Annotated in this window: 55 protein-coding genes (2 of these 55 cut by a window edge); 25 read left to right on the top strand and 30 right to left on the bottom strand. The window is 44.9% G+C overall.

The window, feature by feature from the left end; translation table 11 throughout:
• Nucleotides 1-760, bottom strand: partial view of an FAD-dependent oxidoreductase gene (locus ACFQZI_RS15470; RefSeq protein WP_377144009.1) — the 5' portion only. Its footprint begins 551 nt before the window's first position; only the first 760 of its 1311 coding nucleotides appear in the window; its start codon is at nt 758-760; its stop codon lies beyond the left edge, outside the window.
• An 84-nt stretch (nt 761-844) separates the two neighbouring features.
• Between ACFQZI_RS15470 and ACFQZI_RS15465 the strand changes: the two genes are divergently transcribed.
• Nucleotides 845-1378, top strand: coding sequence for a YfiT family bacillithiol transferase (locus tag ACFQZI_RS15465; protein WP_377144007.1), 534 nt, complete (start codon nt 845-847; stop codon nt 1376-1378).
• A 432-nt stretch (nt 1379-1810) separates the two neighbouring features.
• Here ACFQZI_RS15465 and pgl read toward each other — a convergent pair whose 3' ends face one another.
• From pgl to ACFQZI_RS15415, 10 genes are all read right to left on the bottom strand, one after another.
• A complete protein-coding gene (pgl, locus tag ACFQZI_RS15460) occupies nt 1811-2530 on the bottom strand; it encodes a 6-phosphogluconolactonase (protein ID WP_377144005.1) in 720 nt (239 codons plus the stop codon).
• A gap of 84 nt (nt 2531-2614) precedes the next feature.
• A complete protein-coding gene (gene zwf, locus ACFQZI_RS15455) occupies nt 2615-4129 on the bottom strand; it encodes a glucose-6-phosphate dehydrogenase (protein WP_377144003.1) in 1515 nt (504 codons plus the stop codon).
• 69 nt (nt 4130-4198) lie between these two features.
• Nucleotides 4199-5632: an NADP-dependent phosphogluconate dehydrogenase gene (gene gndA, locus ACFQZI_RS15450; protein WP_377144002.1), complete on the bottom strand. Its 1434-nt coding sequence runs from the start codon at nt 5630-5632 to the stop codon at nt 4199-4201.
• Between the two features lies 1 nt (nt 5633).
• On the bottom strand, nt 5634-6257 hold the full coding sequence (locus tag ACFQZI_RS15445) for an HAD family hydrolase (RefSeq protein WP_377144000.1): 624 nt from the start codon (nt 6255-6257) through the stop codon (nt 5634-5636).
• 11 nt (nt 6258-6268) lie between these two features.
• The gene (tal, locus tag ACFQZI_RS15440; protein ID WP_377143999.1) at nt 6269-7363 is read right to left on the bottom strand and encodes a transaldolase; all 1095 of its coding nucleotides are present in this window, start codon (nt 7361-7363) and stop codon (nt 6269-6271) included.
• A 128-nt stretch (nt 7364-7491) separates the two neighbouring features.
• Nucleotides 7492-8187 (bottom strand): ribose 5-phosphate isomerase A, encoded by a 696-nt coding sequence (gene rpiA / locus ACFQZI_RS15435; RefSeq protein ID WP_377143997.1) that lies wholly within the window; start codon nt 8185-8187, stop codon nt 7492-7494.
• A gap of 83 nt (nt 8188-8270) precedes the next feature.
• On the bottom strand, nt 8271-10277 hold the full coding sequence (gene tkt, locus ACFQZI_RS15430) for a transketolase (protein WP_377143996.1): 2007 nt from the start codon (nt 10275-10277) through the stop codon (nt 8271-8273).
• Nucleotides 10278-10304: 27 nt separating this feature from the next.
• Nucleotides 10305-11060 (bottom strand): ROK family protein, encoded by a 756-nt coding sequence (locus ACFQZI_RS15425; protein ID WP_377143994.1) that lies wholly within the window; start codon nt 11058-11060, stop codon nt 10305-10307.
• A gap of 374 nt (nt 11061-11434) precedes the next feature.
• On the bottom strand, nt 11435-12967 hold the full coding sequence (locus tag ACFQZI_RS15420) for a carboxylesterase/lipase family protein (protein ID WP_377143992.1): 1533 nt from the start codon (nt 12965-12967) through the stop codon (nt 11435-11437).
• Between the two features lie 112 nt (nt 12968-13079).
• Nucleotides 13080-15410 carry a glycoside hydrolase family 3 protein gene (locus ACFQZI_RS15415; protein ID WP_377143990.1) on the bottom strand — a complete coding sequence of 777 codons (2331 nt, stop codon included), beginning with the start codon at nt 15408-15410 and terminating at the stop codon, nt 13080-13082.
• 160 nt (nt 15411-15570) lie between these two features.
• Between ACFQZI_RS15415 and ACFQZI_RS15410 the strand changes: the two genes are divergently transcribed.
• Nucleotides 15571-16191 carry a biliverdin-producing heme oxygenase gene (locus tag ACFQZI_RS15410; protein WP_377143988.1) on the top strand — a complete coding sequence of 207 codons (621 nt, stop codon included), beginning with the start codon at nt 15571-15573 and terminating at the stop codon, nt 16189-16191.
• Nucleotides 16192-16232: 41 nt separating this feature from the next.
• On the opposite strand, the gene ACFQZI_RS15405 is transcribed toward ACFQZI_RS15410, so the two are convergent.
• Nucleotides 16233-18464, bottom strand: coding sequence for an ATP-binding protein (locus ACFQZI_RS15405; protein ID WP_377143985.1), 2232 nt, complete (start codon nt 18462-18464; stop codon nt 16233-16235).
• A gap of 183 nt (nt 18465-18647) precedes the next feature.
• Here ACFQZI_RS15405 and ACFQZI_RS15400 point away from each other — a divergent pair, with 183 nt between their 5' ends.
• Both ACFQZI_RS15400 and ACFQZI_RS15395 read left to right on the top strand, forming a co-directional pair.
• Nucleotides 18648-19061, top strand: coding sequence for a VOC family protein (locus ACFQZI_RS15400; RefSeq protein WP_377143983.1), 414 nt, complete (start codon nt 18648-18650; stop codon nt 19059-19061).
• An 18-nt stretch (nt 19062-19079) separates the two neighbouring features.
• Entirely contained in the window at nt 19080-19463 is a 384-nt protein-coding gene (locus ACFQZI_RS15395) for an iron chaperone (protein ID WP_377143981.1), read from the top strand.
• A gap of 11 nt (nt 19464-19474) precedes the next feature.
• Here the strand turns inward: ACFQZI_RS15395 and ACFQZI_RS15390 are convergent, their stop codons facing one another.
• From ACFQZI_RS15390 to pdeM, 3 genes are all read right to left on the bottom strand, one after another.
• The gene (locus ACFQZI_RS15390) at nt 19475-21433 is read right to left on the bottom strand and encodes a beta-galactosidase trimerization domain-containing protein (protein WP_377143979.1); all 1959 of its coding nucleotides are present in this window, start codon (nt 21431-21433) and stop codon (nt 19475-19477) included.
• Between the two features lie 71 nt (nt 21434-21504).
• Nucleotides 21505-21939 carry a CBS domain-containing protein gene (locus ACFQZI_RS15385; RefSeq protein ID WP_377143977.1) on the bottom strand — a complete coding sequence of 145 codons (435 nt, stop codon included), beginning with the start codon at nt 21937-21939 and terminating at the stop codon, nt 21505-21507.
• Nucleotides 21940-22021: 82 nt separating this feature from the next.
• Nucleotides 22022-22687 carry a ligase-associated DNA damage response endonuclease PdeM gene (gene pdeM, locus ACFQZI_RS15380; protein WP_377143975.1) on the bottom strand — a complete coding sequence of 222 codons (666 nt, stop codon included), beginning with the start codon at nt 22685-22687 and terminating at the stop codon, nt 22022-22024.
• 291 nt (nt 22688-22978) lie between these two features.
• On the opposite strand from pdeM, the gene ACFQZI_RS15375 reads away from it, so the two are divergent.
• Entirely contained in the window at nt 22979-23305 is a 327-nt protein-coding gene (locus ACFQZI_RS15375) for a nucleotide pyrophosphohydrolase (protein ID WP_377143973.1), read from the top strand.
• On the opposite strand, the gene ACFQZI_RS15370 is transcribed toward ACFQZI_RS15375, so the two are convergent.
• From ACFQZI_RS15370 to ACFQZI_RS15355, 4 genes are all read right to left on the bottom strand, one after another.
• Nucleotides 23306-24022: a 2-phosphosulfolactate phosphatase gene (locus ACFQZI_RS15370; protein ID WP_377143971.1), complete on the bottom strand. Its 717-nt coding sequence runs from the start codon at nt 24020-24022 to the stop codon at nt 23306-23308.
• 100 nt (nt 24023-24122) lie between these two features.
• Nucleotides 24123-25202: a glycine cleavage system aminomethyltransferase GcvT gene (gcvT, locus tag ACFQZI_RS15365; RefSeq protein ID WP_377143968.1), complete on the bottom strand. Its 1080-nt coding sequence runs from the start codon at nt 25200-25202 to the stop codon at nt 24123-24125.
• Between the two features lie 54 nt (nt 25203-25256).
• Nucleotides 25257-26450, bottom strand: coding sequence for a glycosyltransferase family 4 protein (locus ACFQZI_RS15360; protein ID WP_377143966.1), 1194 nt, complete (start codon nt 26448-26450; stop codon nt 25257-25259).
• 39 nt (nt 26451-26489) lie between these two features.
• On the bottom strand, nt 26490-27107 hold the full coding sequence (locus tag ACFQZI_RS15355; protein WP_377143964.1) for a ribonuclease HII: 618 nt from the start codon (nt 27105-27107) through the stop codon (nt 26490-26492).
• Nucleotides 27108-27236: 129 nt separating this feature from the next.
• Here ACFQZI_RS15355 and ACFQZI_RS15350 point away from each other — a divergent pair, with 129 nt between their 5' ends.
• A complete protein-coding gene (locus tag ACFQZI_RS15350) occupies nt 27237-27701 on the top strand; it encodes a DUF4920 domain-containing protein (protein WP_377143962.1) in 465 nt (154 codons plus the stop codon).
• Between the two features lie 105 nt (nt 27702-27806).
• On the opposite strand, the gene ACFQZI_RS15345 is transcribed toward ACFQZI_RS15350, so the two are convergent.
• The 5 genes from ACFQZI_RS15345 to panC all read right to left on the bottom strand — a co-directional run bounded on the left by ACFQZI_RS15345 (nt 27807) and on the right by panC (nt 33919).
• Nucleotides 27807-28496, bottom strand: coding sequence for a hypothetical protein (locus ACFQZI_RS15345; protein WP_377143960.1), 690 nt, complete (start codon nt 28494-28496; stop codon nt 27807-27809).
• 83 nt (nt 28497-28579) lie between these two features.
• A complete protein-coding gene (carB, locus tag ACFQZI_RS15340; RefSeq protein ID WP_377143958.1) occupies nt 28580-31396 on the bottom strand; it encodes a carbamoyl-phosphate synthase large subunit in 2817 nt (938 codons plus the stop codon).
• A gap of 241 nt (nt 31397-31637) precedes the next feature.
• A complete protein-coding gene (locus ACFQZI_RS15335) occupies nt 31638-32594 on the bottom strand; it encodes a TonB family protein (RefSeq protein ID WP_377143956.1) in 957 nt (318 codons plus the stop codon).
• A gap of 30 nt (nt 32595-32624) precedes the next feature.
• Entirely contained in the window at nt 32625-32975 is a 351-nt protein-coding gene (gene panD / locus ACFQZI_RS15330; RefSeq protein WP_377143954.1) for an aspartate 1-decarboxylase, read from the bottom strand.
• A gap of 110 nt (nt 32976-33085) precedes the next feature.
• A complete protein-coding gene (panC, locus tag ACFQZI_RS15325; protein WP_377143952.1) occupies nt 33086-33919 on the bottom strand; it encodes a pantoate--beta-alanine ligase in 834 nt (277 codons plus the stop codon).
• A 153-nt stretch (nt 33920-34072) separates the two neighbouring features.
• On the opposite strand from panC, the gene ACFQZI_RS15320 reads away from it, so the two are divergent.
• The 3 genes from ACFQZI_RS15320 (at nt 34073) to glmS (ending at nt 38259) form a co-directional block, all read left to right on the top strand.
• Nucleotides 34073-34897: a glycogen/starch synthase gene (locus ACFQZI_RS15320; RefSeq protein ID WP_377143951.1), complete on the top strand. Its 825-nt coding sequence runs from the start codon at nt 34073-34075 to the stop codon at nt 34895-34897.
• Between the two features lie 15 nt (nt 34898-34912).
• Entirely contained in the window at nt 34913-36277 is a 1365-nt protein-coding gene (locus ACFQZI_RS15315; protein WP_377143950.1) for a DUF4270 domain-containing protein, read from the top strand.
• Nucleotides 36278-36423: 146 nt separating this feature from the next.
• The gene (glmS, locus tag ACFQZI_RS15310; protein WP_377143948.1) at nt 36424-38259 is read left to right on the top strand and encodes a glutamine--fructose-6-phosphate transaminase (isomerizing); all 1836 of its coding nucleotides are present in this window, start codon (nt 36424-36426) and stop codon (nt 38257-38259) included.
• A gap of 365 nt (nt 38260-38624) precedes the next feature.
• Here glmS and ACFQZI_RS15305 read toward each other — a convergent pair whose 3' ends face one another.
• Nucleotides 38625-40118 carry a catalase gene (locus ACFQZI_RS15305; protein WP_377143946.1) on the bottom strand — a complete coding sequence of 498 codons (1494 nt, stop codon included), beginning with the start codon at nt 40116-40118 and terminating at the stop codon, nt 38625-38627.
• A gap of 87 nt (nt 40119-40205) precedes the next feature.
• Here ACFQZI_RS15305 and ACFQZI_RS15300 point away from each other — a divergent pair, with 87 nt between their 5' ends.
• Entirely contained in the window at nt 40206-41141 is a 936-nt protein-coding gene (locus ACFQZI_RS15300) for a hydrogen peroxide-inducible genes activator (RefSeq protein WP_377143944.1), read from the top strand.
• A 109-nt stretch (nt 41142-41250) separates the two neighbouring features.
• Here the strand turns inward: ACFQZI_RS15300 and ACFQZI_RS15295 are convergent, their stop codons facing one another.
• The 3 genes from ACFQZI_RS15295 to ACFQZI_RS15285 all read right to left on the bottom strand — a co-directional run bounded on the left by ACFQZI_RS15295 (nt 41251) and on the right by ACFQZI_RS15285 (nt 43420).
• Nucleotides 41251-41661 carry an HIT family protein gene (locus ACFQZI_RS15295; RefSeq protein ID WP_377144944.1) on the bottom strand — a complete coding sequence of 137 codons (411 nt, stop codon included), beginning with the start codon at nt 41659-41661 and terminating at the stop codon, nt 41251-41253.
• Nucleotides 41662-41751: 90 nt separating this feature from the next.
• Nucleotides 41752-42225 carry a transcription elongation factor GreA gene (gene greA / locus ACFQZI_RS15290; protein WP_377143942.1) on the bottom strand — a complete coding sequence of 158 codons (474 nt, stop codon included), beginning with the start codon at nt 42223-42225 and terminating at the stop codon, nt 41752-41754.
• Nucleotides 42226-42484: 259 nt separating this feature from the next.
• Nucleotides 42485-43420: a 2-hydroxyacid dehydrogenase gene (locus ACFQZI_RS15285; RefSeq protein ID WP_377143940.1), complete on the bottom strand. Its 936-nt coding sequence runs from the start codon at nt 43418-43420 to the stop codon at nt 42485-42487.
• 282 nt (nt 43421-43702) lie between these two features.
• Between ACFQZI_RS15285 and ACFQZI_RS15280 the strand changes: the two genes are divergently transcribed.
• On the top strand, nt 43703-44266 hold the full coding sequence (locus ACFQZI_RS15280) for a hypothetical protein (RefSeq protein ID WP_377143939.1): 564 nt from the start codon (nt 43703-43705) through the stop codon (nt 44264-44266).
• Here ACFQZI_RS15280 and ACFQZI_RS15275 read toward each other — a convergent pair.
• Together ACFQZI_RS15275 and rsmA are read right to left on the bottom strand one after the other, a co-directional pair.
• A complete protein-coding gene (locus ACFQZI_RS15275) occupies nt 44263-44562 on the bottom strand; it encodes a hypothetical protein (protein WP_377143938.1) in 300 nt (99 codons plus the stop codon). The genes ACFQZI_RS15280 and ACFQZI_RS15275 overlap by 4 nt on opposite strands.
• Before the next feature lie 7 nt (nt 44563-44569).
• Nucleotides 44570-45349, bottom strand: coding sequence for a 16S rRNA (adenine(1518)-N(6)/adenine(1519)-N(6))-dimethyltransferase RsmA (rsmA, locus tag ACFQZI_RS15270; protein ID WP_377143936.1), 780 nt, complete (start codon nt 45347-45349; stop codon nt 44570-44572).
• A gap of 215 nt (nt 45350-45564) precedes the next feature.
• On the opposite strand from rsmA, the gene pdxA reads away from it, so the two are divergent.
• From pdxA to rpiB, 14 genes are all read left to right on the top strand, one after another.
• A complete protein-coding gene (pdxA, locus tag ACFQZI_RS15265) occupies nt 45565-46620 on the top strand; it encodes a 4-hydroxythreonine-4-phosphate dehydrogenase PdxA (RefSeq protein WP_377143934.1) in 1056 nt (351 codons plus the stop codon).
• A gap of 80 nt (nt 46621-46700) precedes the next feature.
• Complete coding sequence (locus tag ACFQZI_RS15260; protein WP_377143932.1) at nt 46701-47885, top strand: DUF5009 domain-containing protein; 1185 nt, start codon at nt 46701-46703, stop codon at nt 47883-47885.
• 309 nt (nt 47886-48194) lie between these two features.
• Nucleotides 48195-48683, top strand: coding sequence for a cupin domain-containing protein (locus ACFQZI_RS15255; protein WP_377143930.1), 489 nt, complete (start codon nt 48195-48197; stop codon nt 48681-48683).
• 52 nt (nt 48684-48735) lie between these two features.
• Nucleotides 48736-49128 (top strand): VOC family protein, encoded by a 393-nt coding sequence (locus tag ACFQZI_RS15250; protein WP_377143928.1) that lies wholly within the window; start codon nt 48736-48738, stop codon nt 49126-49128.
• 93 nt (nt 49129-49221) lie between these two features.
• Nucleotides 49222-50193, top strand: a complete 972-nt coding sequence (locus tag ACFQZI_RS15245) for an aldo/keto reductase (protein WP_377143927.1) — start codon at nt 49222-49224, stop codon at nt 50191-50193.
• Nucleotides 50193-51005, top strand: coding sequence for a helix-turn-helix domain-containing protein (locus tag ACFQZI_RS15240; protein ID WP_377143925.1), 813 nt, complete (start codon nt 50193-50195; stop codon nt 51003-51005). Before ACFQZI_RS15245 ends, ACFQZI_RS15240 begins: the two co-directional genes overlap by 1 nt.
• Before the next feature lie 318 nt (nt 51006-51323).
• Nucleotides 51324-51845, top strand: coding sequence for a YceD family protein (locus tag ACFQZI_RS15235; protein ID WP_377143923.1), 522 nt, complete (start codon nt 51324-51326; stop codon nt 51843-51845).
• Between the two features lie 17 nt (nt 51846-51862).
• On the top strand, nt 51863-52054 hold the full coding sequence (gene rpmF, locus ACFQZI_RS15230; protein WP_082855913.1) for a 50S ribosomal protein L32: 192 nt from the start codon (nt 51863-51865) through the stop codon (nt 52052-52054).
• Nucleotides 52055-52070: 16 nt separating this feature from the next.
• Entirely contained in the window at nt 52071-53009 is a 939-nt protein-coding gene (gene plsX, locus ACFQZI_RS15225; RefSeq protein WP_377143920.1) for a phosphate acyltransferase PlsX, read from the top strand.
• An 11-nt stretch (nt 53010-53020) separates the two neighbouring features.
• Nucleotides 53021-54010 carry a beta-ketoacyl-ACP synthase III gene (locus ACFQZI_RS15220; protein ID WP_377143918.1) on the top strand — a complete coding sequence of 330 codons (990 nt, stop codon included), beginning with the start codon at nt 53021-53023 and terminating at the stop codon, nt 54008-54010.
• 163 nt (nt 54011-54173) lie between these two features.
• Nucleotides 54174-54659 carry an acetyl-CoA carboxylase biotin carboxyl carrier protein gene (gene accB / locus ACFQZI_RS15215; RefSeq protein WP_377143916.1) on the top strand — a complete coding sequence of 162 codons (486 nt, stop codon included), beginning with the start codon at nt 54174-54176 and terminating at the stop codon, nt 54657-54659.
• A 100-nt stretch (nt 54660-54759) separates the two neighbouring features.
• The gene (gene accC, locus ACFQZI_RS15210) at nt 54760-56094 is read left to right on the top strand and encodes an acetyl-CoA carboxylase biotin carboxylase subunit (protein ID WP_377143914.1); all 1335 of its coding nucleotides are present in this window, start codon (nt 54760-54762) and stop codon (nt 56092-56094) included.
• A 71-nt stretch (nt 56095-56165) separates the two neighbouring features.
• On the top strand, nt 56166-57023 hold the full coding sequence (gene tatC, locus ACFQZI_RS15205; RefSeq protein ID WP_377143913.1) for a twin-arginine translocase subunit TatC: 858 nt from the start codon (nt 56166-56168) through the stop codon (nt 57021-57023).
• 220 nt (nt 57024-57243) lie between these two features.
• On the top strand, nt 57244-57671 hold the 5' portion of the coding sequence (gene rpiB / locus ACFQZI_RS15200) for a ribose 5-phosphate isomerase B (RefSeq protein ID WP_377143911.1). The gene runs 7 nt beyond the window's last position; only the first 428 of its 435 coding nucleotides appear in the window; the start codon lies at nt 57244-57246; its stop codon lies off the right edge, out of view.

Genomic DNA, 57671 nt, shown 5'->3' with positions numbered 1-57671 from the left:
GCCCTATCGACATCTGTACGGACGGGTCTTTAGTACTCATTACCTTTCCTGTGATCAGCAGGTTATCCTGGTCTTTAGCCACCACCGCCCCCAGCGGGATGCTGTGCGCCGGGAATGGTTTTGATGCGCCGGGCATCCCATCGCCTACAGCAATAGCGGTGCGGTACAATTGCGACCCTCGGTTATAAGGCATATACCTATCATAGGGCACCATTACCTTAACCGAATCTGTAAGGCTCGCGGCGGCGGCCGCCACATCGATTTTTTCGGTAGCATCAACCAATAATTTGGCTTTAATGATGGCAGTTCGGCCGTCGATAGTTACGGTAACCACCCACCCTATGCCGTCCTTTTTGATAGACTTAAAAGAGGTATTTAATTTAACCGTGAGGTTCTTTGCCGTGTCGGTCATTTTTTTGATGAGGGCGGTGGCTATTTCCGGCTCAACCATTAGCGGCACATTGCGGCTACTATCATACCCCGGGCACGATCTGTAAAACTCGCGGATGCGGCTGCCAAACTCGGCATAAATGCCCGACGCAAGGCTGGTGTTGTAAAGGTTAAACCTGTCGTTTATTCCGCCTCCTAATTGGCTGCCCTGCACAATCAGCAGGGTTTTTACATTGCTGCGGGCGCTTTGTACAGCTGCTGCAACCCCGCTTGCCCCGCCGCCAATAACCAACACATCGGTACGGATGGTTTCGGCAAAGCCTGCCGAACACTTAAGCAACAGCATCAACAGCAGTAATTTTTTGATCATGGGCAGGGCGAAATAACTGTAAAACGCTAATTTAGGCCAAATACATATTTAACAATAAATTTTATACCATATACGTCAAATACTATGCTTACAGACGAACAGATGCGCTACCCTATAGGCAAATTTGTGGCCCCGGTATCATACACCGATCAGGACATGCGCCAGTGGATCCACGATATTGCCACCCTGCCCGGCCGCGTGCGCGAAGCCATCATAGGCCTTAACTACGACCAGCTCGACACCCAATACCGTACCGGCGGGTGGACCCTGCGCCAGGTTGTACACCACCTTGCCGATAGCCACATGAACGCTCTTTGCCGCTTTAAGCTGGCCCTTACCGAAGATAGCCCAACCATAAAACCATACGAGGAAGCTGCCTGGGCCATACAGCCCGATTACCGCCTGCCCGTAGAGCCCTCGCTAAAAATGCTCGACGGCATCCATCAGCACATGGTGGCCCTGTTCGAAAGCTTTACCGAAGACCAGTGGGACCGCACGTTTACCCACCCGGAAAGCCGCAGCATCATCCCCCTTAAAAGGAACCTGGCCACCTACGCCTGGCATGGCAACCACCACCTGGCTCATTTAACCGAAACGGTGAAGAGGTTGAAGGCGTAGAACACACCCCTAACCCCTCTCAAGAGGGGAACTGCTGCATTCCTATTCTCCTTGCGGTTGCCACACTATCGTTCGCAATGACATGGTGGTGAGATTGGCTTGGCTAGAACACACCCCTAACCCCTCTCAAGAGGGGAACTGTTGCGTTAGCCTCCGTGCGATTGCCACACTATCGTTCGCTATGATGTTGAGTTGAGTTTGCGCAGAAACACACCCCTAACCCCTCTCAAGAGGGGAACTGATGAGAATTGTGCTAATAAAATTTCTGAAAGATGTGGTGTCAGCGTTTTGTCAGTACTTTCATTGTGAAATGCTGATTATTAGGATATTGCAAAATGTTGCCTGGTTGTGCAAACGTGAACGTGAACATTTTCGTGAACATAATGCTCCATTTAAGCCAAAAAGCCTCCGCATATTGAGGAGGCTTTTTGGTTATTTGTTTTGCAGTTTACTTGCAGCCGGTTCGTCCAGGAACCATTGGAGATCGGCGCCTTCAATCAACTGGGCCGGGTATTCCTGAATGTCTTTAGGGTCTTCGAGGATGTGTTTAACGGCTTCGGCCTTGCCTGCGCCGTAAACCAAAAATGCGATGTGCTGCGCATTATTGATCAGCGGGGCGGTAAAGGTGATGCGGTTCATCTTCACCTCATCAATGTATAACGCCTGTACAGATGCGCTCTCGTCCGTCAATACAGAAGTATGCGGGAAAAGTGACGCGGTGTGAGAGTTATCGCCAAGGCCTAAAATGATGAGGTCGAAACTCGCGCTGCCGCCATCAAAAAAGTGGATAAGGTGGCGGGTATAATCCTTTGCGGCTTCCTCCGCACCCAGCGGGGTTTGCACCGCGTAAACATGCGATGGATCTATCCCCAGCGGGTCAAACAAGGTTTGTTTGGCCATCAGGTAATTGCTCTGCGAATCGGTAAGGGGCACATCGCGCTCGTCACCAAAAAAGAAATATACCTTATCCCACTCAATGCTATCGCGGTATTCGCTTGCCAACAGCTCATGCAGTTTCTTAGGCGAACTGCCACCGCTAAGCGCCACGGTAAAGCGGTCGCGGGCGGCAATGGCCTCTTTAGCGCAATCGGCAAAGTATTTGGCCAGCGAGGCCAGCACTTCGGTATCCGTTTCAAATATATTCAGTTTCATCACTTAATTTGAAGATTTGATGATTTGAAGATTTGAAAATGTGCTGGTCTGATTTTCAAATAAGCACATTTTCAAATCGAAATTTTATTTTTTACCATTTACCGGCAGCGTGAACCAGTTGTAACCGTCGCGGGCTATTAATGCCTCGGCAGATTCAGGTCCCCATGAGTCTGCGCTGTAATTAGGGAAATTCAGGCTCTTTTTGTTTTGCCAGGTGTTCAATATCGGCATTACCAGTTCCCATGCGGCTTCTACCTGGTCGCCACGCATAAACAGGGTTTGGTCGCCCAGCATGGTATCCAATATCAGGGTTTCGTAAGCCTCAGGCGCCTGATTGGTGTAGGTGCCTTTGTAATCGAATACCATATCAACGGCATTCAGTACCATATCAATACCCGGGCGTTTGGCCTGTACCTGCAAACGGATGCTCATTTCGGGCTGAATACTAATAATGAGCCTGTTTTGCTGCCAGCTTTCGGTAGTCTCAGCAGGGAACACCAAATGCGGCACATCCTTAAACTGTATGGTAATTACCGACGATGATTGGTGCATCCGTTTACCTGTACGCAGGTAAAAAGGTACACCCTGCCAGCGCCAGTTATCAACAAAAAATTTAATGGCGGCAAATGTTTCGGTGTTGCTTTGGGGGTCAACCTTTGGTTCATCGCGGTAGCCGGGCACTTCCTGGCCTTTCATCCAACCGCTGCCGTACTGGCCCCTAACAGCCGAATTACGAACATCCTCCGGGGTAAATTTGCGCATCGATTTCAGTACGTCAACTTTACGGTCGCGCACCTCATCGGCGTTAAAGCTAACCGGTGGTTCCATGGCTATAGTACAAAGCAATTGCAGCAAGTGGTTTTGGATCATGTCGCGCATAGCGCCCGAGCCATCGTAATAATCGCCGCGGTCTTCCACGCCCAATTGCTCGGTTACCGAGATCTGTACATGTTCTATATAGTTACGGTTCCACAAAGGCTCCATAATAGAGTTGGCAAAGCGGAAGGCCATAATGTTCTGCACAGTCTCTTTACCCAGGTAGTGGTCAATCCGGTAGATCTGGCACTCGTCAAAAATGCCTTTCAGCAATTCGTTCAGTTCTTTAGCTGTCTCGAGATCGTGGCCAAACGGTTTCTCAATGATGATCCTCACCTTGTTCTTATCTTCGGCCAGTTTGGCTTTAGATATATTTGAGGCGATGATAGGGAAGAAGTTTGGCGCTACGGCAAGGTAAAATAACACGTTGGCGGTAGTTTTCCACTCGGCGTTATGGGCATCTATACGTTTACCAAACTCTCTGTAAGTTTCGGCATCCGTAGCGTCAGAAACCTGGTAGTAGATGCTTTTTTCAAATTCGGCCCATTTCTTGGCGTCGGCTTTACCGCTGCGCGAAAACTGGTCAATATCGTTATGCAAATTTGTCCTGAATTGCTCGTCGGTTAGTTTGGTACGGCCGGTACCTATGATAGAGAATTGTTTGGGCAACCATCCGTCTAAGAACAGGTTATACAATGCCGGTGCAATTTTGCGCGAGTTTAAGTCGCCCGTGCCGCCAAATATGATGAAAATGGTAGGTTCGGATTTTGTGTTACTACTCATGATAGTATGTTTTAATTTAAACAGGAGGCTAAGTGTGTTAATCCCTGCCTCCTGATCTCTTGTTTCTTTTTATTTTTCGTCAACCGGTGCCCATTGCGTATGGAACGTGCCTTCTTTACCTATTAATTCGTAGGTATGCGCGCCAAAATAATCGCGTTGTGCCTGGGTTAAGTTAGATGGCATGCGTTCGTTGCGGAAATTATCGAAATACTCTAAAGATGCCGCATAAGCAGGTATGGCAATACCCGCATTAACTGCCGATGAAACCACCTTACGGATACCCGGCAGCGTACCTTTTACCAGCTCGGCAACATTACCGTCTAACAGTAAGTGCTCAAGGCCCTGGTCTTTACCAAACGCACCATAAATATTCTCCAGGAACTTAGAGCGGATGATACAGCCGCCTCTCCAGATCTTGGCTATCTCATCAAGCTTAAGATCGTATTTATACTCGGCAGAGGCAAGTGACAGCATGTGCATACCTTGTGAGTAGCTGATGATCATGGTGAAGTAGAACGCCTGCTCTAATGCGGTTAATAATTCATCTACGCTACCATCAATGGTTTGGTTCTCATCTTTGCTGTAGATGCCGGCTGCTTTTGTACGCAGGGCTTTGTATTTAGATAGATCGCGCATTTCTACAGCGCTGTCTACCGTTGGTATAGGTGCCTGCAGGTCCATAGCGCTTTGCGATGTCCATTTACCGGTACCTTTTGCACGGGCCTCGTCTTTAATATCATCTAAGAGCAAATGATCAGTACCCGGTGCTTTATACTTAAATATATCTTTTGTAATATCTAAAAGGAATGATTGCAGGCGGCCGTTGTTCCAGTCGGTAAATATTTTACCTATGGCATCACCATCCAGCTTCAAACCTTTTTTCATGATCTCGTAGGTTTCTGCTAATAGTTGCATAATGCCATACTCGATACCATTATGCACCATTTTAACAAAGTGACCTGATGCTCCGGGGCCAATATAGGTTACACATGGCGCGCCATCAACCTTAGCGGCAATGGCCTCAAAAATTGGTTTCATTACATTGTAGGCATCCTTATCGCCGCCCGGCATCATGCTTGGGCCACGGCGCGCACCTTCTTCGCCACCGGATACGCCCATACCGAAGAAATGCAGGCCTTTTGCCTCCAGTTCGTCCACACGGCGATTGGTATCAGTAAAGTGCGAGTTACCGCCATCAATTAAAATATCGCCCTTATCTAAAAGCGGGGTAAGTTCCTCAATTACGGCGTCTACAATTTTACCTGCAGGCACCAGCATCATAATGGCACGTGGTGTACTAAGGCTTTGTATAAACTCTTTTACATCGCCAAAACCTTTTACCTTTCTGTCGCCTGCCTCTTCATTTAAAGAAGCTACTTTACCGGCATCTTTATCGTGGCCGGCAGCTGCATAACCATGGTCGGCTATGTTGAGTAATAAGCTGCGGCCCATTACGCCTAAGCCTATCATGCCAAAAGCATATTTATCTGTTGTTGCGCTCATGTTATTTGAGGTTTTCTTTCTTAAGATCGTTTAATATTTTTTTAGTTGTTTCGAAGTCGGTATGCTGGAACGAGCGGATGCCCAGTTTCTCGGCAGTGCGTACAAACATGATGCGATCGTCGAAATACACGCACTGGCTTGGCGATACCTGGGCAATACCCATAGCCAGTTGCCAGATACCCGGGTCGGGCTTACGCATTTTTACCTCGCACGATGAAATGAAAGCGTCGAAACACTCGTGCAGCTTAAATTTCTGCACACGGTAATCATTCAGCTCTTTACCCTCGTTATTGATGGATATGATGCGGAAACCGCAATCCTTTTTCCATTCTTTTAACCATTTCAGCATATCGGGTAACTCAACAGACTGCGCGTAGATGAACTCCTTAAAATCCTCGCGAACAAAATCCCGGGGCTCGTTAAAAATAACGGTATCAAGGTATTCATCCAGCGTAATACTGCCTATTTCGTACACGTTGAAGATGAAGTTATGCAGGGCATTCACCTCGTCATAATCCAGCCCAAATTTTTTGGCTGCCTCGTGGCGAGATTCGTGGCCCCATCCGTTGGTAAGCAAAATGCCACCAACGTCAAAAAAAAGGATCTTTACATCTGATTTTTTCATCAGCTTATAAGTTATGCTTTAGCCTTTTGGTCCTCAATAGCTTTAAGCAATTTTTCGAATGGCTTGTTAAATTTATCTATGCCTTCGTCTTCCAGGTCCTGGGTAATTTTATCAAGGTCGATGCCTAAGGCTTTTAACCTGCCTAAAGTTTCGGTAGCCTGGTCTAAGCCTAACATCAAAGTATCAGCAGCAATACCATGGTCGCGGAATGCATCAATAGTTTCTAACGGAACGGTATCAACGGTATCCGGACCAATAAGCGCCTCAACGTACTTGGTATCTTTAAACGCAGGGTTTTTGCTGCCTGTACTTGCCCAAAGCAAACGCTGTGGTTTACCACCTTTTGCTTCCAATGCTTTCCAACGCTCGGTGCTGAAAACACGTTTGTAAATCTCGTATGCTTTTTTTGCTGACGCGATGGCAACTTCGCCAACAAGGCCATTCTCGCCTTTTTCCTGTAATAAAGGGTCAACAACCACATCGATACGGCTCAGGAAAAAGCTTGCTACCGATGATATGTGCTCGATGTTATGGCCGGCGGCTAAGTGATCTTCAAGGCCTGAGATATAGGCTTCGGTAACTTCTTCATAACGCTCTAAGCCAAATAATAAGGTAACGTTGACATTAATGCCTTTTGCAATAGTTTCGCGGATGGCTTTCAACCCCGGTTTGGTACCCGGAATTTTGATCATTACGTTTTTACGGTCAACCTGTTTCCAAAGCAACTCGGCTTGTTTGGCGGTACCTTCGGCATCTAATGCTAAAAACGGAGATACCTCTAAGCTAACATAACCATCTGCGCCAACAACGCCTTCGTTGTATAAGGGATTAAAAAGGTCGGCAGCTGCCTGAATATCTTTTATAGCTAATTTGAAGAATAACTCTTCTGTAGTGCTGTTTTCTTTACCAAACTCGGCAATATCAGCATCGTAATCAGAACTGCTTGAAATAGCCTTCTCAAATATCGCGGGGTTTGACGTTACGCCTCTTATACCATCCTCATCAATCAGTTTTTGTAATTTACCAGATGAGATGATCTCGCGGTCAATAAAATCAAGCCAAATGCTTTGGCCAAATTCATGTATTTGTTTTACGTTGTTTGCCATGATAATGTATGTATGGTGGTTTTTAATTGTATTAATATTTAATTCGCTTGCCGCACAAATGTGGCATTTAATGTTCCCTATAGTGTAATCTTAATCTCCTTATTATGTTAAGCTTACGTCACAAATTATCAGTTATTTTCCGCTGTTAAAATTTGAAGATCATAACCTATAAAAAGGCCACTTTCGATCACCCCGGTTATCGCTTTTATATCTTGTTCAAGGCTGTCATTTATATCGTCAAAATAACAGTCCAGTATCAGGTTATTATTCTCCGTTACTATCGGGCCGTCCTTACCTTTTGCAGGCCTTAATTTGATATCAATAGCACCAACTTTTTTCAGTTCTTCCTCCACATGCAATAATGCTTGGGGATAAACCTCTACCGGTACCGGGAAGTTTGTTCCCAACTTTAGTACCAGTTTGCTATCGTCCACAATAATATAATTCAGCGGACTGCTCCGGATCAATAGTTTCTCTTTAAACATTGCCCCGCCGCGGCCTTTTATCAACCAGTTGTTAGGGTCGACCTCATCGGCACCATCAAATAACCAATGGGGCGTATGCTCAAACAAGGTAGTCAACGGGATACCCAGCTTCGCGCAAAACATCGTTATTTCCAACGATGTAGGGATAGCCAGAATGTTTAACCCTTCGGCCTTTATCCTTTCAGCTATCGCAAATAATGCCATGTACACTGTAGAACCCGACCCAACACCGAGTACATCGCCATCCTTTACCTTTTGGGCAATTTGCTGCGCTACCCGCTGTTTAGCAGCAGGATTGGTGATAGTTGATGACCATTGCAGGGTACTGATTAAACTCATTTATTTAGATTTGAGATACGGGATTTGAGACGTGAGACCGAAGCCGGCCTTTTATCTCAAATCTCATATCTAACATCCCATATCTACAAAATCGCTTTCGCTTTTGCTACAACATTTTCAACCGTAAAGCCGAAGTGTTTGTACAGGTCGTCTGCCGGGGCGCTTTCACCAAAGGTGGTCATGCCAAGCATATCACCTTCGTCAGTAGTATATTTATGCCATCCCATTGGTGATGCCATTTCTATAGCAAAACGTTTCCGGCTTGCTTTTGGCAATACGCTTTCTTTATAGGTAGCATCCTGCGCTTCAAACAATTCCCATGATGGCATACTTACCACACGTGTAGATATGCCGTCTTTTTCCAGTTGTGCCTGTGCATCCATCGCCAAAGCAACTTCAGAACCGGTCGCCAATAAGATCAGGTCGGGGTTTTTGCTTTCTTTTGATACTACGTAAGCGCCTTTTTCAAGACCGCTTGCTTTGCCGTATTTATCCTGGTCAAGGATTGGCAAGCCCTGGCGGGTGAACACCAATACAGTTGGGCCGCCTTTTTTCTCGATGGCAACTTTCCACGCGAAAGCGGTTTCATTTGCGTCCGCAGGGCGGATAACTGTAACATTTGGTATTGCACGTAATGATGATAAATGCTCCACAGGCTGATGGGTTGTACCGTCCTCGCCCAAACCAATACTATCGTGGGTGTAAACAAATATCGGGCTTATCTTCATAATAGCCGCCAAACGGATGGGCGGGCGCATATAATCGGCAAATTGCAGGAAGGTTGCGCCAAACGGTAACAAGCCTTTTGTTAAAGCCATACCGTTCAAAGCCGAACCCATCGCATGCTCGCGGATCCCGAAGTGGAAATTACGGCCGGCACGGTTTTCTGATGTGAACGAATCGTATTCTTTAAGGTTAGTTTCTGTTGATGGAGCAAGGTCTGCCGCACCGCCAATAAGGTTTGGCAAACTCGATGCAACGGCATTTAACACTTTGCCAGATGCCTGGCGGGTTGCCATTTTAGGATCTGATGCCTTAAAGGTTGGCAATTTATCTGCCCAGCCTTTTGGCAATTCGCCTGCAAATGCAGCCTCGTATTCGGCAGCTAACTCAGGGAATTTCTCTTTGTATTTAGCGAACAGCTCATCCCACTTCTCTTCTTTTTTTATGCCGCGGGCGCCTTTTTCGTTATAATATTTCAATACCTCGGCAGGTACGTCGAATGATTTCTCAGGGTCGAAACCAAAGAACTCTTTCACCAGCTTGATCTCATCGGCACCAAGTGGCGAGCCGTGTGAACCTGCAGTACCCGATTTGTTAGGGCTACCGTAAGCGATAAGCGAGCGAACGCGGATCAACGATGGTTTTTGAGTTTCTGTTTTAGCGTTGATCAAAGCCAGTTCTAATGCATGAGTATCATTAACGTCAGGGATTTCCTGTACATGCCATCCGTAAGCACGGAAACGGGCGCTTACATCTTCGTTAAAGGCAATATCAGTACTGCCCTCGATAGAGATGTGATTATCGTCATATAAATAGATCAGGTTACCTAACTGTAAGTGGCCTGCTAATGAAGCCGCCTCAGAAGTTACACCTTCCATCATATCACCATCGCTACAGATGGTGTAGATGTTATAATTGAAAAGGTCGAAGCCCGGCTTATTGTAACGTGCTGCCAAATGTTTTTGGGCTATAGCAAAACCAACACCGTTTGCAAAACCCTGGCCAAGCGGCCCGGTAGTTACATCAACGCCCGGTGCCAAACCATACTCGGGGTGGCCGGCGGTTTTGCTGTTTAACTGGCGAAATTGTTTGATATCATCTAATGAAAGATCATATCCTGTTAAATATAAAAAGTTGTATTGTAAAATACATGCGTGCCCTGCAGAAAGTATAAACCTGTCGCGGTTAGCCCAATCGGGATTTTTTGGGTTATAATTTAAAAACTTGGTCCAAAGTACGTGGCCCATTGGTGCCAAAGCCATTGCCGTGCCCGGGTGGCCCGAATTTGCTTTTTGTACTGCATCTGCCGAAAGTATCCTAACGGTATCTATTGCTAATTGTTCCAGTTCTTTGTTTTGTTTTTCCATTGTTGTAAGTAAAAATGAGAAAGATGATTATTTTGTTGGGGTTGCCATCGCGGTATGTGTAACGGGGTGCTTATCCTCCTGCCACAATTTGGCCCCGCCTTTAATGCCATCGGCATTGGTTACTATTTTCATGTTTTTTTCCAGCTTAAAATCAAGCAGGTCTGAATTGCCGCCGCCTATATATAAGTAGTCGTAGTTGAATACGGTTTTTAATATTTCAAAAACCTTTTTTATGCGCTTGTTCCACTTCTTTTCGCCTATTTCGTCAAGGGCCTTATCGCCTATATACTGGTCATAATCGCGGCCTTTTGATATGGGGTGGTGCGACACTTCTAAATGCGGCAGCAAGTGCCCGTCCATTAACAGGGCGGTGCCAAAGCCTGTGCCCAGGGTAATTACCATTTCCAGGCCTTTGCCGCTAACTACGCCAAGGCCCTGCATATCGGCATCGTTTACCACCTGCGCATCCTTGCCCAAATCGGTCTGCAGCATTTTTCTAAAATCAACATCCTTCCAGAAATCGTTACCCAGGTTTGGCGCTGTTTTTACAATGCTGTTGCGTACATACCCCGGGAACCCTACCGATATTTTATCGAAAGCCGGAAAGTCTTTCACCAAGGTATTAATTGCCTTAACCACATTGGCCGGATTGGCCGGTTTTGGGGTGGCAATTTTTTTATAATCCATGGTAAGCTCGCCTTTGCTGTTTAAGATGGTAGCTTTAATGCTTGAGCCACCGATATCGATTGAAAGGATCTTTAAAGCTGAAGGAGTAGTTTTCATGGAACCGGTGATAAAATGTTGAATGTAGATTTAGTATCGCGCTGTAAATATCACATTTTTAATAATAAATAGATACTGTTTAGCTATAATATTAAACGCCAAATAAACAGGATATGAATAACATAAATGTAATGAGTGTGTTACTTTTCTGCGAAGACGTTGTAGTATAAACCCATTTAAAGCTACAGGGTTTTCGCATACGGGCTTTTATGACACTTAGGTAACGGTATAACCATTTTAAATGACGTAAAATGTTCACGTTCACGATTGCACAAGCAGGTGTATTTTTCGCAAACTCTTTATTGCCAGGTATTTATCATTTAAAATGGTGGCATACCACTGTCACCATGAACATCAAAAAAGATTTATATACCTTATTTGGTCATGTCCCTTACTGTAAATTCTAAAGCAGCCTTATCAGCCAAAGTTTTAGCGCCGGGCTTTTCGCCCAGGTACATGGTTTTTGCTGTTGTCCTGTTATAAGCAGGCCACTCGGGCAACCCGTTACCATTGGGGTTGCCTGTTTTAACAAAGTTTACCCAATATTGCGATATGGTATTTGCCAGCGCATGGTCTACAGGTTCAAACCGGCGGTTCAGGAATTTTAGGTTGTCGAATACATAAGCCACCTCGCCGGTGTGGAAGGCGCCATATTTTTTAAAATCGGCAGTGGCGGGCAGACGGCGGGTAAAGCGGTATAAATAAACTTTTGCTTTGTTTTTTGCGCTTTGTTGGTTTGCCCAACTGTAATTTTGCACACCAAACATCTGATCGCGCGACATCCTGATCTGCGACCTTTCTGCTTCGGCACCTGTTGTGCCGGGATATAGTTTCAAAACTTCTGCCGCTCTGGCGCCAAAGCGTTTATTAATCCCCGCAGTATAATCTACGGCATTTTTAATATTGCCCATAAAGGCATCATCTTCGTTCCAGCCGGTGAGCAATGGTACCTGGCTTTCTTTATTGGCGGCAAAAATATCTGCGGGTACCATTGGTAACAAGTAGCCATCTATAATTGGGCGGAAGTTGTTTTGTTTCAGCAATTCATCAGCAGGCAGCTTACGCAGGTCGGTAAGTGTCGCCGCGTGAAGTTCTGTAGCGGCTGCCAACCCACCTTTTTCGGCCTCGGCTAATGATACGCCACTGCCTTTGCCCGGCAGCATGTGCGCGCCGCTTTCTGCAATGGCTTTGTTGAAATAACCTTTAGCCAGTGGCGATGCCACAAGGTAGTTAACGCCATAAGAACCTGCCGACTGGCCCGCTATAGTAACATTACCCGGGTCGCCGCCAAAAGCGGCAATATTTGCTTTTACCCATTTTAAGGCTGCCAGCTGGTCCATCAGCCCGTAATTACCCGATGCATGGTTAGGTGATTCCTTGGTTAATTCCGGGTGGGCGAAAAAACCAAATATGCCAACACGATAGGGAATGCTTACTAAAATAATCCCCTTTTTTGCAAGCGCTTCGCCATCATAAATAGGCACATTGGTGCCGCCACTTACAAAACCGCCGCCATAGATCCACACCATTACGGGGCGCCTCTCGGCGGGGGATTTAGCGCCTGTCCAAACGTTCAGGTACAGGCAGTCTTCGCTTAGCGGTTCGTCTTTTATCAGGAACTCGCGGGTGTAAACCCCAAACTCATTAGGCTTGCCCTGCATGGGGCTTTTTGCAAACCGGCTGCAATCTTTTACGCCCGCCCAAGGCTTTACAGGTTGCGGCGCTTTCCATCGCAATTCGCCAACTGGCGGCGCGGCAAATGGGATCCCCTTGAATATATGAACGCTCTCATCCTCGCTTACCGTTCCTGAAATTAACCCCGCATTGGTTTTAACAACCTTAAATGTGGTTTGTGCAAAAGCGGATGTTGCCGCTACCATAAAAAGGACTGCGAGGATGCGTTTCATAGTTTTGAGGTTTTACCACATAGACACAAAGAAAACACAAAGTTCACAGAGACTTTATTCTCCGTGACTCTGTGAAAATCTCCGTTGTCTCCGTGGTTAATTATAATGCAATTTACGGTTTTGCCGCAGGTTTACTATACTTGGCTGTGCGGGCGTCTTTGATAACGCCTTTCCAGTTTAAGCCATAAGCGAAATCGTAAACATGGCCTTCGGAATCTGTATAGCATTTCATATCATGCGGTACATCTTCGTATTGCGCTTCTACAACCTGCATATTCAACGGCATCTGCAATGGTAACAGGGCCGATGGTTCAGCCTTGCCGGTTATGATATCCAAACTTGCCTGGCCCTGTACGCCAAAGTCGGCAATAATGGCGTTGGCATTTTTCTCAAATTCGCCAAAAACCATAGGGTTGCTCATGTTGATGGAAACGATAACCGGTTTGCCCTTCATTTTGGCGTAGGTATCGTTCACCATCGCAAGGTCGGTTACGTTGGTTGATGTTTCTGATTTACCTTTATAGCTGCGGTTGGTAAACTTTTCCAGCGGGTCGCCACCGGCAAGGCTGGTCTCACGGGCTGTTTCGGCGGTGTATTTTCCGTATTGCAGCGATATAGGTAAATAGCCGTTGCCTCCGGCCTTTACATCCGCTTCGTCATAACCGCCGTGCCCAATTGGGCTGTCAATAAATACGAGGGCATAGTCGGCCTCATCGGGGTTTTCGGTTACCTTGAAGTACTTTTTAACAATATCCATATTTACCGGGTACTCCAGTTTTTCGGGGTAAGGCATTCCCAAAAAGTTTTTACCTGCCGGGGTGAATTTTTTAGGCACATATACCGTTTTGCCGGTTTGCAATGGCAGCACGTTGGCTTTGTTCTTCAGCATCACTATAGATTTAAGTTGGGCCTCGTAGCCGGCTTTCATAAACCCGGGGTTACCCACCGTTTTCTTGGTGGTTTCAACATCCAAATAAGGGTTCTCGAATAAGCCGGTGCGGAAACTGCCCCGTAACAAACGCACGGCAGACTGCTCGAAGCGGGCGCGCATAAATGCCTGGCCGTGTTCTTTAACACCCATTTGGTAAGCTTCTAAAACAGGGGCCATATCGTTATTGCCGCCAAACTGGTCAACCCCGGCCATTAATATTTTATAATGGCGTTGCGCAATAGTGGCTTTTTCCATCCCCCATGATTTTCCCGACAGGAAGCTATTGATCACCGTTTCATCGCCGGTTACCAGCCAGTCGGTACAAACCACGCCATCGTAATGGTATTTGTTACGAAGCAGGTCGGTAATAATGTATTTATTATAATTGTTAGCCACGTTCTCGTGGTTTTTGGTATCCTGGTTAAAGCTGATGGTATAGTAGGGCATTACCGCGGCAGCCATACCTGTTTTACCGGCAAGCTTAAAAGCACCTTGTGTAAACGGTATCAAAGCTTCGTTAAAATTGTTACCAGGGTAAACCGCATATTTACCAAAGCCGTAGTGCGCGTCGCGGCCGCCTTCGCCTGCTCCACCGCCCGGCCAGTGTTTCACCATAGCATTCACGCTGTTGTAGCCCCAGCCGTTGGCCAGTTCTTTATCGCCCGTGGAGGTTTGGAAACCATCTATGTAAGCCCTTGCCATGTCGGCAGCCAGCTTCGGGTCTTCGCCAAAAGTACCGCTTACACGGTTCCAGCGTGGGTCGCCGGCCATGTCTACCTGTGGCGATAGTGCGGTTGCTATACCAAGCGCGCGGTATTCCTGCGCGGCTATGTTGCCAAACTTTTGCGTTTCGGCAGGGTTAAACGTGGCTGCCATACCTAATGAACCCGGCCACATAGAGATAGTACCCCCTGCACCGCCATTATATTCGGCGGTAGCAACAGTGCCATGGCGCGGGTCTGAACTGTTATTGGCCGGTATCCCCATACCGGTGCCCTCTGCAAATGCTTGTACGTTATTGTTCCACCGGGCGGCAACCTCGGGGCTTTGTACCGATGTTACCAGCACATGGCGTACGTTATCTTTAGAAAGGAATTGCTTTTGCTGGTCTGACAGGTCGTAGGGCTTTGCACCACTTTCGTTAAAAGGCTTGCCGCCATACGTGCCGGCAAATGGCCCAACCGGGATGCTCGGGATCATCTGGTGGCGGCTGTACAACATTAAACCTGCAATTTGTTCTACACTCAATTTTGAGGCAAGGTCTTTGGCGCGTGCATCAATGGGTAAACGCCAGTCCTCATATTTGTCAAGTTTGCCGTTCTTGTTAAGGTCTTTAAAAGCCAGGCCATCCACCGTAAGTATTTTAATGCCGGATGTGGTAGAATAGCCCAGGCTGCGGCCGCCTTTGTTAATTACAATAGCGATGTCGCCATTTTTAGTTTCGGTCCATTTGGTTTGTGCCGATGCAAAAGCAGGGAGCAGCGCAAGCAGCAACGCGTAGTTTTTTCTCATATTAAGTACCGGGTTATACGTTTAATTATTGGTTGTCAGTACAATGGCCTAACCATTGTGTCATTGGTACACAATACTAAATATTATAATTTTAATAAGCAAGCTTTTAAGCAATTAGGTTTGCTATTTTTACCGACTCACGTTTTGTGGAATATAAAGTATGCTATCGGATAAATTAAAAGAAGAGACCAAAACAAACCATCAGATATTAGAAAAGGCGCTTGTAGGCCAGTTAAAGGCCATTCGCTCGCAGCAGGAGTACGCCGATTTATTAAGACTTTTTTACGGATATTTTGGGGGACTGGAAGTAAAGATAAATGAGGCTATTGATAAAGATCTTTTGCCCGATAATGCCGAGCGCCGCAAAACGCAAGCAATTGCCGATGACATTACTTTTCTTGGAGGCGATGTGCCCGCTAAAGCTGAGGGTGACGACCTGCCACGCATAAACAACCATTTAGAAGCCCTGGGCGCTTTGTATGTGATAGAAGGATCGACGCTTGGTGGCAAGATCATCAGTAACATGATGCAGCAGCAATTACAACTGGGCAATAAAGGCCTTTCTTTTTTCAGAAGCTACGGCGATAATACCGAACCCATGTGGAATACCTTTAAGGGCATACTAAACCGGCAGGCACAAAACCTGGCGGAGCAAGCCGTTGTAATAGCGGCCGCAAACGAAACCTTTTTGAAATTTGGCCAATGGTTTGAAAAGGCAAAAGCCTCTCCCCAGCCATCTCTAACGGAAAGGGAGCAAGAAAATAAAACCGTCTTTCCGTAAAGCAAAAACCGATCTATAGAGTTCTTTGCAGATAGGCAGTTTTATTTCTTAAATGAAATATTAAAGGTTGACCCCTGCCCAAGTTCGCTATCTACCCAAATCTTGCCGTTGTGTTTTTCTATAATGCGTTTTACAATAGCAAGCCCAACGCCCGATCCTTCAATATCCCCAACATTATCCAGCCTGTTAAACAACTCAAATATTTTGGGGAGTTGTTTAATATCAATACCCAGCCCGTTATCGGTAATGGTATAGGTTACCTCGCTGTCATTTTCAGATCCATCAATAGTTACTTTTGGAGGATTGGATTTTGATGAATATTTTATGGCGTTGCTGATGATGTTGGCAAATACCTGTGGTATCATTACCGGGTCGCCCTGTATTTTTGGTGTATTGCCAATATGCACACAGCTTTCATCTACATTATAGATAAGCAGCAGATCGCGCACAATATCATGTATCATAGGCGCGGTGTCAATTTCGCTTTTCGCCAGTTCGGAGCGGTTTATGCGCGAGTAATCAAGCACCTCGTTGATCATGCTGTTCATTTTATCGGCGCCGTTATTAATGCGTTCTAAAATTTTAACAGTTTGGGGCTTTAATTCGGCATCTCTCAGTAAGATCTGCGTAAAGCTTTTTATAGTAGAGATGGGATTCTTCAGATCGTGCGATATGGTAAAGCTAAATGTATCCAGCTCCTCATAAGCCTGCTTCAGTTTCTCGTTAAGTAACCTGATGGCACCGGCTTTTTGGTTAATGGCGTAAGTTATTTCGCTACGTAACCGCACTACTGATTTAATTTCTTCGTTGCTCCATTTTACCGATGTGCCCGTAACCGTTTGCGACCATTCATCGAAAGAGTTACGTGGCGATATGTGCGCCATGCCGGTGCTTGTATCAATGGTAACGGGTTTTTCGGGGTTGCCTGCCCAGGTAATGGTTTGTAATTGCTCGGGTTTAAACCATATTACATATTCGCCCATCTCACGCGACAGGGCGGTAACCATTATACCCGATGCGATCTTGCGGTACACCGCAGCCTCCGGAAATTTCTCAGAAAGCTTTTCGGTATAAAAAAAGGTTTCGGCTACGTTGTTTTTTATCCAACTGATTAGGCTGTTTATCTGAGCGTTATCAGGCGTAGTGCCAAACCTGGTTATATTATTTTCAAATACTAACACGGCGCCTGTAGCATCAACCGCGTTAAGTAATGTAACCGCATGGCCTGTAAGGGCGTACTCAATATTGTTATCCTTAAGCATCAGGCGGCTGAGCTGGTCAACCGCGCTTTTGTAGCGTTCTTGCAATTGCTGGTTCTCTTCATCCTGCCTGAACTCAAGCGCCGAAGAAAGGATCTGGCCTATTAACTTTGCCGACTCGCGGGAGCGGTAATCAATAAACCTTGGTGTATAATTATGGCAGGCAATTAAACCCCAAAGTTCGCCTTTATATATCAACGAGATGCTAAAGCTGGATTGCACCCCCATATTTTTTAAATACTGGATGTGTATAGGCGATACCGCGCGAAGGTGCGAGTTAGTAAGGTCTAATGGAGCTTCGTTACCGGCCTCTGTTAATATGGCTGATGGCTGGTTATTAACATCGGCTATTAAACGGGTTAAGTTTACCTTATATAGCTCGCGCGCCTGCTTGGGGATGTCTGATGCCGGGTAATGCAAACCAAGCCACGATGGTAATTCGGGGTTTCTTGCTTCGGCAATTACCTCGCCATGCCCATCCGCGGCAAAGCGATATACCATAACCCTATCGTACCCAATTACGTTTTTTACCTGAATGGCGCTGTTGTTCAATAAATTTTGCAAATTTTTATCTGCAAGCATCTCTGATATGGAGCGGCCAATTAATTTGTGTATCTCCGTAGCGCTGTCAGATCGTGCCGGCTCAAACTCGAGCAGATAATAATTGGCAGATGCTGATATAATTAAATGGAAAGGCTGGCCGTAAATATCTGTATTGAAGGGATTGGTTTGTTCGAACCCGTTTACTTTACCAAAAATAATTAAGCGATTTATAAAATCGGGCGGTTCGTTTTTACCTATCAGCGGTTCTACGGTACTTATATGTTTGCCCAGCAAGCCGGGAGGTACATTTTTGAGGTAAGATGAGGCGTTTTCACTTTCGAAACGGATGTAACCGTCATGATCTATAACTAATAAAAAACCATGAGATTGTATTTTTCCGGGGATGTGGATAGGTTCCCTATCGCAGTTTGTAAGATCAATATTCACAGGCAGGCGTATTGTATTAGGCAATATATTAAACAAATATGAAAAATTAAATGGGATTAATCAGTTAAATTATTTTGCATAAAATAGCCGGGAGGTTTAAACAGATTCAATGTCGGCATTTACCCCTTAATGGTCGCATTATGCCCCTACACCGATGTTCATACCATATTATATTTGTTAAATTAAAACCGTTAAAAGCTAAGCATTATGACAAAGGAATTATGGATGAACCTGCCTGTTAAGGACCTTAACAGATCGAAAGAGTTTTTTACCGCCATTGGTTTTGCTATTAAAGATGGCCCGGGCAATAACAATAAAATGGCCCCGCTTGCAATTGGCGACAAGAACACCATTGTAATGCTTATTGTAGAGGATGTGTTTAAGTCGGCCACGCAAAACCCGGTCGCCGATACTTCGAAGGGTACCGAGGTGATGTTTTCGTTCAGTGCCGATAGCCGGGAAGAAGTGGAAGAAGTAGCTGAAAAAGTAATTGCCGCTGGCGGTGATCTGTTTGCCCCGCCTGCCGAAATACAGGGCTGGATGTATGGCTGCGCATTTGCCGACCCGGATGGCCACCGCTGGAACGCGCTTTATATGGATATGGCCAAAATGAACGGTTAAATAACAGCAAGGACGACAATGCAAAAGCCTAACAATGCGGATGAGTACATAGCAGCCTACCCCGCACAGGTGCAGGCTAGAATGGAAGAGCTGCGCCGTACAATAAAAAACGCCGCGCCACAGGCAACAGAAGTTATAAGCTATGGGATGCCGGGATACAAAATCAATAGTGTGCTGGTATATTTTGCCGGCTGGGATAAGCATATTGGGTTTTACCCTGGTGCAAGCGGCATCGCCAGCTTTAAGGATGAGTTATCCGTGTATAAAGGCGCGAAAGGTTCTGTTCAATTCCCTTTGGACGAGCCTTTGCCGCTGGACTTGATTACTCGCGTAGTAAAATTCAGGGTAGAAGAAGAAGCGGCTATTGCCCTTGCGAGGAAGATGAAGAAGGCGCTAAAGTAAATTATTATTACCTACATCCATTTTATGACCAGTGTTTCCTCGGCTTCTATACTCACATGGTTTCCACCTACCTTGCCACCGCTTTTAGCAAAAATAACAATGGGCTGCAGGGATGGATTGCTAAGCGTTAGCTTAAATTCGCGCCGGGTAGTAGCCTTGTTGATGATAATGGTTACCCATTCTTTACCGCTGCCCATTACCTTCATTACTACGCCCTTTTGAGGTTCTTCAAACACAAAGGAAAGATCAAGTGTATGAAGGCCTATCACTTTGGCGAGAAACATATTCAGGTGATTATAGTCGCCCAGTATCCTGCTGCCTAAACCTACAAGTGATGGCACCCAGTAAACTTTACCGCTGCCTAATGTATTTTGTGTGGCGGTAATTGTATCGCCATTATACGCTAATGGAGTTGCTGTAGTAAGGCTTAACTCGCCGCGCCACTGGTAAGCAGGCAGGGCAATGCCATCGGCAACCAGCTCTTCCATTTCATCAATAGCCTTATACTCCAAAATATCGACTCCAAAAAGGTTGCGCAGCGGGAAGCCCAGGCGCATGGTGCCTACCGCGTTCTCATCATAATAACCTGTTAATCCATCAGCAATCAGTTTACCTCCGTTTTGTACAAATCTTTCCAGCGCAGGCCAGTATTTTGATGGGATAGAAATTTGATGCGCCAGAATGATAACTGAGCCGTTATAGTTTGACTTATCAAAATTAAATTCACTTATCTCTTTAAAATTAGCTTGTATCCCGGCTTCACTCAACGCCTCAAAGTAGGCGATGGCAGCTTTCATCACCCCGCCTACATCCCGCCCTTCATAGCTTTTGCCGCCCATTTGCAGGGTTTTTTCTATCCAAAGGGATTCGCGAATGTAAAGGATATTGATGCCCGATTCGGTTTCAACGGCATCTTTAAAAAAGGTGATATGCTCGTTCAGGGTCTTGATAACTTCTGTTGTGGCCAGCAACCTGTCAGATGGTTCGTTATGATAATTTAACATGGCCCATTCGCCTGCCTCAATGCCGGATGAACGCGGGTTGAGGCACCAGAATATCGCGCCTTTGCTTTCGGTACCAATGGCTATCCACAGCCATTGGGCAATTTCTTCTTGTGTAGGGCACAGCGCTAAAAAACCACTGTAGGTATTGTTGCCGCCCTGCAGTTCTGTCATAAACCATGGGATATCACCTGCGCCCGACCGCAGTATTTCGCAGTTGGCCGCGATGGCCAGGGCATATTGTGTGCGGTTAAAATAACCAAAATGCCAGCTTGCATGAGCCGAGCCACCAAGGCTGGTTAAAAAGCTTCGCCAGGCAGTAAAATCATATTCGGCTACGTGGGTAAAAATAGCGTGGTTATTTACATGGATGATGCTCCCGGGATGGTGCTTGTGTATCTCATCTGTAAGCCATTGCAGGAACCAGGTGTTATAGTACAGGTGAAAACGCTCGTCGGCAAAATCGAAACGGTCGTACCCGCCGCTATTGTAATCAATTGCCGCCCGCGCTGCTTTCCATTCCTTAAATTTATCGGTTGCAAATTGCTCTTGCGGGAAATGTCCAACGCCCGGTTCATTAACGGGCACCCAGCCGTAGCATGAGTCGAACTGTTTAAAGTGGCTAACTACATTAGCTACATATCTTTCGATAGCGCCCAGGTGGTCTTCATCCTTCGGAAATTTTAATCCGCCCAGGTCGGTAAACGCGGTGGCGGGGAACAGGTTGCCGTAAACTTTAATGCCGTATTTATCGGCCGCTTTGTAGGCCTCATCAAATAAGGTAAAATCCCAGGTGCCATCGGCCCGGTGCATGTAGGTTTCAAACAAGCGGATGCGGGTAACCGTCATCCCGGCTTCCTTTAGCCGTTTAAACCAAAGGTCTATCTCCTGTGGGGTTTGCCCCGGTTCTATAAAAACCTCGGCACCAAACATAATAGGGGTTGCCTGCTGTTTAAAAGTGTACTGCATAATAGTTTGCCGGGCATGAACGCGCCGTAAATGAGTAACTTTTTAAAGCAGGAATGGTTTTAATGTGGGCTTTAAGTAGAATGTATATAGCTATGCATCTGCTCTATGGTTTCCTTTTGGGAGTGAATGGTTTCGTAAACCACATCATTAATAGATATTATGCCGCAAAGTTTATCTTCTTTATTAAATACAGGCAGGTAGCGTATGTTGTTCTCGCTCATGATAAGCATGCAGCTATCCACGCTCGATTCGGGGGTGATATGCGGGAAGCCATTGCTCATAATTTCGCCAACGGTGGTATCGTCGGAGTGTTTACCCATTAATATGATCTTACGGGCGTAATCGCGCTCGGTTACCAGGCCAATGTATTCGTCACTTTCTGTTACCACTACCGAGCCAATGTTCTTTTCGGACATTAGCTTCAGTACATCTAATACGGTGGTTTTGGCGGGTACAGCAATAACATTGCTCCCCTTACGGGCAAGGATGTGTTTTACGCTTTTCATATAAATTCAGGTTATTGGAGACCTCAATTTACAAATAACTATAAGAAAAACAAGAAGTTATATGAAAAATAATCGCTAATGATCAGCTAATGGCTATCACTTTATCTGTTAATACGCCAAAAACTTTATCGGCCTTGCGGCTCAGGATAGCCACCTTGCCAGTAAATTTGCCAAAGGAAGGCAGTATGGCCTGGTGCTTACCAAAGGCAAAACATGGTAGCGTAACTTTTTGCCTGCCCCTGCCCACTAAACTTACACCCGGGTGAATGTGCCCGCATAGCACGTAACCATCTTCATCTTTCGTCTCCGGATCGGGCAGCGGGTGGTGTAACATCAGGAAAGGGCCCATCACCAAACGTTTATGTAACACAATGCCAAGATTGGTATAATGCTTATCGCTAATAATATCGTGGTTGCCTTTTATCAATATGATCTCCAGCTTAGGGAACTGGCTGCGCCAAAGTACAAACCAATCCCAGTCGTTGTTCATGTCGCTGTGGAAAAGGTCGCCCAGGAAAATGAGTTTTTCGGGGCGATGTTCATAAATAAGATCCGACAGCATCGCCAAATCGTCCTGTTCCATGTTGCGGGGGATGGCGATACCTGCTTTGCGGAAATGCCCAACCTTGCCAAAATGCACATCGGTAACTATCAGCGCGTTCTGTTGCGCCCAATAAATTGCTTTTTGTGGTAACAGTAAAAGATCCTGATCTAAAAATTGGAAAGGGGTACCCGCACTCATCTTCATATTTGGGCAAAGATAAGGGTTTTGGAGATTAGTGAATAGAGAACGGTTGATTAGTGAATGGTTGCAAGGCGATAAGTTACTCACCTCTCAACAATAGTCAGGACCTACGTTTGCCCCCCCCCTCTCTGCTTCGCAAAGAGGGGGGGAGACCGCATCTTAAGCCTTCTGTTAGGGAAAGCCAATTTCTCACCCTCTTTGCGAAGCAGAGAGGGTCGCGCACATAGTGCCGCCGGGTGAGTCAACCCGCAAGGTGATACGCTAACCGATTACTAATTATTGTAATATTGCTTTATGGAAATAAAACAAGCGCAACATCTGGTAGATAATTGGATAAAAACGACCGGCATACGTTATTTTAACGAGCTTACCAATACCGCCATGTTAATGGAAGAGGTTGGCGAGGTTGCCCGCATTATGGCAAGGCAATACGGCGAGCAATCGTTTAAACAATCGGACAAGGAGGTGAACCTTGCGGATGAAATGGCCGATGTGCTGTTCGTGCTCATTTGCCTGGCCAACCAAACAGGGATAGACCTGACAGATGCATTGGAGAAAAACCTTCAAAAGAAAAGCATCCGCGATGCCGACAGGCACCAGAATAATGAAAAATTGAAATAGCTAAACAAGCTTAACCAACTTATCCCCATCCAACACAGGGATGGCTATCGTCATGTCCACCTGCAGGCAAAATTCAATATCTTTCTCGATGCCGAGTTTTTTGAGGCGTTCGCCGTGGGATGTTTTGCTGAGGTATTGGCTAATGTCGTTTTTGCCTATCTGGAAAAGGTCGTTGGCGGCAATGGCGGGATCATCTAAAGTGTAGCCGCTATTTTTTAACTGCTCTATAACTGCGCCTGCAAAAAGCGTATCTTCCAGATTAAAGTTGTTTTTCCATCCGGCGCACACCAGCAGGATATTTTCTTGCTGGGTTTTTAGCCAGTTGCAAAGCGCAGTTAAATTAAGAAATGAACCAATAACAATCTTTTTTGCACTGCGAGACAAATGCAGCGCATGGGTGCCATTAGTGGTGGTAAGCACTACAGTTTTACCGGCAACCTTTTCGGCCTTGTATGAGAATGGCGAATTGCCAAAGTCGAAACCATCAACCACTTTACCATCGCGTTCGGCAGCTATAAGGTAATTAAGTCCTTTATCGCGGTAAGCGGCACATTCTTCCACCTCAGATACCGGGATGATCGCTTCGGCACCGTTTTCAATACCATAACAGATAGATGATGTAGCCCTGAAAATATCTATCACCACCACAATATAATCCTGCACGTTATATAACGGGATAAGGGCGGGGGTAAGGCAAACATCTAAGTTCTTTTTCATTGGGTCATTGAGAGTCATTAAGTCATTGGAAAAAACATTAGGTCACCGGTCACAAAAAATGACGCAATGACCTAATGACTCAATGACGGGCAGAGCCCTGTTATTTATAAAACGGTGGCTTTACAAGCTGTGCTTTTACTTTATTATCGCGGATAAGGATGAAGATCTCGGTGCCTTCTTTTGCAAATTCATTCTTTACGTAGCCAAGGCCAATTGCCTTTTGCAGCGATGGCGATTGTGTGCCCGATGTTACTTTACCAATCACGTTACCATCAGCGTCAACTATCTGGTAATCGTGGCGGGGAATGCCGCGGTCTATCATTTCAAAACCAATAAGCTTACGCGTAACACCGGCTGCTTTTTGCTGTTGCAGGGCTTCTGAATTGGTAAACGTTTTATTGAATTTAGTTACCCAGCCCAGGCCGGCTTCCAATGGCGATGTGGTATCGTCAATATCGTTTCCGTAAAGGCAAAAGCCCATCTCTAAACGCAAGGTATCGCGCGCGGCTAAACCTATTGGCTTAATACCGAATGGCTCGCCCGCTTTGAATATTTCATTCCAAATAAATTCGGCATGTTCGTTATCAAAATAGATCTCGAAACCACCTGCACCTGTATAACCCGTTGCAGATACGATTACATTTCCGATACCTGCAAAAGTGCCTTTGGTAAAAGTATAGTATTCCATTGATGCCAGGTCTATATCGGTTAGGCTTTGCAGTGCTTCGGCTGCTTTAGGGCCTTGTACAGCAAGTAACGAGGTGCGGTCTGATATATCTTTCATATCCACACCTTCGGTGTTAAATTTGCTTATCCAGTTCCAGTCTTTCTCTATGTTAGAGGCGTTAACAACCAGCATGTATGTTTTCTCATCAATGCGGTAAACCAAGAGGTCATCAACAATGCCCCCGTCTTCATTCGGCAGGCAGGAGTATTGTACTTTACCGTTGTATAGCTTAGATGCATCATTACTGGTAACACGTTGTATCAGGTCAAGCGCCTTTTCGCCCTTTAAAATAAACTCACCCATGTGGCTTACATCAAATACACCAACGCCCTTACGAACGGTATCGTGCTCGGCATTTACGCCAACGTATTGCACAGGCATGTTGTAGCCTGCAAACGGCACCATTTTGGCACCCAGATCGGTATGTACTTGTGTTAAAGCTGTATTCTTCATGGTGAAATTAATATCGTGGCAAAAATAGCAAAATAGCTGTATTGCCGGGGCAGTTTACGCGATAGATTGATAAAAATCGGCAAGCTGGCGGGTAATGGTGTTTACATCGTGCTGCTGCTCTATCAGTTTACGGGCACTGCGCCCTATCTGGCGGCAATAATGTTCGTCGGTAATGCATTTGCGCATGGCGCTGTAAAACTCATCGGTATTATTGGCGATAATAATGTTCTTGCCATTTTGGATATTGATACCCTCGGCGCCCAGCGATGTAGATATAATGCATTTTTCCATGGCCATACCCTCTACTATCTTCACCCGCATGCCCCCGCCCGATAGCAGCGGAACGATCATGATAGATTTGCTGTTCACAAATTCGAGCGCGTCATCAACCTCGCCATGTATAAATACCTTGCCCAATACTTCATAATCATCAAACTGCTCGGGGATATTATGGCCCGCAACATAAAATTTGGCCTTTAAGTCGCCATGGATAATGTCTTTATGAAAATTGTCTATGAACCATTCTATCCCTTCGAGGTTAGGCAGCCAATCCAGCGAACCCAGGAAAAACAGGCTTGGAAAATCTTCTTTTTTATGATCGGGTTTATATAAAGAGAGGTCTATCCCGATAGGTAAAACGGTAAGCGGGATCCTGGTGCCGAATGATAGCATGGAGACTTGGTCTTGTTCTGTAAAAGCCACTATCCCATCAAACTTATTCAGGAGGCCCAGCTCGTAGTTTTTAATGCGGCGGGCAAGCAATTGCAGGTACCAGCGTTTAAGAGGGTCGCTTTTTTGCTGCGCCAGTTTTTGCCAAACCTGATGCTCAATGTTATGCGCCCTGAATATTACTTTCGCTTTTGAGTTTCTGCGGATGACATCCAGGTAAGGCGCTACAAAAATGCCCTCCAGTTGAATAATGTCATACTTATTATCGGTAAGGTTCCTGAACAGCAATTTCTCGAACCCGGCATTATAATACTTATCAATATTGTAGGAGTTGGTGGTAAACAGGTTGCTCACGGCCTCTACCATAGTTACACGGGTATCAATATCGTACTCGGTATAGTTTATTTTTTCGAGCAGTTCATCTCGTTCGCGCGGGGTGCTGTTCTTTTTTACGTTGAGAGACATTAGGGTAACCTCGTGCCCAAGCGCTACCAGGCCTTTTACGGTATTGCCTACCACAATGGGGTAACCGCCATTTTGTGGGAATGGGGCGCGGTGGGTTAATATTAATATCCTCAAAAGGTAAGCGTAATTGGTTAGCCAAAGGTATTAAACCCTTTAAGCTTTATCAATTATCTCATCAGAAATACGAAGGCCCGGCTGCGTTACTTTAAAAGTTTTACGATGATATGGCGTATGCCCGCGCTCTAACACCATTTTACGGTGACTAATGGTTGGGTAGCCTTTGTTGGAGTGCCATTCGTATTCGGGATGTTCTAAAGCTATTTGCTTCATGTAATCGTCCCGGTAGGTTTTGGCCAGGATAGAGGCCGCCGCTATACTGAAATATTTGGCATCGCCCTCTACAATACACTGGTGCGGCATATCGCGGTATTTGTTAAAACGGTTACCATCGATAATCAGAAACTGAGGGATACAAAGCAATTTATCAATAGCACGGTGCATGGCCAGGAAAGACGCGTTTAAGATGTTGATCTCATCTATCTCATGGTTATCGCACCAGGCAACGGCGTGGGCAATGGCCTTTTCTTCTATCTCGGTACGTAGCTGGTAGCGTACCTCTTCGGTAAGCTGTTTAGAGTCGTTAAGCAAATGGTGGTCAAAGTCGCGCGGGAGGATAACAGCAGCGGCAAATACAGGCCCGGCAAGGCAGCCGCGACCAGCCTCATCACATCCTGCTTCAATAAAATCGTGCTGGTACCTTGCTAATAACATCCGTTATTTGTTCTTTGGATACTACAAATATCTTAAAATAAGTAGATCGTACTCATAACTGTTGAAAAAATAAACTATAAGTTACAAATACGTCAAACCAACTATAACCAATAGTGTTAAAATAGGGTAATGAAGAAGTTAGTATTCGTCATTTTTATTTTTTGCGGTTTTGCAAGCTTTGCCCAAAAGCATGTACACCTGCCGCACGGGATGGTTTTTGGCGAAAAACCCATTGGCATTGCACCTGTAGCCGCCACCAAAATCGAGGCTATGATGGGCAAGAAAATAAGGCAGACCACAGCGCTTACCGGTAAACTAATACGTGTTACTAAACAAAAAGGTGGCTGGTTTGAAATGGATGCCGGTAACGGGAAAGTAATTGCCGCCCATTTTAAGGATTACAACATTATGTTGCCAACGCAGCTAAAAGGGCGGGGGGTGATCATAAAAGGTGTTGCACAGCGTGTTTTAACCGCCGATGATCTCCAGCATTTTGCCGGCGACACTGTTACAGGCGCCAAACAGCACCGGGAAAAGGTTAACCCCAAAGCAAGGATAACCTTTGAGGTTTGGGGATTAATGGTGGACAGGTAGGTGAGTAGTAGTGACACGTTGATATAAAAACGATTATACACGTCCTTATAAAACAGAAATAGCGATGGGTTTATACCAATCGCTACCTCAAAAAAATCTTATTACTTACGCGAATGTAGCGTCTTTACGTAAAGCTGTTGGCTCAACGTGCAGATAATCGGCAAAAAGCTCTTTTATCTTTTCGGCTATTTCGGCGCGGTTAACGGTTTGTGCATCGCGGCGGCATTTAAGGTAATGCTCGCGTGCAATTTTTTCCGACAGATCACCCAAGGTTTTTACTTTAAGTTCGCGGCCAAATTTACCCGCTAAAATTAAGCCTGTGATGGAAATCACCATACCTATATAACCAATAACACCAAACATAAAGCTAACGGTGATAGAGAGTATCAGCGCAATGGCAAATGCCCATACTACACCTGGTTTGGGATGCAACAAGTTCATGTGTAAGCCCAGTTCTTCCTCCAGCTCGGCAACAACCTCAATGCGGTTATCACGCGGAAAAAGCTCGCAAAGTTTGGTTTGTGGTTTCAGTTCGCATTTTTCAATTGGCTTTTTAGCGTTTATTGCACTGCGCAATTTGTAAAAGGCCTGCTGCGTGGTACAGCTATCGCTTTGTGCTTCTTTAACCTTATCTACAACCAGATCGCACAGGGCGCCAAAGGTTTTAATGTGGGTAAGATCGCCTTCAAACCTAATATTGAACGATCTTTCGATCATTAACATCACTTCCTCTACATCCTCCGGGTCGATATTGCTCAAATTAACGACCGGCGTATTCTTTAAATTAACTTTCAATACTATAGTACTAAATTAAACCATTAAGGAGCAGTAATTACTTACTGCTCCTGATCTAATTCAAAATCGATGCCGATTTTGAATTACTTGCTTAAATACATTGATTTTTCTTTATACAGATGCCTGAAATATGGGTCCTGCAGATCGGGTATGAACCTGATAGCCTCACCTGTAGATTTCATTTCGGGGCCTAACTCCTTATTTACTTCCGGGAATTTGTCAAACGAAAATACAGGTTCTTTTATTGCATATCCTTTAAGCTTGCGCTCAATGGTAAAATCTTTTAATTTGTTAACGCCAAGCATTACTTTGGCGGCAATGTTAATATACGGTACGTCGTAAGCCTTAGCTATAAAAGGCACCGTGCGCGATGCACGTGGGTTTGCTTCTATTACATATACCTTATCGTCTTTAACCGCAAACTGAATATTTAACAAGCCTCTGACATTTAAAGCACGTGCTATTTTGGCAGTATATTCTTCCATCTGGCTTATTACACTGTCAGTCAGGTCAAACGGGGGCAATACAGCGAATGAATCTCCGGAGTGGATGCCCGCCGGTTCAATATGTTCCATCATGCCAATCACATGAACATCCTCACCGTCGTGAATAGAATCCGACTCGGTTTCGGCAGCACGGTCAAGGAAGTGGTCAATTAATACCCTATTACCGGGTAAATTTTTCAACAGATTGACCACCGCTTTCTCCAGGTCTTCATCGTTTATTACGATGCTCATACCCTGGCCGCCAAGCACGTAGCTTGGGCGCACCAATACCGGGTAACCTACCTCGTGTGCAACCTCAAGTGCTTCTTCGGCACTTTCCGCAACACCATATTTAGGATAAGGGATGCCCAGGTCTTTCAGCAAATCGCTAAAGCGGCCGCGGTCTTCCGCTATGTCCATATCATTAAATGATGTACCAATGATCTTGATGCCGTGCTTGTGGAGCTTTTCGGCCATTTTAAGAGCTGTTTGGCCACCAAGCTGAACGATAACGCCTTCAGGTTTCTCCAGGTCTATGATCTCACGTACATGCTCCCAGAAAACCGGCTCAAAGTACAGCTTATCGGCCATGTTAAAGTCGGTAGATACCGTCTCGGGGTTGCAGTTAACCATAATGGCTTCGTAACCGCTTTCTTTAGCGGCTAACAAACCATGTACACAGCTGTAATCAAACTCAATGCCCTGGCCAATACGGTTAGGGCCCGATCCTAATACGATAATTTTCTTCCTGTCAGACACAACAGATTCGTTCTCGCCTTCGTAGGTTGAATAGTAGTATGGTGTTTTGGCAGCAAACTCGGCCGCGCATGTATCCACCATTTTATAAACGCGTTTTATGCCCAGGGCTTTACGGCGCTGGTAAACATCCTCTTCGGTTACGTTACCTAAAACGTAGGCAATTTGAGTGTCAGAGAAACCACGTTGTTTAAGGGTGAAGAAGAAGTCTTCGGGGATATTATTTAATGAGTAGCGGCGAAGTTCGGTCTCGATGTTCACCACGTCCTGGATCTGGTTCAGGAACCAGCGGTCTATCTTAGTTACCTTGCGGATAGATTCGATCGGTACACCCAGGCTCATGGCATCGTAGATATGGAACAGCCTGTCCCAGCTTGGATGCTCCAGGCTTTGCATGATCTCATCGAGGTTACGGCTTTGGCGACCATCGGCACCAAGGCCGGCGCGCCCAATTTCCAAGCTTTGGCAAGCCTTTTGTAAAGCCTCTATAAAGCTGCGGCCAATCCCCATCACCTCACCTACCGATTTCATGGTAAGGCCAAGTTCGCGGTTAGCACCTTTAAATTTATCAAAGTTCCAGCGAGGGATCTTTACGATCACGTAATCCAACGTCGGCTCAAAGTAAGCCGAGGTTGTTTTGGTGATCTGGTTCTCTATTTCATCAAGGTTGTAACCAATGGCCAGCTTCGCAGCTATTTTGGCAATTGGGTAACCTGTTGCTTTTGATGCTAAGGCTGATGAGCGGGATACACGCGGGTTGATCTCGATAGCGATGATCTCTTCGTTAGCCGGGTTAACCGAGAACTGAACGTTACAGCCACCTGCGAAGTTACCGATGGCACGCATCATCTTAATAGCCTGGTTACGCATTTCCTGGTAGCAGCGGTCGCTAAGGGTCATGGCCGGGGCCACGGTTATCGAATCGCCGGTGTGGATACCCATTGGGTCGAAGTTTTCGATAGAACAGATGATAATAACATTATCGTTACCGTCCCTCAATAACTCAAGCTCGTATTCTTTCCAGCCTAAAACAGCCTGTTCTACCAACACCTCGTGGGTTGGCGATGCCTGCAGGCCGCGGCTTAAAGCAGCGTCAAAATCTTCTTTTTTATGTACAAACCCCGCGCCTTTGCCCCCAAGGGTATAGCTTGGGCGTATTACCAGCGGGAAACCTATTTGTTGCGCGGCTTCCTTACCTTCAAGAAAAGAGTTGGCAATTTTAGAGGTAGCAACACCAACGCCAATGTCCACCATTAACTGGCGAAACGCTTCGCGGTTTTCTGTTTTTTCTATAGCGGCTATATCAACCCCAATAATTTTAACCCCGTACTTTTTCCATAAGCCCTGTTCATCGGCCTCGATACAAAGGTTTAACGCGGTTTGGCCACCCATGGTAGGCAATACAGCGTCTATTTTTTGTTCCTGAAGTATTTTCTCCAGGCTTTCTACATTAAGCGGAAGCAGGTAAACATGATCGCCAATAACCTTATCGGTCATGATGGTGGCGGGGTTGCTGTTAATGATAGATACAGTGATGCCTTCGTCTTTTAAAGATAAGGCAGCCTGCGAACCGGCATAATCAAACTCACACGCCTGGCCTATAATAATAGGGCCCGAACCAATAATTAAAACGGATTTGATGGAAGTGTCTCTGGGCATAGTTTTTTAAGTCTTATGTCTTATGTCCAAAGTCTTAAGTCAGGGCCTTAAATCAAGCGATAAGGGCTAAAGACTACCGACTAAGGACTTGAAAATCCTATGCGCTGAAAGGCGAAAAATCCCGACCTCAGCGTCGGGGTGCAAAGATAGTAATTTGCAGGGATTTGGGTATTTAAATTTACAAATTTAATATTGGGCTGAAAGGCTTACTTATGCTTTGCTAATAAACAGCTTTAAAAGCTTATTGAAGAGCAAAATTTACCGGTACACTGTATTGCACCCTTACCGGTTGGCCCATAATAATTCCCGGAAGCCATTTAGGGGATTTTTCTAAAACCCTTACAGCTTCGGTATCAAGAACCGGGTCTACAGATTTAACTACTTTTATATCGCTTAACTTTCCATCTTTTTCAACCACAAAAGTCAAGATCACCCTCCCTTGGATCATGTTTTTGCGAGCATAAGTAGGGTACACAATATTATTACCCAGGTACTGGCCAAATGCCTGGTAGCCACCTTTAAAGGCGGGAGGAGTGCCGCGGTTGCCCTTATAATTAAAAGTTTCGTTTTTATCATTGACAGATACACCGCTAATGAGCTCACCGTTATTATACGTTTCGGTAAAGGTGGAGTGAATGTTTTTCTTTTCTCCGGTCCAAATGCCATCTCTTTTGCCGTTATGCACTTTGCCGGTTTCTTCAACGTATTTGAAATCATCGCTATACCCTTTATAATCGCCTTCGCCTTCTTTTACGTGCTCAACGCCTAAAGAGTCGAAACTTGCGATGATTTCATAAGCAGTTTCCAGGGATTTTTCGACGGGGATATCCGGGTATTTTATAATCCGGTATAATTTTCCGTTCGGGAAATATTCGTAACTGTTGCTAACCTTATCGCCTTTACTAAAGGTAGAAAGGTTTTGCCTTAGGCCCGATCCATAATATGTAACCCGCTGGCCCTCGTAGTTTGGCGGATCAATTTTGTTTGACTTGCCAATAAGTTTGATATTGCCGTTTTTATAATATTCGGTTACATTAAAAAGCATTGAGCCCGAATCGGGTTTGCTTATAACGCGTGTATAATCGGCGCTATCCGCCTCATTCACATACTTGCCGTTTTTTTTGAGATAAAAAACAGTCTGAGAATAGCCGGAGGTTATAAATAGAAATGTAAAAGCGAGGGTAAGAAGAAATTTCATTAAATAATTGCGACTTAAGGTGCCGCTAATTTATTTAATTAATTTATTATTCGCATCAGGGAAAATAAGTATTGGCTCATAAGCGCGGGCTTCTTCGGCCTCCATATAGGCGTACGACATAATGATCACAATATCGCCAACCTGGGCCAGCCTCGCGGTAGCGCCGTTAAGGCATACGGTACCACTGCCACGTTCGCCTTTTATAACGTAGGTTTCGAAACGGGCGCCGTTGTTATTGTTAACTATCTGCACCTTTTCGTTCGGGATGATATTAGCCGCTTCAATAAGATCTTCATCAATAGTTATACTGCCAACATAGTTTAATTCGGCCTGTGTAACCTTAACGCGATGAAGCTTTGATTTTAATACCTCAATAATCATGGTGCAAAGGTAGGAATAATTGGTTGATGGTTTATAGTTGATAGTTCATGGTAATGTTTTGCATTTGTAATATATGTATGACGTTTATATGATCTATGAACCATCAACTACTATGATTTGATCAACACATTATCTATAAGCCTTGTTTTACCAACGCGCGCGGCGGTAAGGGCAACAATGTTTGGTGTATTTTCAGTTGCAGGCAACAGGGTTTTACCGTCAACGATCCTAAAGTATTCCGGCTCTACGCCATCTTCGGCTGTTAATTTATCCATTGCCTGTTGCTGTAGTGAGGCAATTTCGCTGCTGTTAAAATTATTTTTTACCCATTTAAGCGTTCGGTATAGCACAAGCGAATGCTGCCTGTCCTGGTTGGTTAAATGGATATTGCGCGAGCTCATTGCAAGGCCATCGGCTTCGCGCTCTATGGGGCACATCACCATTTTTACCGGGATGTTCATCAGCTCAACCATACGGCTTACCACCATAAATTGCTGGTAATCTTTTTGCCCCATATAAAGGCTGGTTGGCTTAACAATATCAAGTAGTTTATACACTATTTGCATAACGCCCTGGTAATGCCCGGGCCTAAATTCGCCCTCTAACAAATGCTCCAGCTGCCCAATATCTAAATGCCATTGCTCATGAGTGTCATACATCTCGCTAACCTCGGGGTTAAATAAAACATCGCAGCCGGCATGCTCCAGTTTAGCCATATCGGCTTCTATAGGGCGGGGATATTTTTCCAGGTCTTTGGGGTCGTTAAACTGGGTTGGGTTCACAAAAATGCTGCAAACGGTAATATCGTTACCCTGCTTTGCCTGCGCAATAAGAGATAGGTGGCCATTGTGCAATGCACCCATAGTAGGCACAAAGCCAATGGTTGCGTTACCCCGGGCAGATAAATATTCGCGGAGTTGGCGGCGGGTGGTAAATGTTTTCAAACCAAATAAAGATTGCAAAAATTTGGCAAAGGTGTACAATTACTTAAAAACTACCAAACGCTATTGCACAAGTGGTTGCCAGTTCATATAATAATGCTTATATTTGCAAACTCAAATTTTTTGAACTTCTTTACATTTATTAATAGATTAGTGATGGGTAAATCAAAACTACTGTTCATAACTCATGAAATGTCTCCCTTTCTCGAATTAACAAAAATTGCTGAGATTACGCGCCAACTTCCGCAGGCCATGCAGGATAAGGGTTTCGAGATTCGCATTTTGATGCCACGTTTCGGGAATATTAATGAGCGTAGGAACCGTTTACATGAAGTTATCCGTTTATCAGGGATGAATATTATTATTAATGATAATGATAATCCGCTGATCATCAAGGTAGCTTCTATCCCCGCGGCGCGTATGCAGGTTTACTTTTTAGATAATGAAGAGTATTTTCAACGCAAGCATGTGTTTAACGATAAAGACGGTAAATTTTATGCCGATAACGATGAGCGCATGATCTTTTTCTGCAAGGGTGCTTTAGAAACCGTTAAAAAACTTGGCTGGGCGCCGGATGTTATCCACTGCCATGGCTGGATGAGCGCTTTGGTACCCGCTTACTTAAAAACGACATATAAAGACGACCCTACATTCAAAAACTCTAAAGTGGTTTACTCTATTTACGGAAATGAGTTTACCGAAAAAATGGATGCCGACTTTGCGCGTAAAGCCGTGATGGGCGATATGACAGAAGCTAATACCGAAGTTTATAAAGAGGGTACCAATACAGCAATGTATGCAGGTGCTATCCATTATAGCGATGGTATTGTTTTAGGCAGTGCCGATATTGATGCTGATGTGTTAAATAATGTTAAAAACAGCAATAAATCGGTGATGGAATACGTTTCCACTTCGGATTACGAAAATTATTACAATTTTTACGAAGAAATCACCAGCGAGCAGTTGGTGGATGTTGCTTAAGCTTTAAAATTATATATGAAATTTTACAAATTAGGCTTATTAACCTTGTTAATAAGTCTTTTTATTTTGAATAGCTGTAAAACGCAGGATGGTATAGGTTTAGACCCAACCAACGAGATAAAGGGTAGCCTTTTAACGAATAACAATGTTGTGGCCGCCACAGCGTATGAAGATTCGATAATTACCAATAATTTATCAACCCGCGCGCCGCTGGCTTATTTTAAAGATCCTGAGTTTGGCACCACCGAAGCTAATATAGCCGCGGTATTGTCGTTACCTGGTAATGTGGCCTACACATTGCCTACCGGCACTATAACAGTCGACTCGGCTGTACTGGTTTTGCCTTACGCATCCAATGGTTTTTATGGCGATTCGCTTGCGTCACGTTTTAAAATTGATGTTCGCCGGCTTGATGAGCGTATAACACCATCAAAATCTTACTACAATACCAAGCATTTTGCAACTATCAATTCTATAATAGGAACAAAAACATTTTCAGCGCGGGCGCATGATAGTTTATATATCACCAATCTGGTTAAAGGTGGCCGCGACACCCTGATTAAAGTAAAACCGCAAGTGCGTGTACCACTCGATCCTGAGTATATGTATTCGGTGTTTTTTGGCGCCTCACCTGCTTTGCTAGGTAATAATGCTGTTTTTCAGAATACTTTTAAAGGCCTTGCCTTTTCTATTGATAAGGCTCAAACTACAGGCCCGGGCGGGAATATGTTCTTCAGGCTCGATTCGGCCGCGGTAACTTATTATTACAGAAGAACCGATGGTACAACAATTGATACCTCATCTATCTCTTTGCCTTTTGGCACCAACGTTACCGAGATAAAACATACCTATAGCGCTAAAGTGCAGGCAGCATTAGATGGTACATCAACCGATGGGCTGGTTTACCTGCAGGGCCTTGCCGGCCTAAGGGCAAAAATATCATTCCCTAACCTTCAAACGTTGTTTGCAGAAGGCAACAAGAACGTTATAATTAACAGGGCAGAACTTGTTGTTAGCTTAAAGCCGGGTACAGGCATACCTTACGCCCCGGCTAAAAGGTTAACCTTATATAAGTACGATATTGCCCACCAGCGTATAACGTTGCAGGATGCATCTCAAACAGACCCAAGAGCCTCGGTTTTTGGTGGTAATTACGATGCTGCCAAAGGCGAGTATCACTTTATAGTAACTGCTTTTTTGCAGGACCTTATAGCCGGTAAAACGGTTGACTACGGTACTTACCTGGCGCCTGTTGACCCTACTATAACAACAGCAATTGATGTTAACCCGGCGGCAAGTTATTCCGAACGAAGTATAGTTGGAGGCAAAGAAGCATCGCCATATAATATTAAGCTTAATATTATTTACACCAAACTATAAATTAAAAAACTTTTTAAAGCAATGTTAAAAATACCCCAAATGGGGTATTTTTTTTTATATGTAATTTTTAATATTGATAATGCTATTTATCTCCTTACTTTTGTCGCACATCTAATTCTATTAATTACAATAAATTCTATTTATTTATGTGCGGCATAGTAGGTTATATAGGTTTCAGAGACGCCTATCCAATAGTAATAAAAGGACTTCACAGACTCGAATACCGTGGTTACGATAGTGCCGGTATTGCCCTTGCAAATGACGGGTTAAAACTTTTTAAAAAGGCCGGAAAGGTTAGCGACCTGGAAGCCCACGTAGAGGGCCATGACCTTGGAGGTTCGGTAGGTATGGGCCACACCCGCTGGGCAACCCACGGCGCGCCAAGCGACAGGAACTCGCACCCGCATACATCGGGCGATAGCAAACTTACCATCATTCATAATGGTATTATTGAGAATTATGCAACCCTTAAGGAAGCGCTTTTATCAAAAGGCCACGAATTTAAAAGCGATACCGATACCGAGGTTTTAATACACCTTATTGAAGAGATAAAAGATGTTACAGGCCTTGGCCTGCGCGAAGCGGTTAGGCTTGCCCTTAACCGTGTGGTTGGTGCTTACGCCATTGTTATTATGAGCGATGATGAGCCCGACGAACTGATAGCCGCCCGTAAAGGCAGCCCAATGGTAATTGGCGTTGGTAAAGGCGAATACTTTATAGCATCAGACGCTACGCCGATAGTGGAGTATACTAAAAATGTTATTTACCTGAATGATAACGAAATTGCTTACGTTAGGCGCGACGACCTGTTGATAAAGCACATCGACAATACCATACAAACCCCATACATACAGGAGCTTGAACTTAAGCTGGAAATGCTGGAAAAAGGCGGTTACGACCACTTTATGCTTAAAGAGATATATGAGCAGCCGCGTTCTATCCGCGATTGTCTGCGTGGCCGGATATATCCAGAGCAGGGTCTGGTTAAGCTTGGCGGTATAAAAGATTATATTGAGAAGATCAAAAATGTTGACCGGATATTGATAGTAGCCTGTGGTACATCATGGCACGCCGGTTTGGTGGGCGAGTATTTAATAGAAGAATATGCCCGTGTACCGGTTGAAGTTGAATATGCTTCTGAGTTTAGGTACCGTAACCCTATCATCACGTCAAAAGACCTGGTGATAGCCATTTCGCAATCGGGCGAAACTGCCGATACCATGGCAGCTATAGAACTTGCAAAAGAAAAAGGCGCAACTATATTCGGTATTTGTAATGTGGTGGGTGCATCTATTCCACGTATTACACATGCGGGTGTTTACACCCACGCCGGCCCCGAAATTGGTGTGGCATCAACCAAGGCGTTTACCGCGCAGGTTACTGTATTAACGCTTATAGCATTTTACATTGCCCAGCAACGGGGTACAATTACACAAAATAAATTTGTAGAATACCTTACGGAGTTAGATGAGATACCTAATTTGGTTGAAGAAACCTTAAAATGTAACGATGTGGTTAAAGCCATTGCCGAGCGTTTTAAAGATTCGGCCAACTGCCTGTTCCTTGGCCGTGGCAGTTCATTCCCGGTAGCGCTTGAGGGTGCCCTTAAACTAAAAGAGATATCGTACATTCATGCCGAAGGTTACCCTGCTGCAGAGATGAAGCACGGCCCTATAGCGCTGATTGACGCGGATATGCCGGTTGTATTTATCGCAACTAAAAATTCATCGTACGAAAAAGTGATCAGCAACATTCAGGAAGTTAAAGCCCGTGGCGGACACGTTATCGCGATAGTGTCTGAAGGCGATACCGATGTTAAAGAAATGGCCGATTATACCATCGAGATCCCTTTAACCGGCGAAACCTTTGTGCCGCTATTGGCCACCATACCTTTACAATTATTATCATACCACATAGCGGTTATGCGCGGTTGTAACGTTGACCAGCCACGTAACCTGGCTAAATCGGTAACGGTTGAGTAATAGTTAGAGATTAGATATCGGAAATTAAAGAGTAGTCTTCGGGTTACTTTAAAGGCCAATAGCATATGCTATGGCCTTTTTTTGCGCCTAATCTCTAATCACCAACCACCGATCTTTAAAACTTGGAACAATACTTGCCATATTCAATTAAACCAAAAATAATTTTATGGCACACCGTGGTAAAAGAGGCCCGTGTTGGGCAGGTTATAAAATTGCCGGAATGAAGAAAAAGAATGGCAAAAAAGTGCCTAACTGTATAAAATCAGCTTCATCATCAAAACGAAAAACTAAGAAATAAAAAGAGACACCCACATTATGGGCGTCTCTTTAAACCTAACCTCTATTCTCCAATAACTAATCCCTCTTTAGGATGGCATATGCTTCATGGTCTCGCTAAGGTCAAGCTGCAGGCCTTGCGCTATGGCCATTCCCAAACCAATATCTGCACGGAACCAATGGCAAAGCTGCCTGTTGGTTATTTCCTCCTTTTTAGGGCCTTCAATACCACTCATAGAGTGTACAATATTTTTGATCAGGTCTTTTTTACTGTCCTCGTTCATCAGGCGGTATAAATTGCCCGGTTGGGTATAATGGTCATTCTCGCCCTCGGCGTTGCGGTCATACCAATCTGCTACTTGGGCATTTACATCCCACGCGGGTTCTTTGTAATGCTCATCAGCAATTATATTATCAAAACTATTTGGAAAGTAGTTAGGGTTTTTGCCGCCGTTCCCGTCAATACGCATCTGGCCATCGCGCTGATAATTGTTCACCATAAAAGGGCAGCGGTTCACCGGTATTTGCTCGTAATTAGCCCCAAGGCGGTAACGATGAGCATCGGGGTAAGAAAGTATGCGCCCCTGCAGCATCTTGTCTGGCGAGTAGCCTATTCCATCTATAACATGTGCCGGGGCAAAGGCGGCCTGCTCTACATGTGCAAAGTAATTATCGGGGTTCTCATTCAATTCTAAAACGCCAACATCAATAAGTGGGTAATCGCCATGTGGCCAAACCTTGGTCAGGTCGAACGGGTTGATGTGATAAGTAGCGGCTTCAGCTTCGGGCATAACCTGTATCTTCAGGTCCCATTTCGGGAAATCACCATTATCTATATGCGTTAGCAGGTCGTGCTGTGCAAAATCGGGATTTTTGCCACGCATTTCTCCCGCTTCTTCATCAGTAAAGTTTTTAATGCCTTGCTGGGTTTTAAAATGGAATTTTACGTAGAAACGCTCATTGTTATTATTAATGAACGAAAAGGTGTGGCTGCCAAAACCATCCATATGGCGGTATCCGTATGGCGTACCGCGGTCGCTCATGAGTATAGTCACCTGGTGTAAGCTTTCGGGGTTGAGCGACCAAAAATCCCACATCATGGTAGCGCTTTTGCAATTGGTGTAGGGGTCGCGTTTTTGTGTATGTATAAAATCGCCAAACTTCTTTGGGTCTTTAATGAAAAAAACCGGGGTGTTGTTTCCAACAAGGTCCCAATTACCGTCCTCGGTATAAAATTTAAGGGCAAAACCACGCGGGTCGCGCTCGGTATCGGCCGAACCTTTTTCGCCGCCAACGGTAGAAAAACGAAGGAATGCCCGGGTTTCTTTACCAATGTGGCTAAAAATTTTTGCCCGGGTGTACTTAGTTATATCATGTGTTATGGTTAGCTTGCCATAAGCGCCAGATCCTTTTGCGTGTACAACGCGCTCGGGGATGCGCTCGCGATTAAAGTGGGCCATTTTTTCGTGCAGGATAAAGTCCTGTAATAAAATGGGGCCGCGTGATCCTATGGTTTGAGAATTCTCGTTTTCTGCATAAGGCTTGCCGGATGCAGTAGTAAGCCTCTTTTTAGTAGGTTCCATGTTGTTGGTTTTATAAAATCAAACTTCTATAAAAAACTTCGATAGAAAAAATCAATAATTACTATCTTTAGATAGATTATATTGATAATGACTATAACTCAGCTTGAATATGTGATTGCGGTAGACACGTACCGTAGTTTTGTGGCTGCTGCCAATAAATGTTTTGTTACCCAGCCCACGCTGAGTATGCAAATACAAAAACTGGAAGATACTTTGGGGGTAAAGCTTTTTGACCGCAGCCACCAACCGGTTATACCTACCGAAATAGGCGAAGAGATAATTGCACAGGCAAGGGTTTTGCTTGCCGAAAGTGAAAAGATAAAGGAAATTATAACCGACAGGCAAAAAGAGTTATCGGGCGAACTAAAGGTGGGTATCATCCCCACGATAGCACCCTATATTTTACCTAAGATAATTAACGGATTTATTGAGAAATATCCGCACGTAAAACTCATCGTATGGGAGCAAACCACCGAGCAAATTGTGCAGCAATTAAAAATGGGTACACTGGATTGCGGGATACTATCTACCCCCCTCCACGAGAGCAATATTACGGAGATACCTGTTTTTTATGAGAACTTTGTAGCCTACGCCTCTAAAAATAGCAAGCTGTTTAAGAAGAAAGCCATTACGCCCGATGATATTGATATGGAAGAGATTTGGGTGCTTAACGAGGGCCATTGTATGCGCGAGCAGGTACTAAACATATGCCAGCGCCGCAAGGCCACAAAGGGTTTCCAACATTTTGAGTACAATACAGGGAGTGTAGAAACTTTGAAACGTATGGTAGATATGAACAATGGCGCTACAATTTTACCTGAACTGGCGCTTGCCGATATGAGCGACCGCCAGCGCGACCGGGTACGCTATTTTAAAAGCCCCGAACCTGCCCGCGAAGTAAGTATTGCCATACACCGTAATTTTTTAAAACGGCGCATGATAGAAGCCCTGAAAAATGAGATACTTGATTTTATACCAAAACGCCTGCGTACAAAAAAGAAAAAGGAAATAATGGATATATAAACAAAACGTCGTGCCTAACTTGTTTGTGCCTCACACATATTAAGCGTAATTCCAGGTGTAGGCTTGTCCTGAGAGATGCCGAAACAAGTTCGGCATGACGGTGGGAATTTTATTCGTTGGTAACTTCCCTCAAAGCCTCAACTATTTTTTGAGCGGTAGCGGCCAGCTCATCCTGAGTTGGTGTTAGCTTTGGGCGTGCAAAATTCATATCATCAACCCGGTTCATAGGTATCAGGTGGATGTGCGCGTGGGGCACTTCTAAACCTATTACAGCAACGCCAACCTTTTTGCAGGGCACAGCCTTTTTAATACCTGTAGCTACAATTTTGGCGAACATCTGCAAACCCATGTAGGTTTCATCGTCGATATCAAAAATATAATCAACCTCTTTTTTGGGGATAACCAGTACATGGCCCTCTGCCAGTGGGTTAATATCCAAAAAAGCTAAAAACTCGTTGGTTTCGGCAACTTTATGCGCCGGTATTTCGCCTGATATAATTTTCGAAAAGATGCTCATGATTGGTGAGTGGTTGATAATGTGAATAGTGAGTAATTATAGTAATTGATTGGATGAGCAGTTTTGTTAACCACTCACCCAATTAACCATTCGCTATCTGCTAATTTCTAAAATCTCAAATTCTATTTTACCGGCGGGAACAGTAATTTCTGCTATCTCGCCTACCGATCTGCCAAGCAGGCCTTTTGCTATGGGTGATGTTACCGAGATCTTGCCTGCTTTCATATCGGCTTCGCTTTCTGATACCAACTGGTAGCTCATAGTAGCGCCGCTTTTCACGTTTTTTATCTTCACGATTGACAATGCCAAAACTTTAGAAGTATCAAGTTTCGATTCATCTAATAAACGCGCGTTGGCAAGGGTTTCCTGCATCTGCGCTATTTTAGTTTCATGAAGGCCCTGTGCCTCTTTTGCCGCGTCATATTCGGCGTTTTCTGATAAATCGCCTTTATCGCGCGCCTCTGCTATAGCTGCGCTTATGTTAGCGCGGCCGGTAGTTTTTAGATATTGTAATTCTTCTTTTAATTTTTCTAAACCTTCTTTGGTATAGTATGATACCTCTGCCATAACACAATTTTAATTAGTCATTTTTATACAAACGCCGCCAAAAAAAACCGCTCCCCTACTTTTTCCATAGAAGAGCGTGACGGCCTTAAAAACAAACAAGACTACGTGGTATTACCTGCATAGTCTTGTTTAGTGTAAAACGAAGATAATATAATTAAGTTTTAATATCCAAATTTTTTGTTTTTGTGGTTACACCGATTTTTAAAAAATGATTGCACCGATTGCTTAAGATTTCTGCGATTTAACCTTCACCAATCAATTACTCACCAACCACTCCAAACGTAACGAGCTTGACCGCCATCACCTCGCTAATTTTGCGGTAACTCTCAAACGTCCACCCGGCTACGTGGGGGCTTAATATTACCTTGCCGCTTTGGCGCAGTTCATCAAACCATTGCTGCTCGGCCAGCGCGGGGAATTTTTCAACCTCCAAAACATCCAACCCGGCGGCTATAATTTTGCCTTGTTTAATAGCATTAAGCACAGCCTGTGTTTTTACCACTTTACCACGCGCCGTGTTCAGGAAAAATATTGGTTTTTTAAAGTGGAAAAGGTATTCCTCATCAACCAGTCCGTTGGTTTCCTTAGTTAATGGGATATGCAAACTTAGTACATCGCTGGTACGCACTATTTCTTCCATGCTTACCTCGCGTGCATACCTGTCGCTAAAGCCGGTTTTGTATTTATCGTAAGCAATAACATCAACCCCAAATCCCGATAACCTTTTGGCAAAGCTGCTGCCCATGTGGCCATAGCCAATGATGCCGACCGTGCGCCCCTTAAGTTCGTAACCCCGGTTCTCCTCGCGCAGCCACTTACCATCTCGGATTTCGGCGTCGCCACGGTTAATATTGTTCATCAGCGATAACAGCAAACCCATCGCGTGCTCGCCTACAGCATCCATATTGCCTTCGGGCGCATTGATCAATTCGATGCCCCTGGCCGTAGCATAATCTTCATCAATATTATCCATGCCGGCACCGGCGCGGCAAATGAAACGCAGGTTCGCGCCATCAATAAATTCCTTGTCCACCTGGAACTTGGAGCGGATAGCTAATCCGTCATAATTTTTGATGATGGTAAAGGCTTCTTCTTTATTCATGCCGGGCTGGTAATCGCAGGTAAAGCCATGGGCCTGTACCTGCTCCATAAATGCCGGGTGCAGATCGTCGACTATAAGTATGTGGTTTTTCACAGATGTATGGGTTTGATAGGGCAAAATTACAAATTTAGAAAGTAGAAGGCACGGGTAGATAATTATGTGGTTTACGCGAGACGATTTACTCACCCCCACTACGCTTCGCTGGTCGACCCTCTCTGCTGTGCAAAGAGTGTAAGGAATAAAATTAAAAATGAGCTTACCCTCTTTCCGCGCAGCGAAGAGAGGGTGGTCTAGCGAAGCAATGACCGGGTGAGTAAAATATGCGCTCAATCTTTGGCACGCAAATGGCAATATCCTTATGTATAACATCAACACATGATAAACCCATTTAAAAATACCCGCAGCGATATAAAGCAATATGTGGACAAGTTATCTCACGATGGTTTTAAACAAATTTTTGAGCAGATAGACCAGATCAGCATCAAAAAAAGCGTTGACAAGATGGGATTGGATAAATTTATTAACCAATGCGCTTACATAGCGGCAGGCAGTGGTGCTATAGCGGGCAGCGGCGGTTTCATGACCATGCTGGTGGGTATGCCGGTAGATTTTGTTAACCTCATAACCCAACAATTTAGGGTTACCATGGCTATTATGTATTATGCCAAAGGAAGCTATAGGATTGGCTTTGACGAATTTATGCAATTAGTTGCCACCTCATTTAAAATTGAAGCGGGGGTAGCCGTAACTAAAAGCATGATGGAAGGCATCGCCGAAAACCTATTACTTGCATTTGGTGTGCGCGCAGCCGAAAGGTTAGTGCCCGTTGTAGGCGCGGTAATAGGTGGTACAGCTAACTACATTTTTGTAAAACGTATGGCGCAAAAGGTAAAGGAAATAAACCGGGTAGATAAGACAGTAGTTGTACCTGTGATTTAGGCTGTAAAAACATCCCAAACAAAATTGGGAAGGTAAAGTTCATAATAATCATATATCACAGCGAAATGCTTTTTATTCGATAAGGTGAAGCTATATATAAAAATGCTATCAAGTGGATCTAATCCTACTTGATATTTAGACTTTTTAAGAATTTCTATTTGCTTATCAGACAAGATCTCAGACATTTCGTTAAATAGCTTATCAGAGAAACCGAAACCGTTAATTAACTGAACGTATTCAAGATTTGTCTTTTTGACTCCAAGATGATCGGCTAAAACTTGTTTCACCTTATTCATAATGTAGTTATCGCGCTACGGCTATTTCATTAGTCAATTTCACAAAGTCGGCAACGCTCAGGCGCTCGGCACGCAGGTCGAGGGTTTGGTTGTCAACCATCTTTTCTTTATTGATGAGTGATGATACCGCGTTACGCAACGTTTTACGGCGCTGGTTAAAGCCGGCCTTCACTACCTGCCAAAACAGTTTCTCATCGCAACCCAGATCAGCAGTTTCATTACGGGTAAGGCGGATAACAGCCGAGAGGACCTTTGGTGGCGGATTAAAAACCCCGGCCTTCACCGTAAATAGATACTCTACCTTATAATAAGCTTGCAGGAAAACGCTCAGGATGCCGTACTCTTTGCTGCCGGGCTTGGCGGCGCAACGCTCGGCCACTTCTTTTTGGAACATGCCTACCACCTCATGCACCTGGTCGCGGTGATCCAGTATCTTGAATAAGATCTGTGAGGAAATGTTATAAGGGAAGTTGCCTATAACCGCTATCTGGCTCTCAAATTTGCCTTTAAAGTCGAGCTCTAAAAAGTCGTCGTTTATCAAACGCTCGCCAAGGGCAGGGTATTTCTTTTTTAGGAAGTTGTACGATTCGGTATCAATATCTATCAGAAATGTTTCATATTCCGGCTTTTGCAACAGGAAATCTGACAGGATGCCCATGCCGGGGCCTACTTCAAGTACCTGTTTGTAGCGGCCTTCGGGGCGCAGGCTTTCCACAATTTTCGACGCGATATTTTTATCAGTAAGAAAGTGTTGCCCCAGATGTTTTTTTGCCCTTACTAATGTCATTATCCGTTTTTATTTGAGCAAATTACGGCATATTTGTGCTTTAATCGGAAATTATAAACTTAAAATCTTTTTATTTGCATGTTGGGCAATAAGCTAAAGGCTTAGAACACAAAGCAAATTATAACATAAACCGATCATTTTGAATACCTAATCGGTGCAATCAGGCCAGATAGCAATCCGTGGAATCAAACTATAATCGATGAAATCATACAATCATGAGTAACAAACCTAAAATAGGCATAAGTATCGGCGATGTTAACGGGATAGGGTTAGAGATAATCCTTAAGACCCTCTCTGATGCTAAAATATACGATTACTGCACACCCATTGTTTACGGGCATACCAAGGTAGCATCATTCCACCGCCGCGCTACCGATATAGGCGAGTTTAACTTTACCGTTACAGATCACCCGGCAAACGTGCAGCACCGAAAACCCAACATGATCAACTGCTGGGAAGAGGATGTGAAGATAGAGCCTGGCCAGGTAACTGCCGATGGTGGCAAATATGCCTACATTTCATTGCAACGCGCTACGGACGACCTGCTTGCCGGCAATATAGACGGCTTGGTTACCGCACCTATTAATAAAGATAATATCCAAAGTGCCGACTTTAGTTTTCCCGGCCATACCGAATATTTGCAGCATCGCGACAGCAAACCCGAATCGCTAATGTTTTTGGTGAGCGATACCCTGCGCGTAGGCGTGGTAACCGGCCATATCCCGGTGTCAAAAATTTCGGAAAGCATTACTACCGATAAAATTGTGCATAAGCTAAAGCTGATGAACGAAAGCTTGCAGAACGATTTTTGGATCCGTAAACCCAAAATAGCGGTATTGGGCTTAAACCCCCATGCCAGCGACAACGGTTTAATTGGCAGCGAAGAGCAAACTACCATAATCCCCGCTATAGAAGAAGCCCGCAACCACGATGTACTGGCATTTGGCCCATACGCTGCCGACGGCTTTTTTGCCAATGGTACTTACCTGCAATTTGATGCTGTACTGGCCATGTACCACGACCAGGGGCTTATTCCGTTCAAGCAAATAGCGTTTGAATCGGGGGTGAATTACACTGCAGGGTTAAGCTTTGTACGTACCTCGCCCGATCATGGTACCGCTTATGATATTGCCGGGAAGAACATGGCGTCAGAGATATCTTTCCGTGAGGCATTGTTTACTGCCATACACGTAATTAAGCACCGCCGCGAAACTGCCGAACTTAACGAGAACCCGTTGGTGTTTGCCAAATTAAGCCGCGACAGGGATTAATAAGCCAATTGGCAGATACTGTTTTGAAATAATTGCCGTTAGATTAAAACATTTATCGCTAAAAAACATTTCCCTGTTTAATGAGTAATTTAATTAACCGCATCAGGTCAATTGATGCGTTTCGTGCGGTTACCATGTTCCTGATGATCTTTGTGAACGATCTGGATGGTGTGCCAAATACCCCCGAGTGGCTTAAACATGCAGATATAAATGCCGACGCTTTAGGACTTGCCGATACCATCTTCCCCGCCTTCTTATTTATAGTAGGCCTCTCTATACCACACGCGTTTAAAAAGCGCCTTTATAACGAGGATGCAAAACTCCCGCTGCGCATCATCACCCGCTCATTCGCACTTATATTTATCGGTTTCTTTCACGCCAATATGGAAACCTATAACGATGCCACCACCGTGCTGCCAAAACCCGTTTGGGATAGCCTGGCCACCTTTAGCTTCTTCTTTATTTTTTTAGATTACAGCAAAACCACCTCCAAACTGCGGCAATACCTTTTCCAGGGGTTTGGTATAGCGCTGCTGATAGCCGTATGTGTGGTTTATAAAAGTACCGACCCTGCCCACCCCTGGTTGCACCTTACCTGGTGGGGCATATTGGGGCTCATAGGGTGGTCGTACCTGGTGTGTGCGTTTATATATTATTATAGTAACGGGGCGCTGTGGATCCAGGCCGCGGCGTGGATCTTCTTCATGTTCTTCAATATCGATTTCCACTTTGGGATGCTTAACTTTTTGAGCCCCATTCAAAAATACATGTGGATAGCCGGCAACGGCGCCATGCAGGCTTTTACCATGGCCGGGGTTTTTGTATCGGTACTATATATGCGCCTTAACGAAACCAAACAGCTTAAAATGCTTTGGGTAGCCATGGTGCTAATGGCGGTAATATTATTTAACCTCGGCTTTATTGTGCGATACTTTAGCGGCGGCATTTCCAAAGCACGCGACACCCCGTCATGGGTGCTTATCTGCACCGGGATTAGCCTGGTAGTGTATGCCTTCTTCATCTTTTTGGTAGATTTTAAGCACAAGTTTAGTTGGTTTAAGGTGATAGAGCCCGCGGGTACCAATACCTTTACCTGTTACCTGTTGCCGTTTTTGTTTTACCCCCTTTACCAGATGACGGACCTGGGTTACCCCCAATATTTTGACCAGGGCACCGGCGGGCTTATCAAATGCATCATCTTTTCCTTTGTGATGGTGTGGCTAACCGGCCTGTTACAGAAGATAAACGTAAGGCTGAAGATCTGATACGACAGGCTTAACCAAGCACAATTCCCGGGGTGTCCCACTAAATGAGACACACTACATTTAAAATCACAACCCATTGACTTTCAAATAATTAATAAATTGCAAATTTCAATTTCAATTGAAGTATTTCTTGATGTAAAATACAGAATATTCTTTAATTCAATTGATTGTTAATTTTAGAAGGGGTGTCCCACTTTCCAAAAAACGGGACAGAATGGGACACCCTGTTTTAGCTATTGATCCTGCCGTAGCTTTACACTTTTTTTCGGCCCGCTTTCGCCTTATATTGTGGGCTTAATTACCAAAGCCATGCCCGCCAACGCCCAATACTGGATAAACCACCTGCAACTGCGACCACACCCCGAGGGTGGTTATTACAAAGAAGTTTTCCGTTCGGTTAACGAGGTTACACGTGCCGGGGCTGTTGCCCCCAAACAGGCCTGTACCTCTATTTATTACCTGCTGGAGGGGAGCGACTTCTCGGGCTTCCACCGCCTGGCGTCCGACGAGCTTTGGTACTTTCACAAAGGTGCGCCGCTACACATCCACGTGCTGGACAGCGAGGGTAACCACACCACCATAGAACTAAGCGACACCGATACCGGCAGCCTGCAAGCCGTTATCCCGCCACATACCTGGTTCGCGGCCGAGCTACCTGCTGCCACAGGCTTTACCCTGGTAAGCTGCGCCGTAGCCCCCGGCTTCGACTTCGCCGAATTTGAAATGGCCGGAAAGGACGAGTTGCTGAAGCACTACCCGCAGCATGAAAAGTTGTTGGAGCGGTTGTGCAGGGAGTAAAACTATAGCAATCAACCTATTGTTGTATTGCTACTAACCAACAACCCGAATAATGAAAGCAAAAAAGATCTGGGCGAACTTTTGCGTAGAAGACGCTGCACGTACCAATAAGTTTTATACCCAACTGGGCTTTAAGCCAAACAATACAAACAATTACCCAAAACTGGCAAGTTTTGCCTTTGGCGACGATAACTTTGTTATACACTTTTTTGAAAAAGGCTCGCAGATAAACGATTTCTTAAGTGCCGGCTCAACCAACGAGATCATTTTTACCCTTTCGGCAGATACCGAACAGGAAGTAAAAGGCTGGGAAGAAAACGTTAAAGCCGCAGGCGGTAGCATCTTTCAACCGGCAGGCCGCGACAATAATGGCTACTACGGTTGCGGTTTCGCAGACCCTGATGGGCATAAGTTTAATATTTTGTTGATGGAAGAGGGGATGTGATAGAAAAGTTAAGCCATATTATTGAACCGCACAAGCAAGTTATTTGAGCCTCTTAAGAAACCTTAAAGCCTGGCAAGTGTTCATCTTTGTGTTATGAAAAACATAGAGAAAATTCAACTAAGCCAAAATGGCCCGCTTGTTTCTAAACTGGGCCTGGGTTGTATGCGCATGTCATCCATATGGGGCGGCCCAACGCCTGATGAAAACGAAAGCATCGCAACCATACAGCAAGCTTTAGACAGTGGCATCAATTTTTTAAATACCGGCGACTTTTACGGCGCCGGCCATAACGAAATGCTGATAGGTAAGGCCATTAAGGGGCGGCGCGATGATGCTTTTATCAGCGTTAAATTTGGTGCTATCTTTCATAACGGCCAGTGGCTGGGGTTAGACCTGCGCCCCATCGCCATCAAAAACTTTATCAATTACTCGCTCACCCGTTTGGGTATCGAAACGATAGACCTGTATCAACCCAGCCGCATGGATAACAGCGTGCCGGTAGAAGACATCATTGGTACAGTTGCCGACCTGGTAAAAGAAGGCAAGGTGCGCTATGTTGGTGTATCAGAGATCACCGCCGACAAGCTGCGTAAAGCAAATGCCGTTCATCCTATCAGCGCGTTGGAGATAGGTTATTCGTTAGCCGACCGGCAGATAGAGAGTAAACTTTTACCGGCAGCCAAAGAACTCGGCATAACGGTTGTAGCATTTGCCAATACCGCCGAAGGTTTGCTGACGGGAGAAATGAAGGCTCCGCTTGCGGCAAACGACTATCACAGCCATTTCTCGCGCTTTCAGGGCGATAACCTGGTTAAAAACTTAGAGAAGGTTGAAGTGCTGAAACAACTGGCCAAAGATAAGAATGCTACACCTACGCAACTGGCCATTGCATGGGTAAATGCGCAGGGAGATCATATAATGCCGTTGGTGAGTATGAGCCGCAGGTCGCGCCTTCCGGAGAACATGGCAGCTATGGAAATTACGTTTACGGCCGACGAGTTGAACACCCTAAACACTACTTTTGCACCGGGGGCTATTTTAGGCGGCACCTACTTAGAGCGCTAATGACAAATCCAGCAGAGATTCTTCCGGGTGTTATATTTTATGGTTATCTATCTGCCGAGCGAAAAGAGAAGGTGTGTTTTTGGAACAACCATACCCTTGTATTACAGGTTTCGGGGCAGTTTACTATGGAAACTGCAGGCCAAACCATTTCCATGACTGCCGGTGAAATGCTGCTGATAGGCAAAAACCAGCTGGGCACCCTCACCAAAACTCCGTTGCCCGGCGGAAACTATGAAACCATCATCATATCCCTGCAGGAGGATCTGCTGCGCAAGATAGCCTTAGAGGAACATATTGAAGCGGGCCTTAAATACATTGGCCCGCCTAATATACTCATCCCCACTAACGAATTTCTGCGGGGTTACTTTCAATCAATCATTCCGTATGTACGGAGTTTGTCGGCTGTTTTAACCGAGGAGATGGGTATGCTGAAAGTAAAAGAAGGTGTAAAGCTATTGCTGAATGCTATGCCGGGGCTTCGCAGTTTCCTGTTCGGCTTTTCAGAGCCACATAAGATAGATCTTGAAAAGTTTATGCTCACCAATTTTAGGTTCAACGTTCCGGTCGAAAAATTTGCACAGCTCACCGGGCGCAGCCTGGCAGCCTTTAAGCGCGATTTTCAAAAAGCCTTCGGCGTACCGCCCCGCCAGTGGCTGCAAGACAAACGGCTGAATGAGGCCCGCCACCTTATAGAGCACAAACACCAAAAACCGTCGGCCATTTACCTCGAACTGGGGTTCGAAAGCTTGTCGCACTTCTCGCACTCGTTCAAAAAAAAATTTGGCAAGGCACCAACCGCTCAACTTACCTAGTTAACGCTTAACAACAGGCTCAATTTATAAGCGCAAAAAAAGCCGACAGTAGTTTAATCCCCTCCCCGGGGAGGGTTAGGGAGGGGTTTCTGCGCGAGAAAAATATGGCGCCTAAACCCCTCCCTGCCATTGCACCATCCAACGCGCCCCTCCCCAAGGAGGGAACAGAGAATTGCGTTGTTTCCGGGCCTAAAATCTTACCTTTTAGCTTTCGCCTTTTAGCTTTCACCTCCCCTGTTAATAACCTAAAATCCAATTAAAAAAAACACTTTCCTGATTTAGAAAATTTACCTACATTTGCGGGCTAATTGTTGCTCATTGAAATCGCTAAAGACATATTCAATACCTTTTACCGGCTTAAAGCTGGGCAAGCATTATTTTGAATACGAAATAAACGATGCATTTTTTGCCGAGTTTGAGTATTCGCTGGTGAAGAAAGCCAACCTTGTTTGTAAGTTGGAGCTGGATAAGCAGGAGACAATGCTTATACTGAACTTTGACATTACCGGCACAGTAACGGCCACCTGCGACAGGTGTTTAAGTGAATACCAGCAACCCGTGAACATTCACGAACAGCAGATAGCCCGCTTTACCGAAGAGGAAATGGGCGAAGATGACGAGATAATTACCCTCGGCAAAAACGATCACGAGATTGATATTGCCGGGCTGATATATGAATATGTGAACGTTGCCCTGCCGTTTATTGCAAACTGCAGCAACCAGGGCGATGGTAAACAGTGTGACGAGGAAATGCTGGCAAACCTTAATAAGCTTGCCGCAAATGATGAACAAACCGAGAGCACCGACCCGAGATGGGAAGCTCTCAAAAAATTAAAATAATATAATAACTAAAAGTTATGGCACATCCAAAACGGAAAATTTCAAAATCAAGAAGAGATAAACGCAGAACGCACTACAAAGCCGAAGCGCCTACTTTAACTACTTGCCAAACTACTGGTGCGGTACACTTGCCTCACCGCGCTTACACTGTTGATGGTAACGTTTACTTCAACGGAAAAATCCTTATTGAGAAAGCAGTAGCAGTTTAAGTTTAATTTTCTGAAAATGAAGATTGGCTTAGATATTATGGGCGGTGATTTCGCCCCCAAGGCAGCAGTTTTAGGGGCAATTGAAGCTTATAAAGTTTTAGATGCCGGGCAAAAACTTGTGCTTATTGGCGACAAGGAAGTAGCCCTCAGTATTCTTCAGGAAAATAATTTTAGCCCCGATAACTTCGAGTTTGTACACACAACCGAGGTTATTGGCATGGGCGAACACCCTACCAAGGCCATTGTACAAAAGCCCGACAGCAGCATTGCCGTTGGGTTTAAAATGTTGAAGGACGGCCATATACAGGCGTTTTCTTCAGCCGGCAATACCGGTGCTATGCTGGTGGGCAGTATGTTCAGCGTAAAAACCATACCAGGCGTAATACGCCCGGCCATGACAACCATTGTACCCAAGCTTAAAGGTGGTTTGGGTATTATTTTGGATGTTGGCGCCAATGCCGATTGCAAGCCCGATGTGCTTTTGCAATTTGGTATTTTAGGCAGCCTGCTTGCCGAAAGTGTTTACGGTATTCCTAACCCTCGCGTTGCGCTGATGAACATTGGCGAAGAAGAGGAGAAAGGGAACATGCTTTCGCTGGCTACGTACCCCTTAATGAAAGATACCAAACTGTTTAACTTTGTTGGTAATGTAGAGGGGCGCGATTTGTTTGAAGACAATAACGATGTTGTTGTTTGCGACGGTTTTACAGGCAACGTAATTCTTAAACTTGCCGAATCTTTTTACGTTATTACCCTTAAGAAAAGATTAAAAGACGAATTTTTTGACCGCTTTAACTACGAGCAATACGGCGGAAGCCCTATACTTGGGGTTAATGCGCCTGTTGTTGTAGGCCACGGCATATCAAGCCCCGAGGCTATCAAGAACATGGTGCTGCTGTCAAGAAACATGATCGAAACCAATCTGATAGAAAAAATTAAACTGGCTTTTCAGTAAAAAAATATAGAATGAGCAAAATTCATGCTGCTATTACCGCTGTAAATGGTTACGTACCCGAGTATGTTTTAACCAACCAGGAGCTGGAAACAATGGTTGACACCAACGATGAGTGGATAACCAGCCGTACCGGCATCAAAGAGCGCAGAATACTAAAGGGCCAGGGCCTGGGCACATCAGATATGGCTGTACCGGCTGTAGAAGGCTTGCTTAAAAAGCGCGGCATCAGCGCCGAAGAAATTGACCTGATCATTTTTTGTACCACCACGCCGGATATGCCATTCCCGGCTACGGCAAACATACTTGCAAATAAAATTGGCGCTAAGAATGCCTGGGGGTATGACCTTCAGGCGGCATGCTCGGGCTTTATTTTTGGCCTGGCTACCGGCGCGCAGTTTATCGAGAGCGGTAAGCATACCAAGGTTTTGGTTGTAGGGGGCGATAAGATGTCGGCCATTATTAATTACGAAGACCGTGCCACTTGTATCATCTTTGGCGATGGCTGCGGTTGCGCATTGCTTGAACCTAATACCGAAGGTTACGGCATTATGGATTCGGTTTTAAAGAGCGACGGCGCAGGTGCACAGTATCTGTTCCAAAAATCGGGTGGTTCTGTTAGCCCCGCTACGCAGGAAACCGTTGCCAATAAAGAGCACTACGCCTACCAAGAAGGCCAGGCGGTATTTAAATTTGCCGTTACCAATATGGCCGAAGTTGCCGCCGAGGTAATGGACCGCAACAGCCTTACTGCCGATGACGTTGCATGGTTGGTACCTCACCAGGCCAATAAACGCATTATTGATGCTACTGCAAGCCGTACCGGCATAACTGCTGATAAGGTTATTGTAAACATCGAGCGTTACGGCAACACAACAAACGGCACAATTCCGCTGTGTTTATGGGAGTGGGAGAGCAAATTTAAAAAAGGGGATAACCTTATTTTAGCGGCCTTTGGCGGCGGGTTTACCTGGGGCTCTATCTATTTAAAATGGGCTTATTAATGATGTTTATATTTTAAATGTGCTGATATGCAGATTTTTAATTAAAACATCTTAAAATTGTACGTGTTAAATAACTAATTCACTTTAAATCATCTGCATATTTGCACATCCGCATATTTGCATATTTATAAATACTTTTATCCAAAACCAATTATCGCTTATTATGGATATTAAACAGATTCAGGATCTAATACGCTTTGTTTCAAAATCGGGCGTAAACGAAGTATCGATCGAGCAGGAAAATTTTAAGATCACTATAAAAACCAACGAAGCGCCTACCTATGTAAACGCTTCTATACCGGCACCACAGCCACTTGCTGCGGCTGCTGCGCCGCAACCAAGCCTGCCTGTGGCTGCGCCATCGGCACCTGCTGCTGCAGAAGCTGCCCCGGTTGCAGATGCTTCTAACCTGATCACCGTAAGGTCGCCAATGATCGGTACCTTCTACCGCTCGTCATCTCCAGACAAACCTTTGTTTGTTAACGTGGGCGATGAAATAAGCACCGGCACTGTACTTTGTATTATCGAAGCCATGAAATTATTTAACGAGATAGAGTCTGAGGTATCGGGCCGTATTGTTAAAGTTTTGGTAGATAACGCATCACCGGTTGAATACGACCAGCCTTTATTTTTAGTAGAACCGAAATAAGTTGATTTGTGATTGGTTGATTAGTGATTGGTCAACCCAATAAGATTAGCCGCAAAACCTAATCAACTAATTAACCGGTCAACTAATAACTAAAACCGCCATGTTTAAAAAAATATTAATAGCTAACCGGGGAGAAATTGCCTTGCGAGTTATTCGCACCTGTAAAGAAATGGGCATTAAAACCGTAGCTGTATACTCTACCGCCGATCGTGATAGCCTGCATGTGCGTTTTGCAGATGAAGCTGTTTGTATAGGCCCCCCACCAAGCCGCGACTCATACCTTAATATCCCCAACATCATATCAGCTGCAGAATTGACCAATGCTGATGCGATACATCCTGGATATGGCTTTTTATCTGAGAATGCAAAGTTCTCTGCCATTTGTGCCGAGTATGGTATCAAATTTATTGGCGCTACTGCAGATCAGATCAATAAAATGGGCGATAAGGCCTCTGCTAAAGAAACCATGAAAAAGGCCGGCGTACCAATTGTGCCCGGTTCTGATGGTTTGCTTGATAGTGTTAAACAAGGCATTACCCTTGCCAACAAAGTAGGTTACCCCGTAATACTTAAAGCTACCGCCGGTGGTGGTGGCCGTGGTATGCGCATTGTTTGGAAAGACGATGAATTTGAGAACGCCTGGGATAGCGCACGTGCCGAATCGGGCGCGGCATTTGGTAACGACGGCTTATATCTTGAAAAATACGTACAGGACCCGCGCCACATCGAAATACAGGTAGTGGGCGACCAGTACGGCAAAGTTTGCCATTTATCTGAGCGCGATTGCTCTATACAGCGCCGCCACCAGAAACTGGTAGAAGAAGCGCCATCGCCTTTTATGACAGAAAAGCTGCGTAAAAAAATGGGCGAGGCTGCTATTAAAGGTGCCAAAGCCGTTAAATATGAAGGTGCCGGTACGGTAGAGTTTTTGGTTGATAAAGACCGCAACTTCTACTTTATGGAAATGAACACCCGCATCCAGGTAGAGCACCCGGTTACCGAAGAGGTGATCAACTTCGACCTTATAAAAGAACAGATAAAAGTTGCAGCAGGTATCCCAATCTCGGGTAAAAACTACGAGCCAACTATGCATGCCATAGAGTGCCGTATCAATGCCGAAGACCCTGCAAATAACTTCCGCCCGTCGCCGGGTAAAATAACAAACTTCCATTCGCCGGGTGGCCATGGCGTGCGTGTTGATACACACGTTTACAGCGGCTACGTTATCCCGCCAAACTACGACTCGATGATCGCTAAGGTGATCTGCATGGCCCAAACCCGCGATGAGGCTTTGGCAACCATGGAGCGTGCATTAAGCGAATTTGTTATTGAGGGTGTTAAAACTACCATTCCTTTCCATTTAAAATTATTGCAGGATCCTAACTTCCGTGCGGGTAATTTTACCACCAAATTCATGGAAACGTTCCAATATTAATATTTAATCAATCTTAGCGGGTTAATACAACGTAATTAGGTTTCCGGCGTTAATAGTGCGGTAATAAGGCAATGAGCGATAACAAACTGATAAAAGCAATAAAGGAAAAAGGCCAGACCATGGAGGCCGAAATGTCGTTCTTCGATCACCTCGAGGCCCTTCGGTGGCACCTGGTACGTGCGGCTATTGCGATTGTTATTTTTACCTGCGCTGCCTTTTACTTTTACGATTTTATATTTGATACCATCATCATGGGCCCAAGTAAGCCAAGCTTCTGGACCTATAGGATGCTCTGTAAACTGGGCGATTATCTGCACCGCGACGGTTTTTGTATCAATAAGATAAACGTAAGCCTGCTGAATACCGAAATGGCGGGGCAGTTTACACTTATGATTAACTCCGCGCTGCTTATTGGTATAACCCTTGGGTTCCCTTATCTGCTTTGGGAACTATGGCGCTTTATAAGACCGGCCCTGCACGAAAAGGAACGTAAAGCCGCATCAGGATTTGTTATCTATGCGTCCTTTTTATTTCTTCTTGGTGTGTTATTTGGCTATTATGTTATCACACCCGAGTCGATAAATTTTCTTTCCGGCTTTACTGTTAGTTCGCAGATAGAGAATAAATTTTCCGTCGATTCTTACTTGTCATCAGTAGCCACTTTAACACTGGCCACCGGGATAGTATTTGAGTTGCCGATCATCGTTTACGTACTATCATCATTAGGCATCCTGAATGCGAAATTTATGCGCGAAACAAGGCGTTATGCGGTAGTTATAATTTTAATTATAGCAGCGGTGGTAACCCCAACGCCTGATATGATGACCATGACCGTAGTAAGTATCCCTCTATTTATTCTTTATGAAGTAGGTATCCTTGTTGCAGCCGTGGTAGACAAACGCCGGGCAGCACGCGAAGCAGCACTATAACTTATTAATAGATATCAAGTGATGAATGTTGAATTTCGGATGCCGAAGTTCACATTCATCATTTTGCGTTTGGGCTGTTTGGTTATCACGACTAAAATCCCACTTCATTATTCGCTATTCGAAATTCATTATTCGATATTATTAAATCCCTACACTATCCTTACGAATTCTAACAAAATCTTTACCTTCGGCAACACAATTAAATTTTAAATTTGAGCTGATGAAAAAAGGGTTGACTATAGCTATTGGTGCCGACCATGCAGGGTTTGATTACAAGCAGGCCATACTGGGCATGTTTGATGACATTACCTTTAACGATTTTGGCACTTACTCATCCGAGTCGGCCGATTACCCCGATTTTGCCCATCTTGTTGCCACCGCTGTTGAAAAAGGCGAGGCCGATTTTGGTTTCCTGCTTTGCGGCAGTGCCAACGGCGTAGCCATGACGGCTAATAAACACCAGGGGATTCGCGCGGCATTGTGCTGGAAACCGGAGGTTGCCGTTCCTGCCCGCACCCATAATGATGCTAATGTGCTTTGTATCCCTGCCCGCCATGTTTCTATTGACGAGGCTAAGCAAATAATAGAGATTTTTTTAACAGAAGAATTTGAAGGCGGACGCCATGCCACCCGCGTTAACAAAATTGG

Source organism: Mucilaginibacter lutimaris (genome assembly GCF_042676625.1).
In the GTDB taxonomy this organism is placed as follows: Bacteria; Bacteroidota; Bacteroidia; order Sphingobacteriales; family Sphingobacteriaceae; genus Mucilaginibacter; species Mucilaginibacter lutimaris.
This window is presented reverse-complemented; position numbering and strand designations above follow the sequence as displayed.

Coding starts and splice junctions, on each gene's coding strand:
- pdeM (WP_377143975.1), bottom strand. CDS start 22,687: ATGAAGATGAGTGCGGGTACCCCTTTCCAATTTTTAGATCAGGATCTT.
- ACFQZI_RS15465 (WP_377144007.1), top strand. CDS start 845: ATGCTTACAGACGAACAGATGCGCTACCCTATAGGCAAATTTGTGGCC.
- ACFQZI_RS15255 (WP_377143930.1), top strand. CDS start 48,195: ATGCCCGCCAACGCCCAATACTGGATAAACCACCTGCAACTGCGACCA.
- ACFQZI_RS15420 (WP_377143992.1), bottom strand. CDS start 12,967: ATGAAACGCATCCTCGCAGTCCTTTTTATGGTAGCGGCAACATCCGCT.
- gcvT (WP_377143968.1), bottom strand. CDS start 25,202: ATGAAGAATACAGCTTTAACACAAGTACATACCGATCTGGGTGCCAAA.
- glmS (WP_377143948.1), top strand. CDS start 36,424: ATGTGCGGCATAGTAGGTTATATAGGTTTCAGAGACGCCTATCCAATA.
- ACFQZI_RS15445 (WP_377144000.1), bottom strand. CDS start 6,257: ATGAAAAAATCAGATGTAAAGATCCTTTTTTTTGACGTTGGTGGCATT.
- ACFQZI_RS15335 (WP_377143956.1), bottom strand. CDS start 32,594: ATGAAATTTCTTCTTACCCTCGCTTTTACATTTCTATTTATAACCTCC.
- ACFQZI_RS15280 (WP_377143939.1), top strand. CDS start 43,703: ATGATAAACCCATTTAAAAATACCCGCAGCGATATAAAGCAATATGTG.
- plsX (WP_377143920.1), top strand. CDS start 52,071: ATGAAGATTGGCTTAGATATTATGGGCGGTGATTTCGCCCCCAAGGCA.
- ACFQZI_RS15425 (WP_377143994.1), bottom strand. CDS start 11,060: ATGAAAACTACTCCTTCAGCTTTAAAGATCCTTTCAATCGATATCGGT.
- ACFQZI_RS15260 (WP_377143932.1), top strand. CDS start 46,701: ATGAGTAATTTAATTAACCGCATCAGGTCAATTGATGCGTTTCGTGCG.
- greA (WP_377143942.1), bottom strand. CDS start 42,225: ATGGCAGAGGTATCATACTATACCAAAGAAGGTTTAGAAAAATTAAAA.
- zwf (WP_377144003.1), bottom strand. CDS start 4,129: ATGAGTAGTAACACAAAATCCGAACCTACCATTTTCATCATATTTGGC.
- ACFQZI_RS15395 (WP_377143981.1), top strand. CDS start 19,080: ATGCAAAAGCCTAACAATGCGGATGAGTACATAGCAGCCTACCCCGCA.
- rpmF (WP_082855913.1), top strand. CDS start 51,863: ATGGCACATCCAAAACGGAAAATTTCAAAATCAAGAAGAGATAAACGC.
- accC (WP_377143914.1), top strand. CDS start 54,760: ATGTTTAAAAAAATATTAATAGCTAACCGGGGAGAAATTGCCTTGCGA.
- tal (WP_377143999.1), bottom strand. CDS start 7,363: ATGGCAAACAACGTAAAACAAATACATGAATTTGGCCAAAGCATTTGG.
- tatC (WP_377143913.1), top strand. CDS start 56,166: ATGAGCGATAACAAACTGATAAAAGCAATAAAGGAAAAAGGCCAGACC.
- ACFQZI_RS15350 (WP_377143962.1), top strand. CDS start 27,237: ATGAAGAAGTTAGTATTCGTCATTTTTATTTTTTGCGGTTTTGCAAGC.
- ACFQZI_RS15410 (WP_377143988.1), top strand. CDS start 15,571: ATGCTATCGGATAAATTAAAAGAAGAGACCAAAACAAACCATCAGATA.
- panD (WP_377143954.1), bottom strand. CDS start 32,975: ATGATTATTGAGGTATTAAAATCAAAGCTTCATCGCGTTAAGGTTACA.
- rsmA (WP_377143936.1), bottom strand. CDS start 45,349: ATGACATTAGTAAGGGCAAAAAAACATCTGGGGCAACACTTTCTTACT.
- ACFQZI_RS15320 (WP_377143951.1), top strand. CDS start 34,073: ATGGGTAAATCAAAACTACTGTTCATAACTCATGAAATGTCTCCCTTT.
- ACFQZI_RS15355 (WP_377143964.1), bottom strand. CDS start 27,107: ATGTTATTAGCAAGGTACCAGCACGATTTTATTGAAGCAGGATGTGAT.
- ACFQZI_RS15245 (WP_377143927.1), top strand. CDS start 49,222: ATGAAAAACATAGAGAAAATTCAACTAAGCCAAAATGGCCCGCTTGTT.
- tkt (WP_377143996.1), bottom strand. CDS start 10,277: ATGGAAAAACAAAACAAAGAACTGGAACAATTAGCAATAGATACCGTT.
- ACFQZI_RS15315 (WP_377143950.1), top strand. CDS start 34,913: ATGAAATTTTACAAATTAGGCTTATTAACCTTGTTAATAAGTCTTTTT.
- ACFQZI_RS15400 (WP_377143983.1), top strand. CDS start 18,648: ATGACAAAGGAATTATGGATGAACCTGCCTGTTAAGGACCTTAACAGA.
- ACFQZI_RS15220 (WP_377143918.1), top strand. CDS start 53,021: ATGAGCAAAATTCATGCTGCTATTACCGCTGTAAATGGTTACGTACCC.
- ACFQZI_RS15275 (WP_377143938.1), bottom strand. CDS start 44,562: ATGAATAAGGTGAAACAAGTTTTAGCCGATCATCTTGGAGTCAAAAAG.
- ACFQZI_RS15370 (WP_377143971.1), bottom strand. CDS start 24,022: ATGAAAAAGAACTTAGATGTTTGCCTTACCCCCGCCCTTATCCCGTTA.
- ACFQZI_RS15375 (WP_377143973.1), top strand. CDS start 22,979: ATGGAAATAAAACAAGCGCAACATCTGGTAGATAATTGGATAAAAACG.
- pgl (WP_377144005.1), bottom strand. CDS start 2,530: ATGAAACTGAATATATTTGAAACGGATACCGAAGTGCTGGCCTCGCTG.
- ACFQZI_RS15390 (WP_377143979.1), bottom strand. CDS start 21,433: ATGCAGTACACTTTTAAACAGCAGGCAACCCCTATTATGTTTGGTGCC.
- ACFQZI_RS15305 (WP_377143946.1), bottom strand. CDS start 40,118: ATGGAACCTACTAAAAAGAGGCTTACTACTGCATCCGGCAAGCCTTAT.
- ACFQZI_RS15385 (WP_377143977.1), bottom strand. CDS start 21,939: ATGAAAAGCGTAAAACACATCCTTGCCCGTAAGGGGAGCAATGTTATT.
- pdxA (WP_377143934.1), top strand. CDS start 45,565: ATGAGTAACAAACCTAAAATAGGCATAAGTATCGGCGATGTTAACGGG.
- ACFQZI_RS15300 (WP_377143944.1), top strand. CDS start 40,206: ATGACTATAACTCAGCTTGAATATGTGATTGCGGTAGACACGTACCGT.
- gndA (WP_377144002.1), bottom strand. CDS start 5,632: ATGAGCGCAACAACAGATAAATATGCTTTTGGCATGATAGGCTTAGGC.
- ACFQZI_RS15240 (WP_377143925.1), top strand. CDS start 50,193: ATGACAAATCCAGCAGAGATTCTTCCGGGTGTTATATTTTATGGTTAT.
- ACFQZI_RS15415 (WP_377143990.1), bottom strand. CDS start 15,410: ATGAGAAAAAACTACGCGTTGCTGCTTGCGCTGCTCCCTGCTTTTGCA.
- ACFQZI_RS15250 (WP_377143928.1), top strand. CDS start 48,736: ATGAAAGCAAAAAAGATCTGGGCGAACTTTTGCGTAGAAGACGCTGCA.
- carB (WP_377143958.1), bottom strand. CDS start 31,396: ATGCCCAGAGACACTTCCATCAAATCCGTTTTAATTATTGGTTCGGGC.
- accB (WP_377143916.1), top strand. CDS start 54,174: ATGGATATTAAACAGATTCAGGATCTAATACGCTTTGTTTCAAAATCG.
- rpiA (WP_377143997.1), bottom strand. CDS start 8,187: ATGAGTTTAATCAGTACCCTGCAATGGTCATCAACTATCACCAATCCT.